The 57671-nt window shown below is 44.6% G+C and carries 45 protein-coding genes (2 of these 45 running past the window's edge); 10 read left to right on the top strand and 35 right to left on the bottom strand.

Features of this window, described 5'->3' with window-relative positions; genetic code table 11:
* The 3 genes from JO154_RS10020 to JO154_RS10010 all read right to left on the bottom strand — a co-directional run.
* A protein-coding gene (locus JO154_RS10020) for a SusD/RagB family nutrient-binding outer membrane lipoprotein (RefSeq protein ID WP_291944589.1) crosses the window boundary here: on the bottom strand, positions 1 to 1409 show its 5' portion. The gene continues 166 nt to the left of window position 1, outside the view; 1409 of the gene's 1575 nt are visible here — the first part of the coding sequence; the start codon lies at positions 1407 to 1409; its stop codon lies beyond the left edge, outside the window.
* 24 nt (positions 1410 to 1433) lie between these two features.
* Entirely contained in the window at positions 1434 to 4535 is a 3102-nt protein-coding gene (locus JO154_RS10015) for a SusC/RagA family TonB-linked outer membrane protein (protein ID WP_291944586.1), read from the bottom strand.
* A 190-nt stretch (positions 4536 to 4725) separates the two neighbouring features.
* Entirely contained in the window at positions 4726 to 5745 is a 1020-nt protein-coding gene (locus JO154_RS10010) for a substrate-binding domain-containing protein (RefSeq protein ID WP_291944583.1), read from the bottom strand.
* Between the two features lie 263 nt (positions 5746 to 6008).
* Between JO154_RS10010 and JO154_RS10005 the strand changes: the two genes are divergently transcribed.
* From JO154_RS10005 to JO154_RS09965, 9 genes are all read left to right on the top strand, one after another.
* Positions 6009 to 6884 (top strand): AraC family transcriptional regulator, encoded by an 876-nt coding sequence (locus tag JO154_RS10005; RefSeq protein WP_291944580.1) that lies wholly within the window; start codon positions 6009 to 6011, stop codon positions 6882 to 6884.
* Positions 6885 to 7034: 150 nt separating this feature from the next.
* The gene (locus tag JO154_RS10000) at positions 7035 to 7625 is read left to right on the top strand and encodes an RNA polymerase sigma factor (RefSeq protein ID WP_291944578.1); all 591 of its coding nucleotides are present in this window, start codon (positions 7035 to 7037) and stop codon (positions 7623 to 7625) included.
* A gap of 72 nt (positions 7626 to 7697) precedes the next feature.
* Positions 7698 to 8723, top strand: a complete 1026-nt coding sequence (locus tag JO154_RS09995; RefSeq protein ID WP_291944575.1) for a FecR family protein — start codon at positions 7698 to 7700, stop codon at positions 8721 to 8723.
* Positions 8724 to 8735: 12 nt separating this feature from the next.
* Positions 8736 to 12221 carry a SusC/RagA family TonB-linked outer membrane protein gene (locus tag JO154_RS09990; RefSeq protein WP_291944573.1) on the top strand — a complete coding sequence of 1162 codons (3486 nt, stop codon included), beginning with the start codon at positions 8736 to 8738 and terminating at the stop codon, positions 12219 to 12221.
* Positions 12222 to 12235: 14 nt separating this feature from the next.
* Entirely contained in the window at positions 12236 to 13813 is a 1578-nt protein-coding gene (locus JO154_RS09985) for a SusD/RagB family nutrient-binding outer membrane lipoprotein (RefSeq protein WP_291944570.1), read from the top strand.
* Between the two features lie 156 nt (positions 13814 to 13969).
* Positions 13970 to 17113 carry a SusC/RagA family TonB-linked outer membrane protein gene (locus JO154_RS09980; RefSeq protein WP_291944567.1) on the top strand — a complete coding sequence of 1048 codons (3144 nt, stop codon included), beginning with the start codon at positions 13970 to 13972 and terminating at the stop codon, positions 17111 to 17113.
* Positions 17114 to 17142: 29 nt separating this feature from the next.
* A complete protein-coding gene (locus JO154_RS09975) occupies positions 17143 to 18747 on the top strand; it encodes a SusD/RagB family nutrient-binding outer membrane lipoprotein (RefSeq protein WP_291944564.1) in 1605 nt (534 codons plus the stop codon).
* 420 nt (positions 18748 to 19167) lie between these two features.
* A complete protein-coding gene (locus JO154_RS09970) occupies positions 19168 to 22296 on the top strand; it encodes a SusC/RagA family TonB-linked outer membrane protein (protein WP_291944561.1) in 3129 nt (1042 codons plus the stop codon).
* 34 nt (positions 22297 to 22330) lie between these two features.
* Positions 22331 to 23893: a SusD/RagB family nutrient-binding outer membrane lipoprotein gene (locus tag JO154_RS09965; protein ID WP_291944558.1), complete on the top strand. Its 1563-nt coding sequence runs from the start codon at positions 22331 to 22333 to the stop codon at positions 23891 to 23893.
* 180 nt (positions 23894 to 24073) lie between these two features.
* Here the strand turns inward: JO154_RS09965 and JO154_RS09960 are convergent, their stop codons facing one another.
* From JO154_RS09960 to JO154_RS09940, 5 genes are all read right to left on the bottom strand, one after another.
* Positions 24074 to 25192, bottom strand: coding sequence for an alginate lyase family protein (locus tag JO154_RS09960; RefSeq protein ID WP_291944556.1), 1119 nt, complete (start codon positions 25190 to 25192; stop codon positions 24074 to 24076).
* A gap of 110 nt (positions 25193 to 25302) precedes the next feature.
* Entirely contained in the window at positions 25303 to 26463 is a 1161-nt protein-coding gene (locus JO154_RS09955) for an alginate lyase family protein (RefSeq protein WP_291944553.1), read from the bottom strand.
* Between the two features lie 260 nt (positions 26464 to 26723).
* Positions 26724 to 27536 carry an alpha/beta hydrolase family protein gene (locus JO154_RS09950; RefSeq protein WP_291944549.1) on the bottom strand — a complete coding sequence of 271 codons (813 nt, stop codon included), beginning with the start codon at positions 27534 to 27536 and terminating at the stop codon, positions 26724 to 26726.
* Positions 27537 to 27784: 248 nt separating this feature from the next.
* Positions 27785 to 30106, bottom strand: coding sequence for a M1 family metallopeptidase (locus tag JO154_RS09945; protein ID WP_291944547.1), 2322 nt, complete (start codon positions 30104 to 30106; stop codon positions 27785 to 27787).
* Between the two features lie 17 nt (positions 30107 to 30123).
* The gene (locus JO154_RS09940; RefSeq protein ID WP_291944545.1) at positions 30124 to 30708 is read right to left on the bottom strand and encodes a HupE/UreJ family protein; all 585 of its coding nucleotides are present in this window, start codon (positions 30706 to 30708) and stop codon (positions 30124 to 30126) included.
* A 68-nt stretch (positions 30709 to 30776) separates the two neighbouring features.
* On the opposite strand from JO154_RS09940, the gene JO154_RS09935 reads away from it, so the two are divergent.
* Positions 30777 to 31265 carry a DUF6702 family protein gene (locus JO154_RS09935; protein WP_291944543.1) on the top strand — a complete coding sequence of 163 codons (489 nt, stop codon included), beginning with the start codon at positions 30777 to 30779 and terminating at the stop codon, positions 31263 to 31265.
* On the opposite strand, the gene JO154_RS09930 is transcribed toward JO154_RS09935, so the two are convergent.
* From JO154_RS09930 to fabG, 27 genes are all read right to left on the bottom strand, one after another.
* Entirely contained in the window at positions 31227 to 31472 is a 246-nt protein-coding gene (locus JO154_RS09930; RefSeq protein WP_291944539.1) for a hypothetical protein, read from the bottom strand. The two genes, JO154_RS09935 and JO154_RS09930, sit on opposite strands and share 39 nt — an antisense overlap.
* A gap of 931 nt (positions 31473 to 32403) precedes the next feature.
* On the bottom strand, positions 32404 to 32937 hold the full coding sequence (locus JO154_RS09925; protein ID WP_291944536.1) for a hypothetical protein: 534 nt from the start codon (positions 32935 to 32937) through the stop codon (positions 32404 to 32406).
* Between the two features lie 130 nt (positions 32938 to 33067).
* The gene (locus JO154_RS09920) at positions 33068 to 33412 is read right to left on the bottom strand and encodes a hypothetical protein (protein WP_291944533.1); all 345 of its coding nucleotides are present in this window, start codon (positions 33410 to 33412) and stop codon (positions 33068 to 33070) included.
* Positions 33413 to 33519: 107 nt separating this feature from the next.
* Positions 33520 to 34812 carry an AMP-binding protein gene (locus JO154_RS09915; RefSeq protein WP_291944531.1) on the bottom strand — a complete coding sequence of 431 codons (1293 nt, stop codon included), beginning with the start codon at positions 34810 to 34812 and terminating at the stop codon, positions 33520 to 33522.
* A 27-nt stretch (positions 34813 to 34839) separates the two neighbouring features.
* Positions 34840 to 35217 carry a holo-ACP synthase gene (gene acpS, locus JO154_RS09910; RefSeq protein WP_291944528.1) on the bottom strand — a complete coding sequence of 126 codons (378 nt, stop codon included), beginning with the start codon at positions 35215 to 35217 and terminating at the stop codon, positions 34840 to 34842.
* Between the two features lie 6 nt (positions 35218 to 35223).
* The gene (locus JO154_RS09905) at positions 35224 to 36942 is read right to left on the bottom strand and encodes a C45 family peptidase (RefSeq protein ID WP_291944525.1); all 1719 of its coding nucleotides are present in this window, start codon (positions 36940 to 36942) and stop codon (positions 35224 to 35226) included.
* Positions 36920 to 38443 carry an NAD(P)/FAD-dependent oxidoreductase gene (locus JO154_RS09900; protein WP_291944522.1) on the bottom strand — a complete coding sequence of 508 codons (1524 nt, stop codon included), beginning with the start codon at positions 38441 to 38443 and terminating at the stop codon, positions 36920 to 36922. The genes JO154_RS09905 and JO154_RS09900 overlap by 23 nt, the downstream gene beginning before the upstream one ends.
* Positions 38433 to 42311, bottom strand: coding sequence for a trifunctional MMPL family transporter/lysophospholipid acyltransferase/class I SAM-dependent methyltransferase (locus JO154_RS09895; RefSeq protein WP_291944519.1), 3879 nt, complete (start codon positions 42309 to 42311; stop codon positions 38433 to 38435). Before JO154_RS09895 ends, JO154_RS09900 begins: the two co-directional genes overlap by 11 nt.
* 8 nt (positions 42312 to 42319) lie before the next feature.
* Positions 42320 to 43531 carry a DUF2062 domain-containing protein gene (locus tag JO154_RS09890; protein WP_291944516.1) on the bottom strand — a complete coding sequence of 404 codons (1212 nt, stop codon included), beginning with the start codon at positions 43529 to 43531 and terminating at the stop codon, positions 42320 to 42322.
* Between the two features lie 4 nt (positions 43532 to 43535).
* Positions 43536 to 43895, bottom strand: a complete 360-nt coding sequence (locus tag JO154_RS09885) for a 3-hydroxyacyl-ACP dehydratase (RefSeq protein ID WP_291944513.1) — start codon at positions 43893 to 43895, stop codon at positions 43536 to 43538.
* A 4-nt stretch (positions 43896 to 43899) separates the two neighbouring features.
* On the bottom strand, positions 43900 to 44496 hold the full coding sequence (locus tag JO154_RS09880; protein ID WP_291944510.1) for a hypothetical protein: 597 nt from the start codon (positions 44494 to 44496) through the stop codon (positions 43900 to 43902).
* 10 nt (positions 44497 to 44506) lie between these two features.
* Positions 44507 to 45139, bottom strand: a complete 633-nt coding sequence (locus JO154_RS09875; RefSeq protein ID WP_291944507.1) for an outer membrane lipoprotein carrier protein LolA — start codon at positions 45137 to 45139, stop codon at positions 44507 to 44509.
* Complete coding sequence (locus JO154_RS09870; protein ID WP_291944504.1) at positions 45132 to 45911, bottom strand: polysaccharide deacetylase family protein; 780 nt, start codon at positions 45909 to 45911, stop codon at positions 45132 to 45134. The genes JO154_RS09875 and JO154_RS09870 overlap by 8 nt, the downstream gene beginning before the upstream one ends.
* Complete coding sequence (locus JO154_RS09865) at positions 45905 to 46969, bottom strand: beta-ketoacyl synthase chain length factor (RefSeq protein ID WP_291944503.1); 1065 nt, start codon at positions 46967 to 46969, stop codon at positions 45905 to 45907. The genes JO154_RS09870 and JO154_RS09865 overlap by 7 nt, the downstream gene beginning before the upstream one ends.
* A gap of 9 nt (positions 46970 to 46978) precedes the next feature.
* On the bottom strand, positions 46979 to 48172 hold the full coding sequence (locus JO154_RS09860) for a beta-ketoacyl synthase (RefSeq protein ID WP_291944501.1): 1194 nt from the start codon (positions 48170 to 48172) through the stop codon (positions 46979 to 46981).
* Positions 48169 to 48435: a phosphopantetheine-binding protein gene (locus JO154_RS09855; RefSeq protein ID WP_291944499.1), complete on the bottom strand. Its 267-nt coding sequence runs from the start codon at positions 48433 to 48435 to the stop codon at positions 48169 to 48171. The genes JO154_RS09860 and JO154_RS09855 overlap by 4 nt, the downstream gene beginning before the upstream one ends.
* 52 nt (positions 48436 to 48487) lie before the next feature.
* Positions 48488 to 49087 (bottom strand): hypothetical protein, encoded by a 600-nt coding sequence (locus tag JO154_RS09850; RefSeq protein ID WP_291944497.1) that lies wholly within the window; start codon positions 49085 to 49087, stop codon positions 48488 to 48490.
* A complete protein-coding gene (locus tag JO154_RS09845; protein ID WP_291944494.1) occupies positions 49080 to 50336 on the bottom strand; it encodes an NAD(P)/FAD-dependent oxidoreductase in 1257 nt (418 codons plus the stop codon). The genes JO154_RS09850 and JO154_RS09845 overlap by 8 nt, the downstream gene beginning before the upstream one ends.
* A 57-nt stretch (positions 50337 to 50393) precedes the next feature.
* Positions 50394 to 51455: a methyltransferase gene (locus tag JO154_RS09840; RefSeq protein ID WP_291944491.1), complete on the bottom strand. Its 1062-nt coding sequence runs from the start codon at positions 51453 to 51455 to the stop codon at positions 50394 to 50396.
* 50 nt (positions 51456 to 51505) lie between these two features.
* A complete protein-coding gene (locus JO154_RS09835; RefSeq protein WP_291944486.1) occupies positions 51506 to 52705 on the bottom strand; it encodes a beta-ketoacyl synthase N-terminal-like domain-containing protein in 1200 nt (399 codons plus the stop codon).
* Positions 52706 to 52714: 9 nt separating this feature from the next.
* Complete coding sequence (locus JO154_RS09830) at positions 52715 to 53134, bottom strand: thioesterase family protein (RefSeq protein ID WP_291944484.1); 420 nt, start codon at positions 53132 to 53134, stop codon at positions 52715 to 52717.
* Between the two features lie 6 nt (positions 53135 to 53140).
* The gene (locus JO154_RS09825; protein WP_291944481.1) at positions 53141 to 53881 is read right to left on the bottom strand and encodes a hypothetical protein; all 741 of its coding nucleotides are present in this window, start codon (positions 53879 to 53881) and stop codon (positions 53141 to 53143) included.
* A gap of 12 nt (positions 53882 to 53893) precedes the next feature.
* Positions 53894 to 54313: a 3-hydroxyacyl-ACP dehydratase gene (locus JO154_RS09820; RefSeq protein WP_291944737.1), complete on the bottom strand. Its 420-nt coding sequence runs from the start codon at positions 54311 to 54313 to the stop codon at positions 53894 to 53896.
* A 101-nt stretch (positions 54314 to 54414) separates the two neighbouring features.
* Positions 54415 to 55287 carry a lipid A biosynthesis acyltransferase gene (locus JO154_RS09815; protein ID WP_291944478.1) on the bottom strand — a complete coding sequence of 291 codons (873 nt, stop codon included), beginning with the start codon at positions 55285 to 55287 and terminating at the stop codon, positions 54415 to 54417.
* On the bottom strand, positions 55287 to 55544 hold the full coding sequence (locus tag JO154_RS09810) for a phosphopantetheine-binding protein (protein WP_291944475.1): 258 nt from the start codon (positions 55542 to 55544) through the stop codon (positions 55287 to 55289). Before JO154_RS09810 ends, JO154_RS09815 begins: the two co-directional genes overlap by 1 nt.
* A gap of 189 nt (positions 55545 to 55733) precedes the next feature.
* Entirely contained in the window at positions 55734 to 56957 is a 1224-nt protein-coding gene (locus JO154_RS09805) for a beta-ketoacyl synthase (protein ID WP_291944472.1), read from the bottom strand.
* Between the two features lie 34 nt (positions 56958 to 56991).
* Positions 56992 to 57671, bottom strand: the 3' portion of a protein-coding gene (fabG, locus tag JO154_RS09800; RefSeq protein ID WP_291944469.1) for a 3-oxoacyl-ACP reductase FabG. 49 nt of this gene lie beyond the right edge of the window; only the last 680 of its 729 coding nucleotides appear in the window; the start codon falls outside the window, past its right edge; it ends in the stop codon at positions 56992 to 56994.

Here is a 57671-nt window from a genome sequence, read left to right as displayed (position 1 = left end):
ACAGGATAACCAGTACGTCTCCAATTTGCATATGACTCGTATTCATTCAGTAGTGTGGTAATGTAATACTGTTCATTGATGGCTTGTAATTGAGCCGCTAGGCCCCCTCCTAGCGCTGCGGATTGCGCAGTGGCATAAGTAGTGGCCACGGCATCATTGTAGACGATTGTAGAAGAATAAAGGGTATACTGCCAGATACCGGCCTTCACCCCTGCTATAAAGAAGGTTGTCGGCGAGCCGCTTGTCCAGCCACGCGCAGCCGCTTCTGCCAGCATCAGTTGTACTTCTGAATAAGTCATGAAAATATTCGGAGAATTGGCCAACGCCAGGTATTGTTTGGGCTGTGAGTAATGCGCGAGATCGGGATCTCCCACAGATGCAATACCATACACAGGATCCGACGTATTATCGTAACCGTTAGGTAATCCTTTCTGCAATGCGGGAACGTCGCTGCCTCCAGGTGTGGAATCAGGCTTCGGTAACTCGCTGATGATCTGCAAACGCGGATCATTTTTTGTCTGCAACATGGTGATGAAAAACTTCGAATACTTAATGGATAAGTTGTCTTTCCCTGTTTGTTGACGAGAGTTATTATACGTACCTATCACATGACTGTTGGGATTATCATAATCGCCTTCTGCATGTTTGATATAAAAGATATCCGTAGGATCTGTAAACACGCCACCAGCAATCGCTTGCTGCACGATGGCTTTCGCCTGCGTTGGGTCTGACTTCTTTGATAGGCGCATACCTACTCGTAACATCAACGAATAGGCCAACTTCCTCCACTGAGTGGGAGAACCGCCGTAGCCAGAAATATCTGCCGATCCTGGATTGGCTTTTGTTTCATCTAACATACTCGCTGCCTTGGCCAACTCCGCTGCCAGGCCCGCATAGATGGCATCCTGGTGATCGTACACCGGATAAAAATTCTGATTGGTGTATCCCTTGTCAGCTTCAGAGAAGGGTACGTCTCCATACAAATCTGTTAATCGCTGCAATACTATCACACGCGCAATACGTGCCATGGCATTGACATTCGCATTAGTAGGATCATTATCTGTATTGGTGATAATGTTGGATAAAATCTTGGTGGCATTCGGATAGAAAGAATTGAATGCAGCACCGGAGTAATCATCGTTGTAGAGATATTTGTCTCCCACATAAGTCAGACTCAACGAAGAAAAATGCTGTATCATCATGGAGCAGTAAATCAAATTAGCGCGCCATGCTTCATACTCTCCGCCAGACACAAACAACAGTCCTTTTGTCAACAATATATTCGGCGTTACATGGGGGGCTGATGTAGGGTCTGTATTTACTTTTTCGAAATTTTTGGTACACGCGGACATGCCTATTACACCTGCCAGGGCTAGGAATATCAACGTTTTATAGGTGGTGCGAATCATAATCTGGCTGATTTAAATAAACGGTTAGAATCTTACATTCAAGTTCAGACCAAAACTGCGAGCCTGTGGATATCCCATTACTTCGGCTCCTTGTCCTGCTCCGCTGGTATAACTGGACTCCGGATCTACGTTTGGCAGATCCTTATATATAATCCAGAGATTGCGGGCGACAAAGGATAGAGAAGCAGCCGTCAATGGCGTTTTAGCAATCACAGCATGCGGCAACGCATAAGTAAATATCACCTGACGCAGTTTGATGAAATCCCCTTTGTAGATAAATGGCTCTGCAATGTTGAATGCAATATTCTGGAAGTAATCCTGGGAGGCTACATTTTTCGTAATGTAGTTATTGGGATTGTTGGGATCCTGTGCTTTTATATTGATACCGCCTTCACGCCCCTGCAATGTCGCTTTATTTAGTCCGAAGAAATAAGAGTAATCATTCGTACCGGAGTAAATTTTGTTGCCCCATTTACCATCCACGAGGAAGCTAAGTGAGAACGCTTTAAAGGTAAAAGTATTGGTAATACCCATCGCATAAGGTGCTACACCGGTGCCAAAGGCAGTATAATCACCCTGCAGCGGTTTGCCGGCGCTGTTGAACAGGATATTTCCTTGATCATCTCTTTTAAACTTAAACCCTACTATTTGTCCGAATGGCTTCCCTACAATATGCTGGATGGACACATTGAATGTACGCACATTAGATACCAGTACGCTTTTTGACCCTGGGTCTAGTTCTACTACTTCATTCTTATTGTAGGAGAAATTAGGGCTGATTTCCCAAGTGAAATTTTTACTACGTATAGGCGTTCCAGTTAACAGTACTTCTACGCCTGAGTTTTTCACTTTACCTACGTTAATAAAAGCGGTGTTAAAACCGGAAGCGTTGGAGATAGTGGTTTGCAAGATATCGTCTTTGGTGGTGCGGGTATAGTAAGCGAAATCAAGTGAGAGTCTGCTATCAAAGAATTTCGCTTCCACGCCGGCTTCATAGCTAGTATTCACCAGTGGCCGCAAAGCCGCATTAGGCACTGCATAAGAGCCGTCCGGGGCCTTTTTGATATCTGCTACTGCCTGTCCCATAAACGGATTCTGTACTTGGTAGGCAAGGAACAAACGATACGGGTCCGTGTCTCCCCCTACCTGTGCCCAAGATGTACGCAGCTTCAGGTAATTAATTTTTTCCGGTAACCTGAATGCATCAGACACTACAAAACTCAATCCCACAGATGGATACAGGATACTCCATTGGGAAGGCGACAAAGTAGAAAACCAATCATTGCGCGCGGTACCGGTTAGGTAGAGGTAACTTCTAAAAGCTATTTCCGCGGAACCATATACAGAATTGATTTTCTTTTCTTGGATATCATTGAGTACTGTTTTCGTAACGAGGTTCGATTGATCGTAGAAGAATGGAATAAAAAATCCGTTACCGTTCAAATAGAACTTATCGGTTTTGTTGTGCATCTGGTTTCCTCCCACGAAAGCGGAAATGCGCCAATCTTTATTGAGTAATTTATCTACGCCCAACATCACGTCTGCATTGACTTCATAAAAATTCTGACGGGCCATATCGTTGATTTGGCCAGCGGTGTTATAAGCAGTACCTGTAGGTGTAATCGCGAAGTTATTACGGTACCACATATCCGCGCCTATACGACCTTTCGCATATAACCAGGGAAGGATATCGTATTTCAGTTCAGCGGAATTGATAAATCGGTCTCGCTTATCGTTTTGGGAGAAATCGTATACAGAGAACCAGGGGTTGGTAATGTATTCATTTGCTTCCCATCTGGCTTCATATCCCTGCGCATTATACTTGTGGTCGCGGAGTGTGAGCACCGACAAGCTCGTAGGCAGCATATACATAGCGAAGTTTGCATTACCGGGAGAATCGGAAACCCTTGGTCGATTATTCACTCTTTCACGGCTGTATTTACTATTCACCGTTAGATAGAGCTTACGACCTAGCCAGGCATTGACATTCAAACTGAGGTTATCCCTACGCATGCCCGAGTTGGGTATCATGGCTTCGTTCTTCATGTCTGTAGCGCCGAAGCGGTAATTGATTTTCTCATTGCCGCCACCAAAGGCTACTGAGTTGGTGAACGTATAACCGCTTTTATAGAAGTTCTTGAAGTTATTTTTTACGGCGCTGTAAGGTCTGCTAACACCGTCGTATTGAATGACCGGGGAGCCATCCAATTTAGCGCCCCAACTGAAAAGTCCTGCTGAGCGGGCTTCTGCTGCATTCGCCGGTTTTACGCCATTCAGGCCCATACCATAATCGTATTGCCACTTAGGCGAATACAAAACAGGTTTATCCAGCACAAAATTACTGGAGTATTCCACTCCCACTCCTTTACGAGCATTGCCGGATTTTGTAGTAATGAGGATAACGCCGTTGGCTGCACGAGAACCGTACAAAGCCGCTGCGGTACCACCTTTCAGCACAGACATCGTAGCGATATCATCGGGGTTGATACTGGAGAAACCGTCTCCGGCATCCTGACCACCGTATTCACTAGGGCTACCCAGGTTATCATTATTAATGGGGATACCATCCACAATGATGAGGGGTTGGTTATTCCTACTTTTATCGATAGAGGTATTACCACGCAGGATGATACGCGTAGATGCCGCAGGCCCTGTGGAAGCCACGCTCACGTTGAGTCCAGCTACCTTACCCGCCAGGGTGGCGGCTACATTGGTAGAACGGGCTTGCGTCAGTTCATCTCCTTTAATTTCCGAAATAGAATACCCTAATGCTTTCTTTTCCTTTTTGATACCGAGGGCTGTAACGACGATCTCATTGAGATTTTTGTTATCCAGGGCGAGTCGGACATTTATTTGATTGCCAGATACCGTAACATCTTTCGGGAGATAGCCGATCAGTCGGAAGGTGAGTACCGCTCCAGGTGGAACATTGATCTGAAATTGTCCTTTAACATCGGTGGCGGTGCCTTTACTGGTACCTTTCAGGAGTACCACAACGCCTACCAGTGGTTGATTGGTGGCATCATCCACCACTGTGCCTCCCACTTCCTGTTGTGCCCATGCCACGGGGGCAGCCAGCAACAGTAGCAGGAATAGGAAGATTACCTGAATAGAGTTCTTGTGCATGTTTAGGATATAATGTGAAGCAATAATGATTTTCGACGTGGCGGCAGGGGGACAAATAGATCTTGGTTGATACCTTATTTAACAACAGGGAAGGAGAAAGTGTTGTGAAAAATAAAAAAAACCAGCACCGGTAAGGTGCTGGTAAAATATGATCAGAATAATCAGCTAAAACGTTAAAGTACGCCGGTTATCAGGTATGTTGACTAGAGGGGCGAAGCATCAGGTTTAGTGGTAACACCACTTGTTGGAGGGCAGCGGAAGGGTGATTGAGTTCCTTCATGAGGATGTTCACCAGTTGCTGACCTATTTCCTGGATGGGTTGCGCCACGCAGGTGATAGCGGGGGTATACAAGCGGAAGATATCGTGGTCATCGAAGCAGACCACCCCGATTTGTTTACCGATTTGCCATTCCAGGCTACGGATACTTTCTATACCGCGGATACCGAGATAGTTGGTAGCGAAGAAAACAGCATCCAGGCCTTTAGAGCCTTTGAGGAATTTTTTGATTTCCTCGTTGGAGCCTTCTTTATCGAGGTCGAACGGCAATTTTTTCACCAGTGCTTTATTATAGGCGATGCCGGCGGCTTTGAGAGCATCAGCATACCCGTCCAGACGATCTTTCATCTGTACCTGGTCTGAGGTAGTGGTCACGATGCCTATTTTCTGATACCCTTGGGCGGCCAGGTGGGCGGTAGCATCGTAAGCGCCTTTATAGTTATCTACCACCACGTAGTGGGAAGGCATTTGTGGGAAGTAACGATCGACCAACACGATAGGTTTACCGGCCGACTGCAACTGTTCAATTTCCTTGTCCAGGTTTTTGGTAGGGGTGATAATATAACCGTCTACCTGGCGGTACTTGAGAACTTCGAGGAGGCCTTTTGCTTTTTCCGTATTATCTTCTGTGGAACCGTAGAGTACTTTATAACCGAATTTATCGGCCTCATCTTCCACAACTTTAGCAAGCGTAGCAAAGAAACTGTTGGCGATATCTTCTACGATAAGGCCTATTGTCTTGGTTTTCCCGGTACGTAATCCTCGGGCGAGCTGGTTTGGTTTATATTTCAGCTTACCCGCAATTTTCTGGATTTTCTTGCTTACCTGATCGCTGATCCTCTTCTCTTTTGCTTTGCCATTCAGTACGAATGAAACAGTGGTGGGCGATACCCCCGCCTGCTTTGCAATATCTTTAATAGAGATACCTTTCATAATAAGAGTTATGCTATATCGATTTAGCTCAGCGTAAATTACAAAATGAAGTTGAAATTTACATAGTTGCAGGAATTATTCCAAATAACGGGGGGTGGAGGGTGCATGGAAAAATATTGTAATTCGTATCACATTAAAAGGTTATTTTCCGAATAATGATATTTTTTTAACCAATTTTTAATAATTTGGCAACATTCATAGGGACAATGGTAATACTCCTGAGAAGTTGCCATAATAGAAATCGTTATTAAATTAATACATGAATGAAACCCATTCTTATTAAAGTTGGGGCCTTTGCCGATAACCAGATCACTATCATAGAGAGATGTGATCCATATTTCAATACGCCGTTTCATTTTCATCCGGAATGTGAACTGGTTTTCGTGACAGAGAGCCATGGAAAAAGGATTGTGGGCGACAGCATTGAGAGCTTTGAAGAAGGCGACATGGTGTTTCTGGGTCCGCATATACCGCATGTTTGGTATAACGAGGAGGAATATTACAAGGGTGACGAGCATTTAAAGGCTCGTTCCGTGGTGATTTACTTTCCGAAGGATATTTTTGGAGAGAAATTTTATGGTTTACCGGAGACGAAAGCCCTCAGTGAGCTGTTTCATAAGGCACAGCGGGGCATGAAGATAACGGGGCCTACTTATGACAAGCTGAAACCAGAGATTTTATCGCTGCCTCGCAAAGAGGGGTTGGAGCGCATCATTTCCCTGCTTAATATTCTGAAAACGCTGTCTGAAACGAAAGATTGCTATTACCTGGCAAGTACGGGTTATTCTCATGCCTATAATGTGAAGGATAACCATAAAATTGACGAAGTTTTCAAGTATGTGATGAATAACTTCTCCAAAGAGATATCCCTGCAGGATGTGGCTAGCATTACTAATTTATCGCCACAGTCGTTCTGCCGTTTCTTTAAGAACCGTACCAAGAAATCTTTTGTACAGTTCCTCAATGAGGTGCGTATAGGCCATGCTTGTAAGCGACTGACAGAGGAAGACTGGTCGATTGCGGAGATAGCCTACTCTTGTGGCTTTAAAAACCTCTCTAATTTTAACCGGTTTTTCAAGGAGATCGTAGGTAAAACTCCTAAGGAGTATAAAAATGAGTTGCGGTTGAAGGAAGCATAAATATTTTAGAGCCGGCATTGGCCGGCTGATCCACGTTGATGATAGTATTTTCCCGAAAAATAATGGAGAAATCTCCCGGAATATTTACTACTTTCATAGGAAGAAGTTAACATTTGTCAACCAAAACGCTTTTTCCTCACCTGTAAATAGATGTACAGCAATTATCAAGATCAGGAGTTAGTATCGCTGTTGAAAAGCGATAATATTGCTGCCTTTAATACCATTTATGACCGGTACAGTAAGGCGCTGTACTTATTCATCTATAGTAAACTGGATGCCGCGGAAATCAGCAAGGATGTACTACAAGACCTGTTTGTATCCTTGTGGGAGAAGCGTCATACCTTGGTACTGAAGGAGTCGTTGAAGTCGTACCTCTATCAGGCAGCCCGGCATAAGATCATTGATATCTACCGGAAAAATACTACCTACCGCAAATATTTGCAGCAGTTGATCGAGCATTTCGATGAGCAGCCGCATTCCATATCCGACCAGTTGGATACCAAAGCCAAAACACAAGAAATGTTTGAAGCGATCAACCATCTGCCGGAAAAGATGAAGGAAATTTTTATGCTTAGCAGGTTTGAAAACCTGAGTGTAGAGCAGATAGCTACACATCTCAACCTCTCCCAGCAAACAGTTAAAAACCAGATTACCAAAGCGTTAAAAATATTAAGAGCCAACTATGCGCAACCGGACATCATCCTGATCATTATTTCTATACTGTTAGGATGCATCCGTTAATATTAATTTTTTAGCCGTACATGGTACCTTTTCCACGTTATTACGACATTACAACATCAAAAACGCTATCAGGTGGACACAGAACAGATTAAAATATTACTGGAACGATATAACCAGGGCACCTGCTCACCGGAGGAAGCGGCAATCATTGAGAAATGGTTCGAAAATATCAACCGTCAGCAGTCCATAGTAATGGAAGAAGACGCGTTGAACCTGCAACTGGATGAAGTTAAACTGCTTATAAACGATCAAATTGCACCTGCTCCGGCAGTTACCGTCCCTGTTGCCAGGGTGAGGAAGCTGAAGCCATGGTACGTCGCTGCCGCCGCTGTAGTACTCGCAGCCGGGGTTTTCGTGTATCGTAATATCTCTTCCACCACCACTACTGATACTACTTCATATATCGCCAATAACCAGCCTAAAAAAGCATCCCGTGTTATCCGCGATGGATTTGTGGAATGGAATACGCCCTATGGTGTTACAGCAAGTTTTAAACTGGAAGATGGTAGTACCATCTGTATGAATGCGGGTACTCGTATCCGTTATCCAGAACACTTCAGCAAAAATGCCCGTAATATATATCTGGAAGAAGGAGAAGCGGTATTTGAGGCTGCACCCAACCCTAGCAGCACATTTACCGTTTACAGCGGCGCCCTGGCCACTACAGCCCTCGGTACCGCCTTCAATATCAGGTCCTATGCCCATGAGGATAAAATCACTGTTGCCCTGATCAGTGGAAAAGTAAAGGTTGCTAAAACAGATAACAGCAAGGAATCAACTATCCTGATGCCCAGCGAACAACTTAACTTTAACAGGGTATCTCTCAGCATGATCAAAACCAGCTTCTCCAACCCCGAAGTGGTGATCGGCTGGAAAAAAGGTATCCTCGTTTTCAAAAATGCCAATTTCGAAGAATTCGCTACTGCTATCCGCAACCGCTTTGCTGTAACAGTTGTCAATCAAAGCGACAAAACCGAATGGGAGTACAACGGTACCTTCAAACAAGGAGAAGACCTGAAAGAAGTGATGGACGTAATCAGCGATTTGAAATCAATCAAGTATACCATTAAAAACGATACTGTTTATCTAAAAAACTAAAACAAGGTCATTATGAGGGTAAAACCATGCCCATTGAAATGGTTTTTATCCTTCGGACTGATACTGACACTCTTGTTGGCCGGCAGCCTTACTTCCGTAGGCAGCACGGTCCGGCATATACAGGAACCACTATTACCCATCGTCGTCAGTATCCAGGCAAAGGATAAGAACCTGGAAGAAGTGATGTCTGAAATATCAACCAAAACAGGACTCAACTTTCATTACGATAACTCAGATCTGGATCTGAAAAAGAAAGTGACCCTGAATTGTATAAAAGTTCCAATCGATGAAGTATTAATTCAGTTATCTGCTCAAACAGGATTAAAGTTTACCCGAAAAAACAATAAAATAATTGTAGGCGCAGAAAGTGAGCATGCACCATCACTTTCTGTTGAGTTGGACAGTAAGGTTTCATTGGACAGAGACATAACAGGCACGATACGCGATAATAAAGGCACGCCGCTTCCAGGAGTAACGATCCAAATCAAAAATTCTAATAAAGGCACGCAAAGCAACGCCGAAGCAGCTTTCAATATTAAAGCCGCTCCCGGCGATGTACTTGTGATTAGCTCCGTGGGCTTCTTCACCAAAGAAGTAATGGTAGGCGCTTCCGCAGAATTGAATATCACCCTACAAGAAAATATCCGCGCCCTGGGCGAACTAGTGGTGACAGCAATGGGTATTCAGAAAAAATCCAAAGAGCTGCCTTATGCCACCCAACAACTCGGAGGGGATGACGTCTCCCTGGTAAAAGAGGTGAATGTCATGAACACATTGGCTGGTAAAACGGCTGGTGTTACCATTTCCCGCAATGCTTCCGGCATTGGCGGTAGTGTACGCGTAGTACTCCGTGGTAATAAATCCACCCGCGAAAATCAGCCACTGTACATCGTGGACGGGGTACCTTATGCCAACTTTACACCTTCCCAACCCAATGACGTCTGGGGACAATCCAATAATACCATCGGCGCCGGTGGCCGCGATGGTGGCGACGGCGTTTCTAATATCAACCCAGATGATATCGAAAGTATCAGTATCCTGAAAGGCGCTTCTGCAGCGGCGCTCTATGGTAGTCAAGCTGCCAATGGAGTCATCCTGGTTACTACCAAAAAAGGAAAAGCCGGTAAAAGCAAAATGGATTTTTCATCTGATTTCACCATCGAAACACCTTCTCTCCTCCCCGATTTACAATACCGTTACGCACAAACGGCCCCTCCTGGCCGCGATAACTTTGGCATCCTCCAACCAGGATCTCCTGGTAGCTGGGGTGCCCCAATACATGCACCTGATATCGTAAAACATTTCTATAATACCGGTTATACCCTGACCAATGCCATCTCTTTCAGCGGAGGAACAGAAATAGCACAGAGCTACCTATCATACGCCAATACAACAAACAAAGGAATTCTGCCGACCAACGGGCTCGATCGGCATGCAATCAATTTTCGTGAAACGCTCAAACTGCTGAACAACCGCCTCATCATGGATGCTACGGTGTCTTTCCTGGCCCAACAAACCCATAACCGGAGCTCTTCCGGACTGTACTATAGCCCTATTTCTGGACTATACCTCTTTCCTAGAGGACAAGATTTTGATTACTACGCTAATAACTTTGAATACCTCGATAAGGAACGAAATCTCTATCTGCAAAATTGGTGGAACATCCGCAACGACAGGAAATGGATCGGCCAAGACGATCAGCAAAATCCTATGTGGGCGCTACGCCGCAATATCCGCCTGGATTCCAGGTACAGAGGGATGAGCACTATTTGTCTTACTTATCAAATGAATAACTGGTTGTCTGTGCAGGGGCGTGGTAGCTTCGATAAATCCTTAGATCAATACGAACTCGATGCCTATGCAGGCACACAGGTAGTATTGGCGGCTTCCAATGGTAGGTACACCCTGGAAAAAGAATTCAATACACAGTTGTACGCTGATCTCATGCTCAATGCCAGTGGAAAAGTAAACAATTGGATGCATCTGGCCGGCAACCTCGGAGGTAGTATTACGGATGTAAAAGCGCATGAACGCACTTACAATGGCGCCAATCCCCATGCAGATCCAGGATTGATATATCCCAACAAGTTTGCTGTTTCCAATATTATGAGCACTGCTATGGATGCGCAACAATCTGTGGAACAGAAACAATTGCAAGCGCTTTTCGGCAATGTGCAACTGGGTATCCGCAATGCCTTCTTTTTGGATATCACCGGCAGAAATGACTGGTCCAGTACTTTTGCATTTACCCCTACCCTTCAAAAAGGATATTTCTATTATTCAGCAGGGGCTTCCCTGATCCTCAGCGATGTGGTGAAAATGCCGAAGGCGATAGATTTTCTACGTGTGCGTACTTCCTTCGCGAAAGTAGGAAATGATATTGCCAGCTATGCGAGCAATCCTGCCCCTTTTACCATGCAGACGATTGCAGGCGTTTCCCGCGTAGTGCTGAACCAGCGCACTCCTTACCCGGGTGTATTCCTAGCGCCAGAAGATAACCAATCGTTTGAAGCTGGGTTTGAAACACGGCTTTTCAAGAACCGGCTGTCTCTCGATGTTACCTGGTACAAAAACAATAACTACAAACAATACATGGAAGTGCCTGCCCCAGTGGGTTCCAAATACCTGACCTATTACCTCAATATGGGAAATATTCAAAATAAAGGTTGGGAAGCCATGTTAACAGTAACGCCTATACGTAATAAAAAAGTAAACTGGACTAGCACGATCAATTTTGCCATCAACCAGAATAAAGTAATTAAACTGAGTAACAATGAAATCCCTGGAGCAGATAGCACCAACAGCTTTACCCTTACGGATTTCGGTGTAAATATGTTCGGTTCCTTTATCCAGGAGGGCGGCTCCTGGGGCGATATTTATGGCAACAAAGAACTGGTGACAAATGGTAAAGGACAATATGTACTCGATAACAGCGGTAATTTCAAAACAACCGCCATTCCGAAAAGAGTAGGTAACCCTAATCCTAATTTTACATTGGGATGGAATAACAGCGTCTACTATGGCGACTTCTCCCTGAGTTTCTTGATAGATGGACGTTTCGGTGGAAAGGTGATGAGTGTTACGCAATCTGTACTCGACTGGTACGGCGTGAGCGAAGTCACTGCAAAAGCAAGAGATAATGGCGGTGTGAGTGTAAATGCTGTTTATGAAGACGGCAGACCCTTTACCGGAAAGATGTCTGCGGAAAAATATTATACTACTGTTAGTGGCAGAGCCGGTGTGGGGGAACTGTATATGTATGACGCTACTAATATCAGACTGCGAGAGGTAAGCATCAGTTACCGCTTACCATTGAAATGGAAATGGCTACGGACAGCCCGCGTAGGCCTGATAGGACGTAATCTCGCTTTCATTTACCTGAAAGCACCTTTTGATCCTGAAGTTTCCATGGGCTCCGGCAATGGATTACAAGGAGTAGATGTATTCGGATTGCCACCTGTGCGTAGCATGGGTATGAATTTGAAAATCGGATTCTAAAATTACTGGATGTTATGAAAAAGTGGTTATACCCGTTGATAACAGTTATTGCAGTCACTATGCTGACAAGTGCCTGTACTAAACGGTTTGATGATATTAACAGAAATCCAAACGATTTTACAGAAGATGAGCTGAAAGCAGATTATCAGTTGATGGGAGAACCATTGTCGCAAGCCCAATTAAATCTCCTGATTTATAATGATCCTCCTACTGCCCAGTTGCAGCAGAACTTGAATGCAGATGTATTTTCAGGGTATATGATGTCGCCCAATCCATTTGAAGGCAATATCAATAACATGACTTATAGTTTGCGTCCTTACTGGAATATTAAACCCTGGATTGTTACCTATGCCTATGTGATGAAGCCCTGCGACTTCGCGCAGGAGAAAGCCAAAGGCAAGTATCCAGATTTCTATGCATGGGCGCAGATCCTGAAAGTAGAAGCCATGCACCGATTAAGCGATATTTTCGGACCGGTGATTTACACACATTATGGAGAGATCAATGCCGATAAAAGCATTGATTATGATACACAGCCAGATGCTTATTATGCATTTTTCAAAGACCTGAACGACGCCATCGGCGTATTGACAGACTCCATCAACAATCACGCTACATCGCGGTTTACGAATTTTGACCTTGTATACAAAGGCGACTATACGAAATGGGTGAAGTTTGCCAATACCTTACGGCTTCGACTAGCTATTCGCATCAATGGTATTGATCCTGCCAAAGCCAAGTTGGAAGGGGAAGCGGCGCTGTCGCACCCATTAGGATTACTAACCTCACCGGACGATAATTTCAATGTAAACATATCTCCCGTTACACATCCGTTAAATATTATCGGGTATAACTGGGCAGATATTCGCATGGGCGCCCCTATGGAATCCATTCTAACGGGGTATAACGATCCGCGACTGTCGCGTTACTTCGTGCATACCGATGAAGGACCGAATGTATACCGGGGTATCCGTAATGGTATCAGCATCAGCACCAAAGAAACGTATGCAGGTTTTTCCAATTTGGCTAAATTCGACAGCAAGATCTTATTCATGACAGCAGCGGAAGCCTGGTTCCTGAAAGCAGAAGCGGCACTCAACGGCTGGAAGAATGCCGGAGACGCAGGCAGCAATTATAACAGAGGAATTATCGCATCCTTCCGTCAGTACAATATTTCCGACGCAGACGCGTATCTCAACGATAATACCAGCAAACCTGCTCCCTATGTAGATCCTAAGAATCCTGTGAATAATGTACCATTGGGAGATAAGCATCTTAGCACTATTACTATTAAATGGGACGATGGGGCGCCGGATAGCATAAAACTGGAACGTATCATTACGCAGAAATGGATCGCCATGTTTCCAGAAGGTCAGGAAGCTTGGAGTGAATTTAGAAGAACGGGCTATCCAAAGTTGTTTCCAGTAATCATTAATAACAGTGGAGGTACCATCTCCACAGAAAAATTTATTAGACGTTTGCCAATACCGGACCAGGAATATATCACTAACCCTAAAGCCGCTGCCAGAGCCGCTGCCACGTTAAAAGGGCAAGATAATGGCGGTACGCCACTCTGGTGGGATATCCGTTAAAATAACTGTTTGTTAACCCCTGAAAAATATTTTTTCTCTATGCATAGTACTACTGATTAACCCGTGCGACTCCTTTCTACAACAAAATGCCAATGTAATTCCTGAAAACCAATATCTGAATTATATATCCCATTTATTAACCAAAAAAAGGCAAGTATGAAAAACAACTTACGCCTTATGAAAGTGTGTGTGGCTGCCACCGTTGCCCTCACTTCCATAATTGCAGACAATGCGCAAGTGAAAGCGACAGGCCTCCCCGGTACAGGACTTTCATTGCGTAGTGTATTCCAGAACAAGGATGTTACTGGTACTGTTCGCGATAGTAAGGGAAATGTGTTGCCTGGAGTAACAGTACAAATCAAAGGTACCAACAAAGGTACGCAAACAGCCCCCGATGGTAAATTCCATCTTGATGCAAAAAACGGTGATGTATTAGTATTTAGCTCAGTAGGATTTGGACAGAAAGAAGTAACAGTTGGCAACAGCAACTCCATTGCAGTTACCCTGGATGAAAACGTCAGAGGATTAAATGAATTAGTAGTTACAGCGCTGGGTATTCAGCGCAAAGCAAAAGAGTTAACCTATTCCACACAATCCGTTAAAAATGAAGACCTCACTACCGTGAAAGAAAGTAACGTGGTGAATAGTCTTTCTGGTAAAATCGCCGGGCTGCAAGTAAACCGCAGCGCTTCCGGTGTAGCCGGTTCCGCAAGGGTGATCCTCCGTGGACAAAAATCCATTCGCGAGAACCAACCACTGTACGTAGTAGATGGAGTACCCATCGCCAATTTCACCAGCGCCCAACCGACAGATCTCTGGGGACAATCTTCCGGAGCCAATTCCGCCGGTCGTGATGGTGGAGATATCCTCAGTACCATCAACCCAGATGATATTGAGAGCATCAATACACTGAAAGGTGCCTCTGCCTCCGCATTGTATGGTAGCCAAGCCGCCAACGGTGTTATTATGATTACCACTAAAAAAGGAAAAGCAGGTCAGACAAAAGTGAACTACTCTTCCAATTTCATGCTGGATAAGGCCGCATATGGTCCGGATTTGCAGTACAACTACATGCAGACCAACAAGGACAACCTGTATAGCTGGGGTCCTAAAGGTACTAGTCCGGATCACGTAAAATCCTTCTTCCAAACAGGTACTACTTGGATTAATTCCATCAATCTATCTGGTGGTACAGATAAGGCACAGACTTATTTCTCTTATTCCAATACCACCAACAAAGGTGTTCTGCCTACTGCCAAATTTGGACAACATACCGTTAATTTCCGGGAGAATGCCAACTTTCTGAATGACAGGTTAAACGTAGATGCGAATGTGTTAGCCACTACTCAGAATGCGCATAATCGCCCTAGCTCTGGGTTGTATTTCAATGCCATCACAGGTTTATATCTTTTTCCACGTGGACTTAATTTTCAGAACTATGCTGATAATTATGAGTATTTCAGTCCTACCCGCAATATGTACCTTCAAAATTGGTGGAATATCAATTACGATGATAAAAAAGGCGGACAAGACTCCCAACAGAACCCGTACTGGATTCTCAACAGGAACGTAACTGAAAACAAAAAAGATAACATCATCGCCTCTTTGACCTTGCGTTATAAATTAACCCCATGGTTGAATGTACAGGCAAGAGGTAATGCCAACAAATCTTGGGATAAATATGAGCTGAAAGCCAATGCAGGTACACAGCTCACCATTGCAGACAATAATGGTCGTTATTCTTATGACTATATTACCAGCACCCAATATTATGGAGATCTGTTGTTAATAGGCACCCCTAAACTCTCTTCCAACTTTGGTTTGAATTTCACCGCAGGTACCAGTATTACAGATTTGAAACAGGATAGAACTTTCCTCGATTCAAAAGATGGCGATCTGGCATTTGCGAATGTTTTCAACATTGGTAACCTGAACCTGAATTCCGCTACCAGAGTGGTACCTAGCGGTCTGAGAAGACAACTGCAATCCGTATTTGCCACTGCTGGTATTAACTTCAAAGAGAAAGTATTTTTGGATCTGACAGGTCGTAATGACTGGTCTTCCACCCTGGCTTATACACCTAATAAAAGCAAAGGCTATCTGTATTATTCAGCAGGTCTGAACACCATACTGAGTGAGCTCGTGAAGATGCCTTCTTGGGTTGATTACGGTAAGATACGTGCCTCCTACGCCAAAGTGGGTAATGACGTAGCACCGTTTTCAACGCTTCCAACAAATACCATTACCTCCGGTATACTTACCTCCAATACATCCGGTGCTTTCCTGAACCAGACCTTAAGACCAGAAATGACCACCTCTGTCGAATTAGGTACCGAGTGGAGATTCCTGGATAATCGATTGAATTTCGATTTTACCTGGTATAATTCGCACACCAAAGATCAATACTTCGATTTCCGCATATCGAGTGGCTTCCTTTACCCTAACGCCTTTATCAATGCAGGTAATGTGCGCAACACGGGTATTGAAGCCACTTTAGGTTATCAGGTGATCAAACAGAAAGATCTTAGCTGGAATACTACCATCAACTTTACACGCAACAAAAATACGCTGCTGGAACTCGCTCCTGAGCTGCATGGCGACTACACCATTACTCCGAAAGGCGATAATGTAAACAACTATGCACTCGTATTACATCAAGGTAGTTCCTTCGGCGATATCTATGGCAAAGCCTTCAAACGCGCGCCAGATGGTAGTATCCTCGTTGATGATAATGGTCGCCCGCAAGCTGCTGACGGTCCGCTCACCTTCCTGGGCAACCCTACCCCTAAATTCCTCTTGGGCTGGAACAACAGTTTCACCTGGAAACACCTGAACCTCGGCTTCCTCATTGATGGTCGTTTTGGAGGTAAAGTAATGAGCGTAACCCAAGCCATGCTCGACGAATATGGCGTATCCAAAGCTACCGCAGCAGCACGTGATGCTGGTGGAGTGAACATTGCAGCCACCAAAGCTAGTGGCGGTAAATTCTCCGGCCCTATTGATGCTGCTACTTTCTATGGCGCAGTAGGTGGTCGTGCAGGTATCACAGAATACTATATGTATGATGCTACCAACGTACGTCTGAGAGAGTTATCACTCACTTACACCTTCCCATTACACAGCAAGGTGGTAAAAGATTTCAAACTGGGATTAGTAGGACGTAACCTGTTTTTCTTCACGAAGAAAGCCCCTTATGATCCTGAGCTGAGCATGAGTACTGACAATGGTTTACAGGGTGTGGATGTATTTGGTTTACCAGCTACCCGCAGCTTTGGCCTGAACCTGAAGTTATCCCTCTAAACCCATTCAGAACCACAAAAACAAAAGCCATGAATTATAAATCATTCAAGATAGCAGGTTTGGCAGTTGCGGCCCTACTGAGCTTCGGCAACTGTACAAAAAACTTTGATGACATCAATAAGAATCCATATGGTTCTACTGATCGTGATCTAGAACCTGATTTTGCCATCGTAGCAGCACAGTTGCAACAGGCACAACGTAGCGTATACCTCTTTAATCCCGCGCCCAGCTTCCAGTTGCAGCAAAACCTATTGGGGGATGTATTCAGCGGATATATGATGAGTGCCACGCCGTTTGCAGGAAACAGTAATAACCTCAATTATAATTTACTCGATGGTTGGACCAGTTCCGCTTTCACAGTGGGTTATGCCAATGTGATGAACCCATTGTATAAATCTATACAGTTTTCCAAGGCTAAACAATTGCCAGATGCCGTTGGGATGGCGGAAATACTACGTGTAGAAGCGATGCACCGTCTCAGTGATATCTACGGGCCCATCATCTACACAAAATACAATACCCCTAATGCCGAAGGGGGTGTTGATTTCGATAGTCAGAAAGACGCATATTATGCATTTTTTGCAGATTTAAAAGACGCCATTGCACAGCTCACCCCTTTCTCAGGGAAGCCCGCCAGTACTCTTTTTGCAAAAGCCGATCTGGTTTATGGCGGGAATTATACCCAATGGTTGAAATTCGCCAATACCTTACGATTACGACTGGCATTACGTATAGTACGTATAGATCCAGCCAAGGCGCAAGCAGAAGGAGAAGCTGCACTGGCCGATCCAGCGGGCTTACTGACAACACCAGGCGACAACTTCCTCGTGGATATCGGGAGTACTACCCATCCGTTGAATGTGATTAACGACTCCTGGGATGATATCCGTATGGGAGCTCCGTTAGAATCCATTATGAACGGATACTCCGATCCACGTCGTCCATTTTATGTACAACCGGCTACAGATCCGGCTGTAGTAGGCAAGTACAAAGGTATTCGCAACGGTATTAATATAGATGCCAAGGAAAGATATGTAGGCTATTCCAAACTGGCGATATTCCCTAGTAAGATACTGCTGATGACCTCTGCAGAAGCCTGGTTCCTGAAAGCAGAAGCAGCGCTCCGTGGATGGGCCAATGCCGGCAATGCCCAAAGCAATTATGAAAGCGGTATTCGGGCATCCTTCAGTCAATATAATGTGGGAGCTGCTGATAACTATATTAATGATAACACTTCCACGCCCGCCCCTTATGTAGATCCTAAAGCGATTACGCCTGGCTCCAATGATGTTCTGACAGGTTCTCCTTACCTGAGCACCATCACCATCAAATGGGACCCTGCGGCTACATTCGATCGGAACCTGGAACGGATCATTACACAGAAATGGATTGCGATGTATCCAGAAGGGGAAGAAGCTTGGTCTGAATTCAGAAGAACAGGTTATCCAAAATTATTCCCTGTAGTTATTAATAATAGTGGCGGTAAGATCAGTACTACTGATTTTGTGAGAAGAGCCACTATCCCTAGCAATGAGTACCAAACCAACAAAGCGGCGGTAGATAGGGCCATTGCAACATTAAGCACACAGAAAGACGTAGGCGGTACCCATCTTTGGTGGGATCCCGTTCAATAATATTTACCTTCTTATTTTGAATCGCGTGCATAAAAATCAATGCCGGTCCTTTCAAGGACCGGCTTTTTTTGTCTTTCCCGAAACACATTCCGAGATAAACAGCCTGTTCTTTTCTTACGCAGCAAGGGTGTGTACATTTTACACTTCGAAAAATTTGCAAAAAAAATTTGCAATTTTTTAATGTAGGGATGGTACTAAATCAAAAATGCCCCGACTCCTATACAAGCGATCAAATAAAACACTCATTATAACGATAACGACTATACGAAAATAAATAGGACACAATAACTAAAACAACATACCTGATGTATCCCTAATGACCTGTAAAGTTCACTTTCTACGTATGATGAAAAACGGTTCACTTGATACTCGGGGGCTTAAATTATCATTTATCAAACCAAATCAAAAAAACAGGCAAGTATGAAAAAAAACCTACGCCTTGTAAAAGTATGTGCAGTAGCCGGGCTCTCTTTGGGTGCGGTGGTAACTGACAGTGCTTTTGCCGCTTCCGCTGCGAGGGTGGCCAACGTCACTACGCTGCATGCCAACTTTCAGCAGAAGGAGATTCACGGTATTGTAAAAGACGCAAAAGGTACTCCATTACCAGGAGTGACGGTAGTGATTAAAGGTTCCAATAAAGGTACACAAGCGGATGCAAATGGTCAGTTCAAACTGGCCGCAAAAGCTGGTGATGTATTGGTATTTCGCTTTGTTGGTTATGCTTCGCAGGAGATCACTGTAGGTAGCAGTGATGAGGTCAATGTAGCCCTTGTAGAAGGCGCTACCGGACTGAATGAACTGGTAGTAACTGCGCTGGGTATTAAAAGAGAAGAAAAAAGTATAGGTTATGCCATGACCAAAGTAAAGGGCAATGAATTCACACAAGCCCGCGAAATCAACGTTGCCAATGCACTCGTTGGTAAAGTAGCCGGTGTGAACAGTACTGCTCCTGCAACAGGTCCGGGTGGTTCCTCCAGGGTAAATATCCGTGGTGTGGCCTCTCTGAATGGTATGGTTCAACCATTATACGTTGTAAATGGCGTTCCTTATGCCAACCTCAATATGGGTAACCCTGGTAAATATGGTGGCGCCGATTTCGGTGATGGTATTTCCTCCATCAACCCGGATGATATCGAAGACATGACTGTACTGAAAGGTGGCGCTGCTGCTGCATTGTACGGTTCTCGCGCACTCGGTGGCGTGATCATCATCACTACCAAATCTGGTAAATCACGTAAAGGTCTTGGTATCGAAGTAAACTCGAACTATACCATTGATAAAGTACATGATTACCGCGACTTCCAAACGCAATATGGTCAAGGTACACAAGGTGCTAAACCAACTGACGCCACTTCTGCCATGGCTACAGGTTTGCAATCATGGGGCGCGAAACTGGATGGTTCTTCCACACCAATTTTCAATGGCACTGCTGCTCCATACAGCAACCAATCAGGTAGTCACTTCAAAGACTTCTATCGTACAGGTTCCACTATCACCAATACAGTAGCTGTTTCTGGTGGTAATGACAACACTACTTTCAGAATTTCCCTCGGTGATCTGAGAAACCTGGGCGTATATCCTGGTTCTTACTACAAACGTAACAACGCCACTGTAGATCTCGGTTTCAAACTGAGCGACAAATGGTCTGGCGGTGTGAACATCGCTTATACTAAAGAACGCGCAAACCGTTCCAACGTGAGTGATGCTCCTGCCAACGGTAACTTCGCTATCATGTTCCTCCCTAATAACGTGAGAGCAAAAGCCCTGGCTCCAGGATGGGACCCACTGACTGGCTTTGAAACAGAATTCAACTCCAACCAGTTCAACACCAACCCATATTTCGCTGCTGCAAAAGCTACTAACCTGACTACCAAAAATAGGGTAACCGGTAACGTAAGCTTGAAATACCAAGCATTAGACTGGTTATACATCCAAGGTAGATTGAGCAACGATAACTATACCTTCAATGGACAGAGCATCTGGCCTTATGGTATTGCCTTCAAACACAGTGGTAAATTACTCGGCGATGGTACCGCTACCTTCAATGAGCTGAACGCAGAAGCGTTGATCGGTATCAACAAACAAATCAGCCGCAACTTCCATTTCGGATTAACTGCTGGTGGTAACTTCATGCGTCAGGATAGAAAAGACCTGACCCTCGTTGCTGACGGTCTGGCTTTCAACAACGTGTACAACCCTGGTACTGCCAGCGTTATCACGCCAAATATCACACAGCCTAATAAAGAAATCCACTCCGTTTACGGATCTGCAGAACTGAGCTATAAGAGCACCGTGTTCCTGAACATTACGGATCGTAATGACTGGTCCAGCACCCTGCCAAAAGGTAGCAACTCCTATAACTATCCTTCTGTAAACGTTTCTTATCTGTTATCTGAAACCCTGAAAAGAGACTGGTTGAGCCTCGCAAAAATCCGCGCTGGTATCTCTCAGGTGGGTGGCGATACAGATCCATTCAAAACTGCCCTGTACTACTCTACCCTCGCGGGTGCTAGCATCAATGGCCAGGCTATCGGTAACTTGCCTACAGACATGCCAAATGCTAATCTGAAACCATTGAAAGGTACAGAAGTAGAAGCAGGTGCACAGTTAGGTTTCTTCCGCAACCGTCTGAGTGTAGACTTCGCATGGTATAAGAGAACTACTAACAACGATATCGTTGCCAGTACTGTATCCGGCGCTTCCGGTTACAACACTAAACTGGTGAACCTCGGTAAAGTAGAAAACAAGGGTATTGAATTACTGGTTTCCGGTTCACCTATTAAAACAGGTACCTTCAGTTGGACAACCACAGTAAACATCTCTCATAACAAAAATACCGTTCTGCAACTGGCTGCTGGTCAATCAGATCTCCAGATGGACGAATCCAGAACTGAAAGAGCATATGCCAAACACGTAGTAGGCATGCCTGCTTTCCAGGTGGCTGCATTTGATTTCCTGAGAGACAACAATGGTAACCTGGTGCTCGATGCTGGTGGATTGCCACAAGCTGGCCCACTGAAATACATGGGTACTGCTGTTGCTCCTACTACCGGCGGTTGGACCAACGAATTCAATTACAAAAGATTCGGCCTTTCATTCCTGATTGACTTCAAAAACGGTGCAAGTATCTACTCCGGTACTAACGCTACCGCTTATAACCTGGGTCTGAGCAAAGAAACCCTGCCTGGTCGTGAAACAGGTATTGACGTGAAAGGTGTAGATGGTTCTGGTAAAGCCATTACTGCTCACGTAGATGCACAGACTTACTACGGCAGATTGGGTAGCATCTCTGCACTGCAAGTTTACAATGCAGACTTCATCAAATTCCGTTCTTTGAGTTTGACTTACAACTTCCCTGCCAGCGCATTCAATAACAAAATTGCTGGTCTGAGTCTGTCTCTCGTTGGAAGAAACCTGTTCTACATCACCAAACATACGCCAAACATCGATCCTGAGTCTTTCTACAACAACGGTGCAGGTCAAGGTCTGGAATATGCAACAGTGCCAACAACCGCCTCTTATGGTTTGAACCTGAACGTGAAATTTTAATTAAGGCCTTGTACGAAGTTCAAAAAACAGCAACATGAAAGCAATTAAAAAATATTCCATATTACTGGCGATACCGGCTCTGACATTCATGTCATCCTGTACGAAAAAGTTTGAAGATCTGAATACCGATAAGAACAGTGCCACTCAACAAACAACTGTACCCGTGTACAGTCTGACCAGAGCACAGTTGGAGTTCACCGGTAATAACGACTTCAGTTTTGAAACTTGGCGCGTAAACATCATCTACCTGAGCTTGATGATGCAACAGATGTCATCCACCGTTGGTTGGTACTCTGGTGATAAATACGGCCGCAATGATGGTTTCGCCTCTTCCTTATTTACTGTAGGTTATCCTTCTCAGGTAAAATATATCGTAGATCTGTTGAACCAGACAAAGGCCAATCCGATCTATTCAAATCTGTATAACATCGGTAGAATCAACCGCGTATTGATTCTCCACCGCATGACAGATATGTACGGCATGGTGCCTTATTCTCAGGCAGGTCTGGGTTACATCGGTGGTAACACTACTCCTGTATATGACGATCAGAAAGCTATCTACACAGATATGCTGAATGAACTGGATGCTGCAGCCAAAGCCCTGGATGCAAACAAAGATGCAGTAGGCGCTGGCGACCTGATTTACCAAGGAGATGTAAGCAAATGGAAAAAATTGGCTTATTCCATGATGGTACGTTTGGGTATGCGTATGTCAAAAGTAGATCCTGTTGCTGCTCAAAGCTGGGTAGAGAAAGGAGCTGCTGGCGGTACCCTCGCTAGCATCGACGACAATGCAAAAATCTCTCACGTTGGTTCCGGCGGACGTCCTACTGTAAACAGGATCAGTAATATCCTCAGTGGTGAGTGGGATGGTATCGGTAAAGGAAACGTTTACTTGAGCAAAACTTTCATTGACTTCATGCAAAACAACCAAGACCCACGTCTGCAGTACTATGCTGAAATCAAAAAGACATCCGACAGAACACCTGCCAACCAAATTGGTATGCCTAACGGTTACGATGAAAATGGTAGCAACAGTGCAACCGACATCCACAAGGCGCCTAACTTCCCTGGCGATATCACCCTGTATTCCGTCCTGCGTAAGGATATCTTCGCAAAACTGGACGGTATCACGGCTATCCTCTCTTACGCACAAACAGAACTGCTGTTAGCAGAAGCTGCACAGCGTGGTTGGAACGTAGGTGGTAGCGCGCAACAACACTATAACAATGGTGTAACTGCTGCGATGAAACAGTTGACACAATATGATGCGTCAGCAGTGGTAACAGATGCACAGATAGCGCAATATCTCACGGCTCATCCATTTGCGCCAGCTACCGCCCTGGAACAGATCAACACCCAATATTGGGCTACCTCTTTCCTGGATTGGTACGAAGTATTCAGCAACTGGAGAAGAAGCGATTATCCGAAGTTAGTACCAGTAGTATATCCTGGCGATAACAACGGTGGTCAGATACCAAGAAGAATGTTGTATCCAGCTACCGAAGCAAGTGCTAACGCTACCAATTACAATGCGGCTATCACTGCACAAGGAGTTAACAATTTCAGTACCCGCGTTTGGTGGGATAAACAATAAACTATTTTTCTCGCAATCGCTTAGTATTTATTTACATAGGTCACATACAAGATGTTGAACGCCGTTCGTAGTCTTACTTACGGCCACTTTTTTAAAAGCCTTTGCAACAAAAGTTTTCATAACAACTAGGACATATTTAGCAATTAGAAAACCGGTCGTCCAATTCATGGACGACCTTTTTTATTGATTCCTTTCCGGCACATTCGCATGTGTATAAGTCGTAAATCCTATAAATATATACCCCTGTGAAGTGCCTTGTGGTGGCCGCAAAGCGCGGAGGTAAGCCAGGTTACCTGTTTTGTAATACCGATAGGCAATTTCGGTACCTGGAAATACGCTACTATTGGCCGTGCAATAAGTACATTCTGCATTGCTATCGAAGGCTTTCCGCATGTAGTCGTATCCCCGTGATAAGAGTTGATCGTTCAGCAGCCACAGACTGTTGTCTCCCTGTAATCTCGCCAATTCAGCCGCATATGTAAAGGCGTTGAGCGAATATTGAAAATGCACACAATCTTTACGATGGCAATACTCGGAAATATGGCCATCCGGCTCAATTACAATGGGTAGGAATTTCGCCGCCGTTTCATATCCTTCCTGGTATAAGGCAGTGCTGTCCATGAAAATACCGATGGCCATTTTTGCATACCCCTGCGAAGCATTCCAGTTGTTGTTATAGACTGGCATTTTGTTGATATAATTTTCAACGACCGTATGGAGATACGTTTTAAACTGCGCTATATCCGCTTCTTTCCAACCGGAGCCTTTACCATCCACTTTATAATACCGCAATATTTCAGCCGCCGCTACAAATCCAGGGGTTGTCCAACTGGCTTCCAGTCCTGGCTGACGCTGATTGGTAGCCGCATTCAGCAGATCATAATCCTTGAACGTATATGCCCAACCGTTAATAATGCCAATCGCCTTTTGAGCGTATTCTTCTTTACCAGTATGTGCCCATGCTAACGTCAAGGCGTATACGAGTTCAGCATCTCTGCGGATTTGAGATTTAGAGGGAGACGTGGCTCCGTTGGAACCCACTACCACTGTGGCAAAAAAGGAAGTGGGGCATTCCACCCTACCAATAAACTCCTCCACTTTCTGATAGGCCGCTGTGCGTGCGCTATCCTTGTTTTTCAGTTGCTTGTTGATGAAATCCAGGCTGGCTTTGGTGTTCAGGATGGCAGGATGCACAAATGCCTTTTGTTGCGCGAAGGCAGACATCTTTAATAAACTAACTACCACTATCAGGCATACTACCATAGCGGCTTTGCTGCTTTGCGAGCGAAATATTTTCATAACTATTCATTTATTGCAATCGATTTCCAAAATACGTAACTAGACAAAAAAAAGCAACAGTTGCTTTGCGAGTGCAACTGTTGCCGAGCTCCTACCCTTAAATATATTGATTACTGGAGACTAGATACGCCGTAGTGGGTGTAAGTTGTGAAACCGAGGAAGGTATTATCATTCGGTACGCCCAGAGGCGCTTGGAGTCCTCTCAGGTAAGAGAGATTGGAAGTTTGATAGTGATTATAGGCTACTTCCACACCTGGAAATACAGGGCTGCTAGTAGAGCAGTAAGAGCAACTGGCAGTGCCTTGGTAAGCGGAACGCATATAATCATATCCTGCGCTGATACGGCCACCATTTGCATCCCAGAGACTATTATCACCCTGTTGGATTTTCGCCAGTTGGGCAGCATATGAGAAAGCAGTCAGTGAGTATTGGAAATGCACGCAATCCTGGCGATTACAGTATTCCGGGATAGTACCATCTGTTTGAACGATGATAGGGAGATACGTAGTAATCAGGTCATAGCCGTTCTGATAAACGGTGGTGCTGTTCAAGAAGATGCCCATCGCCATTTTAGCGTAGCCTTGGGAAGCATTCCAGTTATTATTATACACTGGCATGTTATTGATGTAATTATTCTTCACATTATTCAGGTAATTCTGGAACTGCGTGATATCAGCAGCGGCCCAACCGGAGCCATTCCCATTTACCTTATAATAGCGCATAATTTCGGCGGCAGCCACGAAGGAAGGGGTTGTCCAACTGGCTTCTAATCCTGGCTGATAGGGGTTCGTACTGGCATCTAGGAGGGCATAATTCTGGAACGTATAGGCCCAACCGTTAAGAATGCTGATACATTTATCTGCCCAGGATTGTGTACCAGTTTTAGCCCATCTCAAAGCCAGGGCATACGCCAGCTCTGCATCCTTACGGATTTGGGATTTAGAAGGAGACGTAGCGCCATTAGATCCTACTACCACTGTAGCATAAAAGCTAGTGGGCACCGGATGGCTGTCTACATAATCAATTACTTTCTGATAATAAGCAGTACGGTTGGGGTCTCCACCGTTTACCTGACCGCCTACATAATCCAAACTCGCCTGTGTATTGAGTACGCCTGGATGTACGAAGGAAGTTAATTCTGTTACTGGTTTTTTGGACGGGTTATTGGCAGTGGTATTTTCCTTGGCTATTTCTTTACCACAAGAAAATAAGCAGATGGTTGCTGCGATAAGGGACACAGCAAGGCCATAAAAAAGGGTATTCTTTTTCATACTGGAATTGAATTTATGATGATAAGGGTCGGAGTTCGTGGGATTCGTCTAACGTTCTAGGCTTTAACTGATATTTTGTGCAATCGATTTCTAAAATTAACGAAAGCGAGGGAAGAAACAAGAAAAGATGGGAAATATAGAAAATATTCAAGAAGTGTATGGGAGACGCGTTTGCACGCGAATGCATTATGCTCGCAGAGGCAAAACGTTGTTGTCTGTTGTCCCTGCCACAGGGCAGGGACAACGTGAGGGAATATTGATTATTGTTCGAAGAAGATGTGGAAATACAACAGTTGATAACGAATGGAATTACCCCAATAATTCCAGTCATGATTACCCGGACGTTCGGTATAGTCGTGCGGAATTTTTCGCTCCAACAACGCTTTATGCAGATTTCTGTTTACCTCGATAAAGAAATCGTCCACGCCACAATCAATGATCATAGGTAATGTTCCGGGCGTTAATTTCTCGATTTGTTTCATCACCGTATAGTCGGTCCAGTTAGTACCGTTTATGCCTGGTTCTCCCAATCGTTTGGCGATATCCCAGTTTTTAGGAAATGGCCTGAAGTCCACGCCACCGCTTATACTACCAGCAGCACCAAAAGTATCTTGGTGACGAATAGCCAGGAACAGAGCGCCATGGCCGCCCATGCTGAGCCCTGCAATCGCGCGCCCTTTACTCGTTGCTACGGTTTGGTAATGCTGGTCTATATAAGCTGGTATCTCCTTACCAACATATGTTTCAAACTTGTAGTTACTATCTACAGGACTATCAAAATACCAACTGCCAATGGTCCCATCTGGGCACACAATCATGATGTTGTAGGCATCTGCCATGTCGCGCAAGGCCGGCACTTTGGTAATCCAGTTACTGTAATTGCCACCGTAGCCATGCAGTAAGTATACCACTGGATAACGTTGATCACCACTGCTATAGCTTTTCGGCGTAATCACCACCGCTTTAAAACTACGATGCATGGCGGCACTCGGAATGGAAATAGTATCTACTCCTGCTGCCTTGCACATTTGCATTAGGAAACAGCAGAGTATTAATGTGAAGATGGATCGCATGTGCATAAGTTACATTCTCGAGGATAAATATAACTCAAAGATGGCCCTGATCGTATACTTTCAGCGGAATTTTCTTTCGCGCCAGGATGATAGCTGTAAGTCGATACGCTTGATGTAGCAATAGAAGCTAAAAAAATAAAAGAGGTCCACCCAACAGGCGCACCTCTTTTTAACGTTTCCTTTCAGAGCGACACGTGTCTCCCGAAAGACATAAAAAAACCCGGACTACGCGTCCGGGTTTCAATGCTTTAGTTTCTTGCTTTACGCATCGGATTATCACCGGTGCTGGCGCCTCTCGGAGCCGTCGCAGCCTTGAACAGTTCAAACTGTGAAGGAGCCGCCTGACGAGGCCAACTGTTATTATCTTCATCAATATCCGCTGTTTCACGGAATGGATCCAGACGTACAGCCACTACCTGTTTATCTTTTGCAAATACTTTCGTTACCTGGAATTCATTCTTACGCCAGATATAAGCCGGAATGCGCTCTACCTCTTTTGTGCCATCGGCGAACGTCCACTCCAGGATGATCGGCATTACCAGACCACCTTTGTTGTTGAAGGTCAGTTCGTAGAAGTTTTTCTTGCTATCGTACATTTTCTTCTCCGCAGGGGTTAAAGTACTCATGTAGTTGTCGAATGTTGCTTTATCTTCAGAAGATACCGCAAAGCGATCAAATTTGCTGTAGAAGTCCTGCAGACTGGTATCCTGATCCACGGTGTATTTCACGCCAGCTTCCTTGTTACGGCGACGAGCAACATGATCCATGTTTTTATCGTACGCAGTTTTGGCAGCTTCGTTATTTACAGTAGGATTTTTTGAATCCATACGATACCATTTCACGCTGTCGAGTGCAATATCACATGGTTCTGTTCCGAAGAACCAACCGCGCCAGAACCAATCCAGATCTACTGCAGAAGCATCTTCCATGGTACGGAAGAAATCTGCCGGAGTAGGATGTTTGAACGCCCAACGACGTGCATATTCCCTGAATGCGAAATCAAAGAGTTCGCGACCCATTACTGTTTCTCTCAGGATATTCAGTCCAGTAGCAGGTTTCGCGTAGGCATTAGGGCCGAAGTTGATAATATTTTCGGAATTAGTCATGATAGGCTCCAACTGATCTTTCGGCATTTTCATGTAATCCACGATTCTATGCGCCGGACCACGAGAAGAAGGGAAATTGCTATCCCATTCCTGTTCCGCCATAAACTGGCAGAAAGTATTCAAACCTTCATCCATCCATGTCCACTGACGCTCGTCGGAATTGACGATCATCGGGAAGAAGTTATGCCCTACTTCGTGAATGATTACGCCGATCATACCGTTTTTGGTAGCCTCAGAATAGGTACCGTCTTTATCAGCACGACCATAGTTGAAGCAGATCATCGGATATTCCATACCGTTGGCCGCTTCCACGGAAATAGCCACTGGATAAGGGTAAGGAATCGTATGCTTAGAGTAAGATTTGAGTGTATGTGCTACCACTTTGGTAGAATAACGGCGATACAGCGGATAAGCTTCCTGTCCGTAGTAAGACATCGCCATTACTTTATTTCCTTCTACATTGGTAGGCATTGCGTCCCAAACGAGGCGACGGGAAGAAACCCATGCGAAATCGCGCACATTGCTGGCTTCGTATACCCAGGTTTTGGTAGCGTTTGCGTGGGATTGCATTGCTTTTTTCGCTTCGTCCAGGGTCACCACTTCTACAGGTTCTTTGCTGCTTTGCGCTTGTTGCCAGCGTTGAAACTGGGCAGGTGTTAGCATTTCCTTATAGTTCTGGCATTCGCCGGTACCACCTACCACATGGTCGGCAGGTACGGTCATGCGTACACGAAAATTACCGAAGGTCAGGGCAAATTCGCCAGAACCGAAGAACTGTTTGTTCTGCCAGCCTTGGAAATCGGAGTACACTGCCAGTCTCGGATACCATTGGGTAATGGTATAGAGGTAGTTTTTATCTTCAGGGAAGTACTCATAACCACCGCGACCACCAACCGTCATACGATCGGGGATATTATACCACCATTCTACTTTGAGGCGGTATTTTTCGCCGGGCATGAGTGGTTTAGGCAGGTCGATGCGCATCATCGTGCTGTTGATGGTATACGGTGTCGCTTTACCTTCCCCATCTGTTACTTTCACGATTTTCACGCCCAGATCTTTATCCTCTTTGAGGATGGTATTGAGCGTGGCCATAGTCATTTTATCCGTCATGCGGCTGCCATTGATTCCTTGCAGTTCGCTTTTGGCGTCGTGTTGATTTTCGTCCAACTGGAGCCAGATGTAGGTCAGTGGATCGGGGGAGTTGTTATAGTAGGTAATTGTTTCCGCGCCGGTGAGTTTTTGTTTGTCATCGTCCAGGGTAGCGGAGATGTCATAATCAGCTCGTTGCTGCCAGTATTTCGGGCCTGGAGCGCCGGAGGCGGAGCGGTACATATTGGGCGATTGGAGCATAGTGCCCAGTTGCTCAAAGCGATTGCCGTGGTTGGAGCCGGGGTTATTCTGTGCATAGAGCGCAAAGGTGCTACCACACAGGATTCCCAGCAGGAATAAACTTTTTCTCATAAACGGTATAAAAAAGACTAATTCAAAAACATTGCTCTTGCTCCTTCGATCGCCATAACTAAGGCGATGCCGAAGGCACCGGAGGAAATACACATATTCCAGTCCCGGCGTTTCACTCCGGAGAGGTTGACGAAAGCTCCGGAGATGAGTAAAATAATCATCACGATTAGTATCTGTCCGCATTCCAGGCCCAGGTTGAACCCGAGCAGCGGCCCTACGATTTTGGTTTGCGCCCCCAGCATACTTTTCAGGTAGTTGGAGAATCCGAGGCCATGAATCAATCCGAAAAATAAGGCATAGAAATAATTCAGTTGCAATTTTTTCGGTTCACTGTCTTTCCGGATGATATTCGTAATCGCGGTAATGCAAATAGTGACAGGTATCAGGAACTCAATGATATTACTGGGTATCCGAATGATATTCAGTACACTAAGTGCCAGGGTGATGGAATGTCCGATGGTGAAGGCTGTTACCAGTACCAACACCTTTTTCCAGTCGCGCAGCAGGTACATCGCACACAAAGCTATAATAAATAATATGTGGTCGTAGGCCTCCCAATTAATAATGTGCTGCCAACCCAACTGAAAATACAAACCGTCCATTGCACCAAATTTGACTAAATTTGTAATTATATAACCAAAAAGTTAATTTTTCCTAAAAATTTTTTCCAGTGGGATTATTACTATGTAAATGGTGGATGGCCATGTGGTTGACAGCGATGCATCCCTTCTATGCCAGCGTAACTGAAATTACACATAATAGCGCGAAAAACGAACTACAGGTAAGCAGCCGTATCTTCACGGACGATCTGGAAAATACCCTGAAAAAACAGTTTAAAGCTAAATTTGATATCATAAAGCCGGCTAACCGCAAGCAGGTAGAAGGCTATATTGCTACCTATCTCTCCCAACACCTTACCATCAAACTGGATGGGAAAATAGTCCCCCTACACTTCATCGGCTACAAAATTGAAGAAGATGCTGTTTGGAGCTTCCTGGAGGCAGAAAATATTCCTGCGCCTAAGAAAGTGGAAGTAAAAAATGATGTGCTGTATGAACAACATGCGACACAGACGAATATGGTACATGTGATTGTAGGCGGGAAGAGACAGAGTTCTAAGTTAGATCAGCCAGTGACGACGGTGTCTTTTGGGTTTTAGCTGCGAGGTATCTTTACAAGTCCAGCGATATTTTTTCCTATTGCGAGGATGGTATGGATAGATCTTTCCTGTTTGTCTGTAAAGTTTTATAAACAGCGACATAATAAAATTATCTCTTTTCCTAAGGCGTACATCAGGAATAACCAGCATTTCGAAGTCATCCAAAGTCTTACGCTCTATACGTTCAGCGGCTGTTATATATTGCATTAAAATTCTTGTTTGAAATATTTGGTTTACGATTAACATTTATTGCCTGCAAACTATCAATTAAACAAACCTAAAATCCAACGAATTAAGGTTTTTAATCCCCGAATGAGAATGAACAGCGTAGATGATAATGAACAGATCAAAATGGTAATAATGTAAATTCAGCGTAAACGAAAGGGACATTTACCTGTTTAAGTACAAACCCAATGGCTTGTGCATCTCAGCATGTATTGCAACTCCATTTTTAAGTTCGCCATCCTTACGACTCCACTTATGCAGCTTTCTTTTACGGGGAGAACATAAAGGATACCTTCCTGTTGATTTGTGGAATCTAAATACCACATTAAGGTAAAACCGTTCCTTTTTTGTGAGAGGATTGCTCTGGAAATTAAAATAATCCGATTTATCTAATAATTCGAAGTTTATACGTGGTTCCACGTGGTTATTATTCATAAAAATGGAGGTTGATATGGTTATGGCTATTATCAAGCAATACTGCACCTATAGCATTAGTAAACTAGCTATCCTTACGGCTCCAACGATGCAATTTCCTTTTACGGGGAGGATATTGAAATGCCTTTCCTGTTGATTTATAGAGTTTAATTATCAACGAGGTATAAAACAGCTCCCTCTTTGTTTCAGGCCGATCACTAATAACAATTGGATCGAGATTTTGTAATAAATCAAAGTTTATACGAACATCTTCCTGGTTACAGCTCATAAAAATATTTATTTGGAATATTTAATTAAGATTAGTGTTCACTCCTGTAATTTACTAATTAAATAAACCTAAAAACCAGCGAATAAAGGTTTTAAATCCCCGAATGAGAATGAACAGAGTTGATAATAATGAACAGATCAAAATGATAATTCAAATGAAGAAAATACGAAAGGGTAATTCACCATCCTCTCTATAAAATCAGGTGCATAATCATAATGATGAGGATTTAAAATATTTATCAATAAGGAATTGTGCTTCTTTTTCATGGATAGCCAATTTGCGATGCCCAATGACTCTCGCACCAACTGTTTCAATGTAGTGGTCAATTAATTTTGTTTTTGCCAGGAAGCAAATTACTCCGTCAAATCCTGCTTCCATAGATAGTTTGCATACATAAGCAAACAGATTACCAGCCACTCCTTCATACATTTTCTCCTTTCCAACATTAAACGGTGCACTTTCTATCTTTTCCATGTAATAATGATCTGAGCTACTTCTACAACTCACCAAACCCTGTATAAGCTCAGGTTCCTCCTTCTTCACCACTGCATAAACGTCCCTATCCTCGTAGGATAATTCCAAATTCCAATCAAACTTCCACCCTTTAATTTTCTTAATCAAGCGCCAATCTTCCATCGTCATCTGCTTCACATCGGTCTCATAATGCTCCCCAGTTATCTTACAAACAATGCTATCTGTTAACTGGTCTATTTCAATATCAATATAGTTAGGATTACTTTTCATCCCCGCAAATTATCAGCTATACAAAGCTGAAAACCCGCGAATGAGCGTTATAATCCCCGAATGAAAATGAACAGAACGAATGAGAATGAACAGATCAAATTGAGGAGAAAATTGATACGGATGAATAAGATTATTCTCGCTTCAATACCCAATTATTACTTAACGAACGCAACTTTTTACCCTTTACCCTAAACATGGCAATAGAAGTATCCGTTCTCACAATAGTATCTTTAAAATTATTTACCAATTCTAATTGAGCCCACAACACCAATGTATCATACTTCAAAACCCACTCCCCTAGCTGCTTCTCACCAAGCACACTTGGATAAACCATTGAATACTTACCATCCCTACTAATCGATAATATATTCATAGGGGCATCCATATAGTATTTTGTATTAAGGTATTTTCCAGGTAATTCCACTTTTTCATTGCATCCAGTAATTAATACCAGCAGCAAGAGCGCTACAGCCATTCGCATTTTTACTATCATTTTTTCTGACTCTCCTTTCAATAACAATCATAAAAAAAAGTGTCTCCTATGCTTTTATACATAGGAGACACTTTTCCTATTTTTTAACTTTACTTCCTATTATCCACAAACTTCACTGGCTTCCTACTCGCCTCTGGAAACTGCATCTTCATAATCTCCGCCTGGCTACAATACCGTATCTGCGGGATCACGCGTAACTTCGCCTGCAGATAAGAACGTATCTTCCTATCCATCTCTTCCGATTCTTCCAACGGCCACAGATGCAACAATATCTCATCTGTTCCCAACTCATTGGAATGCACTTCTACCACAAATTCTTTCACTTCTTCCATGTCATTCAACAGATCGAACAACGCTGGTGGATATAACGTAGTACCCTTGAATTTAATCATTTGCTTCTTACGTCCGATTACGGGAGACAAACGTAATGTCTGTCTGCCGCAAGTACACGGATCATCGTAATAGCGACAAATATCTCCTGTCTTATAACGCAACAGCGGCATCCCTTCTACACCAAGTGTAGTAATGGTCACTTCTCCATCTTCACCAGGCCCTACCTGCTCGTTGTTTTCATTCAACAACTCTACATACAGTAATTCTGGATGATGATGCCCACCCTTACCAGCTCTGCATTCTGTAAAAGCTGTCTGCATTTCTGTAGACGCATATGTAGAATACAACCGGATATCCCATTGCTCTGTAATTTTCTTACCTAATACGTTCAGGGAAAAATCCGTATTGCGTATATTCTCACCAATACATACCGCCTTCTTTACGGAAGTACTGTTGATATCTATATTATGTTCTTTTGCATAGGCGATCAGCTTCACTAAAAAAGAAGGTACGCCTACGATAGTCGTAGGTTTTATGCGCTGAATATTTTCCCACTGCATACTAGGCACGCCCGGGCCTACACGCAGTACGCCGGCTCCCAGCTTACGAATGCCGTTATAATACGCCATACCCGCCATAAACTGACGATCCAATGTCAGCATCAATTGAAACACATCACTGTCGGTACCATCGGCACAACAGAACGATATATATTCATTATAACTCAATCGCTGCAAATCCTTCTCCGTCAACGCCAGAATCACTGGTCTGCCAAGGGTTCCAGAGGTAGTGGTATACTCGGCAATTTTACTCTTATCTACGCAAAGAAAATCCCAGTTATACTCCTGTAATGCTTCTTTGGTAACAGGAGGAATCTTCTTCAGGTCCTCCAAAGAGGTGATGCTGTCTGCCTGTATATGATGCCGTTTGAACCAGTCTTTATAAAAAGGTGAAAACTGTTGCAGATAGCCGATCATATGCAGGACTTCCTTCTCCTGGAATGCCCGGATGGCGGCGGATGACTGTAGTTCTATATCGGGTATATACATAGTATTTTTTGTTTAGTGAGACGCGGGTCAACTTTCCAGAATGACCATAGCGATGGCAGTTGTTTTTTCATGTGATAAGGAAACCCAGATATGCCTTATCTGTAGCTGTTCATAGCGTTTTTCACCTTCGCCGATAAGATATATTTCCGGTTTTCCGTTGATATCATTCCTGATTTCTATCTCATTGAAATGAATACCTCCATTTCCCCAGCCTGTTCCCATGGCTTTGAGCATTGCCTCCTTGGCGGCAAAGCGGGCGGCATACGATTGGGCAGGATTGGCCTGTTGATCACAATAGGCGATTTCATGGGGCGTGAATACCAGGTCTCTGAACCCAGTACCTTTGGCCAGCCTCTCCGCTATCCTTTGCACATCCACTATATCTGTACCTATTCCGATGATCATACTGCGCTATTTTTTCTGTAATGCCTGCTCACACTTTTGCAGCCTTTCACGAATATGGTTTTCCTCGCCTTTGGTAGCGATCACTTTTGTTAACGCGATGGCATAATATTTTTTGGCCTCATCATAGCTCTTTTTCTTATAGAAATAATCGCCGATGATCCAATATGTCTGATATAATTCAGGATTGGTATTGATAAATGCTGCAACATCCAATGGCCCTCCATTGGCAGCTTGTTCCTTCATATGATGGAACTGCTTCCACTTGGCGAAATCCGCTGTTTGTAGGAATGGATCCGCTGGAATGTTCAAGGTGGTATCATACACTTCATGATCCGTTTGCAACCCTTTCATACTGAAGATCTGATTCAAATCATAAGCTACAAATTCGCCCATTTGGAAAGGCGCTGTAGATACCCAAACCAATTTCTTCTTCGGCTCAAACACAATACCATGGTGCGCAATAAACTGGTTGATGGCTTTCTCATTTCCCATTCCAATATTGGCATCATGTAACCCTTGACGATCACGCAGGATATCCACTGTTTTCTGCACGGTATTCGGACCGTTTCTTTTCATCAATTCGGTCAGACGCTGATACCTATACTCAGAAGCACTTTCCGCTACCTGGAGTTTGTTGGAGGCCAACAGTTTCAAGGAATCGCCCTGGAAGTGATTGGTGCAGGTGATGAAATGCTGATTTGGACTGTATCTATCCATGCCGGTAGGTGTTTTCTCTATCACCACGGCTTTATTGTCATTTGCAGAGCCGATCAGGAATGATTCGGATACAAACATTTTTCTTTTGCTGGCAATGGCCCATGCTTCATCGATGGTTTTGGCATATTGCAAGATTTCTCTTGCTACCAATGATACTGGCGTAGCCGCTCCAAAAGGAACGTCTGTTCTGGCAGCATTGATGGTAACGGTAAGACCCTGGTCGTTCATACCGGAAACAACTCCCGTAAAACCGCCCCAGGTCACAAACATGAAATTGTAACCTTTGTCAGGATGATAAAACACGATCATCTTATCTTCGGCAAACTTATCTCCCATGTAGAAATCGAAGTTACGCCCGATGATCAGGTTACTATCGGCCGACTGCTCATCCCAAGTGGCGAAGGAAGTACATCCTACCAATGCCATCCCCTGTAAAGCATGCCCTATATCATGCGCCGCATGATAGTTCATCAGACGCTCGTAATTACTACCGATATAGTCGTAATTAGGAGACGCAGAGAAGGATTCTCCATAGATTTCTTCCTTGAACTCCTCTGGTACATTCTGACTGAGGTCACGATTGAAGAAACCGATGAAATATTTAAGGAAATGTCTGTAAAAATTGGATGGGATCATTTTGGTGATCTGTCCCACAAAAACATCTTCCTGACGCTGTATCAGCTCAGCAGATAGTTTTCCATTGATTACGCCTCTTTCAAAAGGCGCTCCCTCTACGTACATTTCGTAGAGACCGCTATTGCTTTTACGGAACCAGCTATTACCTAATGTCCAAGCGGTACTATCCAATGGTGTACGCTGTAGCTTCAGCGCCTCCTTATTGGCAATATCCGGAGGTGTCATTTTGCTCACAGATACCAAGTAAATAGCCAAGGCTATCAACAGCACCAAAATACCTCCTATGATGTACAGGAATACCCGTAGCAGCTTACTTAAAAAACTGCGCTTCTTCTTTTTCCCCTTGATGTTATATGTCTGTTGCTGATACATGGTTTATTGCTGTTACAAGATGTTCCATTCCTAGCAGTTCAGAAGCGGTGATCACACTGCTCATCGTTACGCCGAGAATCCCGTGCAAGTTCAGATTTTGCCCTGTAAGATACAAATTTGACAGCTTGGTACGGGCAGAAATCATCGTCCTCAACGGATTAGCAGAATCTTTCATAACACCATACATACTGCCATCTCCGGTGCCGATATAATCACGATACGATAATGGCGTGGCCACGTAGTACGACTGTATACAACTCCGGAATTGCGGGAACCGCTTCTCCACGCAGGCAATCAACTGTTCCGCTTTCTCCCGCTTAAAGGCCTCATAGGCCTCGCCTCGGGTATCCGGCTGAAGGACAGTGTTGAACGTGTCTTTCCACGGTTCCATTTCCTCATATCGCATATACGTCATAATGGAAAGGCTGTCGGCATACTGTTCATGCTGAGAACTGGCGGCTACATACATGGCGTATGTCTCCGGCCAGGAATCGGTTTTATAATGAATCCCCGCCCAGGCATCGTCTGTGGCGTGGTAATAGTAATTATAGTTGATATAAGGGAAAGTCCCTGGTTTCAAGACTACATTCAAGACAAAAGCCCCAATGGAGTTTTCGAGGGTTTGCATCCTCGTTTTATAGGCGCCACGAAGCATATCGCTTTGCGTGATGGCGATGGTTTGCGCTGGGTGCAGGTTGGATACGTAATGGTCTGCTTTGACACGGGTACCATCCTGCAATTCTATATGATCTACCTGTGAGCCCTCTCCTACGATGGCTCTTACTCCGGTATTACGGATAATCTCCCCACCATTTTCCGTGATCCGACGACCCAGCCATTTGGCTATCTGGGAGCCGCCATCCACACATTTCCAGGAGCTTTGCATATAACTGTTCAGCACCAACGAATGCACATACAATGGCGTCTTTTCCGCCACACCGGCATATAACAGGTTATTACCCGCCAATACATGCTGTAAGCGTTCATTGCTAGTCAACGAGCGAAGAAACTCCGCAGTATTGTATTGCAACACTTCTTGCTTTTCCTCATAATTTCCCAATCGGAGATTATACAGGGGGAATTTCCCACATATCATCTTCACCATCCGGAAATACTCTTCCAGTGCGGCTTTCTCCCCTGGAAAATCGGCCAGAAGGTTATTGATAAAACGTTGTTCTCCCTGGGCCAACCGATACACTTTGCTATCGTCACTGAAACTGATATGGTCGAAACCCTCCATATCCATGCGTTTCAGCTTTAGCTTATCGATAATGCCCAGGTATTTGAATACCTGGTATAGGTTTTCACCAGGGGCCAATCCGCCGATATAGTGTACACCGGAATCGAAGATGACCTTCTCCCTGGAATAAGTTTGTAGGCAACCGCCTATCTGACGGTTCTTTTCATATACACGTACACGGTAACCATTCATACTGAGAATGGCACCGGTAACTAATCCACCAAGACCACTGCCTATGACGATGACCTCATTATTGTGCATATTGTTTTTGGGGGGATTTTCGGATAACAAATATTACATTCGAAGTATAGCGGGTATTGTCTATCTCCTCGGCTACAGCTCCATATTTTTTGATAATGCTACGTACACCGGACGCCGACAAGAAAGTCAATTCCTGCCTGCCCGTTTTATTAAAACCGAATACTTTTGTGGATAACCATTCGGTAAATTTCGTTCCTTCATGTCGCTGGGCGCGCTCCAGATCCCCATCACGCAAAATGATGACACCCTCCGGAGAAAGGTTGCTGATACACTGTTCCAGGAGACTTTCCTGCTCTGCTGCTGTCAGGTAATGCAATACGTCACTCAGGATAAAGGCATCGTGCTGCTCCATTTCCATCTCCGCTACATCGCCCTGAATAAAGTTTACCTGATCTGTTTTGCTGTAGTTATTATTGGCTGTAATAATTTTTTCTTCATCATGATCCACACCGGTAATTTGTCGGCCTGGAGCGAGCCATGCCAACATATAACTCATCGCACCATATCCACAGCCAATATCCATGATTCGACCTTCACGAGGCAGTAATGCATCAAATTGTTGGTAATTCCCTTCCATCTGGGTTTTAACACGCATATACCACTCCAGCACCGGCCCCTTATAGATGTAGTTGTACATCAGTTGTTGCCTAAAGTACTTAGGGGTTTCCATCTCCCTACGCAACAACTCATATTCTGCTTTAAAATACCGACTAATCGTTTTCGTACGTGCGCTATAGTTATCTCCCCAACTAATATCCTCCTGCTGAATTCTTGGAAGATATTTCAGGGTAATATGACCATCTTTCAACAGGAAATCCCCTTTCTGCATCGTATAGGCGGTACCGTGAATCAGGATAGGTAAAATATCCAGTCCCAATTCTTGCGCTATGTAAAACGCGCCCTTGTGGAAACGCTTAATATTAGTATCCGGAGAACGGGTACCTTCCGGATATACCATAATGGAATATCCTTCTTTTACGCGTGCTCTCAATTTCTCAATCGCTCCTTCTGCACCATCTGCCACCGGGTAATAGTCTGCCAGTCGCACTACGGCGCCAAAAACCGGGGATCTCCATACCCATTGGTTCGTCAGCAAAATTACTTTCGGATTAATCATGGTAGAGACCAAAATATCCAAAAACGATTGATGATTACTAATGATAACTGCTGGTTTGTCCAGGTTTTCATTCAACGGATTGATAATGCGTTTCTTTACATTACCCATGATGTAAATGACAGAACGGGTATATTTCGACAGTATCCAATGATACAGGTATTTACCTTTCTCCTTATTGAATGGGTTCAGCTTAATCAGTATCCAACCTACTACCGTCATGATCAAACATCCCAAGGTGAAGTAAGTGAATGAAAATACCGACAGTACCCAGCCTTTCAAGGTCCATGGTGCATAGCCCTTGCGGGTACGGTTGGTGATCAACCAGTTGAAAAGCACCGGTATCATTACCTGCGAAATCAACACCACCGTACTAATACCAATGATAGATATGATAGCAATGGATTTCAAGGAAGGATGTTTCGCGAAGATAAGCACACCCAATCCCAATATGGTAGTAATGGCCGACAGGATGATAGAGGATTTAAAAGAGGAAATTGTTTTCTTTCCTGTTTTATATTCCTGCATCAAGCCATCCATCATGAATATGCTGTAATCGTCTCCCAGACCGAAGATGAAGGTAGAGAGGATGATATTAACGATATTAAATTTGATACCAAACAATCCCATGATCCCCAATATCCAAATCCAACTGATAGCCATCGGGATAAAGGTGATCAACGCTAGTTCTATTCGGCCATAAGACAGTAATAATGCTGCAAACACCAGCAAAGAGGTCATCCAGGCAATGCTATTGAACTCATCGCGGATAACATCTACCAGCCTGTTGGCGGCATATTGCTTGTCCAATACTGTTGTATGCGGATGATTATCCAGCGCGGCATACACTGCATTTTTCTGTGCTGGATCGACTTTCAGTAATGTTACGAGAGACACGGTTCCTTTGCGCTGCATGATGTAATCGCCGAGGGAACCGCTTTTCAGGATATCAATATCTTCAGGGTTCAGCACCTGGTAATTTTCATTCAGCATGGATTCAAAAGCATCGAATGCTTTTGCACTAAAGCCGATGGCCTGTCCGTGCGAACGGAGATACGCCAGTACCTGCTGTTTTTTTGCTGGCGTCCAGTAAGCATTCCAGCGGGCAATGCGCTGCTGCTGTTCTTTATCTGACAACAATAAGGATTGTACGCCGGCCACTTTCTTTACGGCCCCTTTCTGTTGCAGCTCATGAATGAGCGGCATCATTTGTTCCGTATGTTCCAGGGCTGATTCCATATTATCTCCATCGGTCACTACGTAAACCGACTGCGCTACATAGGCATTGACATTATTCAGATGCGCTTCTGCCGCCTGCAATTCCTGCGACATATAATTCATCCGCATCATGTCATTTTCGAAGCTTACCTTATTGGCTGTAAAGAAGAAAAAGATCGTTAGTAGGAAGATGCCACCCACTAGCCATTTGTTTTTCTCCGGCTTATAACCGGACAGGCGGTCCAGCCAGTTGTCGTGGTGCTCATGTTCCTGCGTTGCCGCTGGTTGATGGCCGATTACCATCCAATGGGGCAAGAAGATCAAAGAGAACAATGCCGCCCCCACCAGACTCATCGCGGCAAACAATCCTACGTCATGGAGCATGGGCGATTTTACAAATTGCAGGCAGAGGAAACCGCCTACCGTTGTAAAACTTCCCAGTGTCATTGGCATGGCCAAATCGCTGATTACCTCCCTGATATCAGGCGTATGGCGGAAGTGATTGAACACATGTAAGGAATAGTTCACTGCAATCCCTAATATGACAGAACCCGCTCCCAACGCGATTACGGAAATATGTCCCTTAAATACGTATACCCATGCCAGTGAGAATAGCGCGCCGAAAATTACCGGCAGCATTACCAATACTGGCGCCCTCTTTTTGCGGAAGAATAATGCAATCAGCGCCACCAGTAACAAAGCAGTTACTCCCTGTGTCAGCATGGTATCCATGCGCAACTGGGACGCGTTGCCCACGCTCACAGCGGTTCCACCAAAGTAAGAGGCATTCACTTGTGGATACTGCGTCCGCAAACTATCCTGCAACTGATCCAGTGCCGCCAGCATTTTGGCATTAATCTTCGTAGCTGTAGGCGGATTGGCAGGCGTAATAAATATCATCAGATGACGATGGTCTTTCGTCATCACATAATTATCATATAATTCAAACTGATCATCTGCTTGCAACTGCTGTAATTTCTTCACGCCAATCCAGGAAATACCTACGGGGTCTGCCTGTATCATTTTCTTCAACACCAGTCCTGCAGGGGATATCAGCGTATTGTAGTCATATTGCAAAGAGTGCTGCAGCGTATCAGGCTGTATCAACTGATCAATTCTGCTATAATCTTTTTCTTCCAGGAAAATGGGAAGGTTGGATTGTATCAGGTGCATTAGGTTCATGACCGTTGCATCTTCTACTTGTCCCTGGATAGTTTTGATATAGGGAGACAAGCGCGCTCCTGCCTGTTCTGTAAATGCGGCAGCGTAGGCAGTCAGACTGTCGGGCATGGGCGCCGCGGACGTGTCTTTCTGCGATATGGTAACAATGAGTTTATCGGCAAATTTGGAGTCTTGGAAAACCTGTTGAAGTTTATCCAGCTTTTTATCCTGGGGAAGAATTTTAGTAATATCTTCTTCCAGTTTCACCTTCGAAGCAAGAAATCCTACCAAAAGAAAGCTAAGGATCGTAGTAGTCCATAGCCATACTTTATGGCGTTCAAAGAAATTATAGATTGCAACGAAGATACTTGCCATTTTTATTGTTACTGTGCGTTTTGAAGTTGTTTATTTTTCCGGAATACGGAAAGTAAGGCAAAGCTGACCAGCCATGCCACTATGCCTGCCGTTACTGCGAGGGAGCAAGCCCCCAGCACATATTGCAGGAAATTTGCTTTGATGGTATGCTTGATGGTATCCAGTGTCTGCCCCATAAAGATCAGGTCCCTGGACTTTTGCCCCATAAATAGTTCACCGGTAACGAAACTGGCATATAACACGCCAATGGTTAGTGGCGGCGTACTAACATGTGCAGCCAGTACCACTAAAGCTTTGTTCAGCTTGAATTTAATAGATAGCAATATCGCTACCAGCAACTGGAATCCCCAGATAGGAATTATGCCCATGAACACCCCAAACCCAATAGCAGCAGCCTTCTTAGCATTACTCTCTGTTGGATTTAGCACTTCATCTCTCCACATCTTTTTCCAGTTATCCCATTTGGAGAGATAACGGATAACATCCCTGGGCTTAATATAAATAAGGGTGATGAAAACCAATACGGTATTGAGCACACTGATACGGGAGAAATCGCGGAAAGGACGGAAATGGGAGACACGTTCTTCTGCCGGCGGGTAATATACCTGCACAGGCGCCCAATCGATCTTTATTCCCTTCCAGGCACTCCGTACCAATACTTCTATTTCAAACTCATATTTGGTACACCAGTAACGGGTATTCCCCATTCGGTGCAGTGGATACAACCGGTAACCAGACTGTGTATCCGGCCCTTTCAGACCCGTTTCCACATAAAACCAGAAGTTGGAGAACTTATTGGCAAAAGTATTTTTGCCCGGCATATTCTCCTGTTGCAGATTGCGGGCGCCTATCACGAGGGCATTGGGATCTTCCGTTATTTTATTCAGCAGTATTGGAAGATCAGACGCAAAATGTTGACCATCTGCATCCATGGTAATCACATAATCATACCCTTGCTCTTTTGCATAGCTGAAGCCCCTCCGCAAGGCAATTCCCTTCCCACGGTTAGGGCTATACGATACCAATTGTATCAGTGGATTAGCCGCTAAAATCTCATGGGTATTATCAGTGGCGCCATCGTTGACCACGATGACGTGATGGGTATAGCTCAGCGCATCCTCCAATACAGCAGCCAGTGTGGTGGCATTGTTGTAAGTAGGAATCAGCACGGCTACCCTGTGCTGTTCAAATAGTTCGTTATGTGTTGGCGAAACAGACATGCAATTATTTAAACAGTCCCTGGAACTTCATGAAAGTTTTGTCTTCCCGCTTCAGGATAGCTGTCACCTTCAGTCCGGTTTCTTCTTCTTTATACTGTACCTGTACATCTACCAGCGGCGTCTGACGCGGATCAATCATATTCATGAATTTCATCTGATTTGCTTTCTGCAAGGCCACCTTGCGGTTGGTGGCAGCAGCCAGAAATTCAGTGATGGTCTGCATCATGCATACGCCAGGTACCACAGGCTGCTCCGGAAAGTGCCCTCCGAAAATCGGATGCGCCACATTCAACGCAATGGTTGCATTTACCTGTCCTGGTTCCTGTTTCTGTTCTGTAATGGTATAAAAGCTGCCAGCTAACATGTGTTTATTTTTTTTCCACCCTTTGCAGGGAGATATTAAATTTAAAATTGAGATGTTTGATATAAATACTATCAGGTACACCGTTGGTATAATGATCCATGGTGATCCGTACTACCGGTTTCCGCTCCGATGATTTCTCTATCCGTAATAACTGCGTACAATCGTTATCCGTTATATAGTAATTATTCCCTTTTTCAGTAGGCACTACTATATAGCGACTGCTATCATCCTTTGCTACATGGGCTTTGGAAAGGTCTGGCCGCATGAGTACCAAGGCAAAATCCTGGCTCAGTGTTTTCACCACCGCTTTCTTATCCATTTTAGGGATGATGAAATGCTTGGTGAAATGGCCGTCTTTATCATATTCAAAATCAAAAAATTTGAATCCCATTTCATTCGCAAACACCATTCGCAAAGAGCTGTCTGGCATCATTTTCAGGAATACCAGTCCGCTGAGATGGTGCTTCATGACATTCACCTGCGTGCTGTATAAAGTATTACTGAACTGTGGTGCAAATTTTCGGATACAGTTCACATCACCATGCTCCTCAGCGCGAAGACCCTTATAGACAGACCGGCATCCGCCGAAGGCGAACGTCAAAACTATCAAACTATTTAGCAGAAAATAACGCATCCGGAATATTTGCATTCAGTTGTTTATGCAGAAAACTAATGGTGGTATCATCGCCGGATTGTTCATCCATAGTGATTTTGGAAACAGAATAATCCTGTTTGTCCACCAGCAGGGTGATTTTGCTAAAGTATTCTTTCAATGCCTTATTAGCAGGCACCATTTCCAGTTTGTAAAACTGTGGATTCTCAAATGCTTTTGTGCTGAAGTCTGCATTATCTAATACAGTTCCACGCACGCAATCCACGGTGATTTTATTAATCTGGTCAAAGAGTTTGTTGGCTTTTCCGGAAACTTTATTTTCCTTCTGGGCATCTTTGATTTTAATCTCTTTCCCATTGATAACCAGTAGGTAGTAAGATGGCTGTGTATACTCCATTCTCACTTTATTATCCTTTTTGAACCAGAACTTTCCTTTGGAAGTAATCTTATCGGAAAGCATACTTAAATTCTTCTCTTGCACAAAATCACACTGGATACTCTGTGTATTCTGGGCAGCTTTTGCAAACTGTTGTTTCAGCGGAGCCAGGTCTGTAACAGGTTTGAAGCCTGTCTGTGCCTGCATCTGCAATGAAAACAATCCACACATTACCAGTAACAACCATTTACGCATAAGCGGATATATTTAATAATTTATCAATTCGATCAAATCTGTATCCTCTTTCGCGGATACCTGCGATCAGTCTTGGCAAAATGTCTGCCGTAATCTTGCAGGTATCATGCAAGAGGATAATCGCCCCCGGATGCAACTGCGACAGAATATGCTGCAATAACTTTTCTTCATCTTTGGCTACTGTATCCATCGAGCGAATACTCCAACCAATGGATTTCACTTTCTGGAGCTTTATGGCGGTCGCCAGATTAGGATTGGTAACCCCATATGGCGGACGGAACATCCTGGGCTTCAGATCCAGTACATTCAGCATCTGATCTTCCATGGTATCCATGTCTATCATCATTCTCCTGCGACTATACAAATCGAACCAGAAATCATGACTCCAAGAATGATTCCCGATTACATGTCCTTCTGCGTGTATGCGTTCCAGTAAGTCTTCATTCTCAGGGATATTTTTACCAATGCAAAAGAAGCCGGCCTTCACCTCTTCTTCTTTCAGAATATCCAGTATTACCGGTGTAAACTCCGGCAACGGTCCATCATCAAAAGATAACGCTACCACTTTTTCCTGCGTGTTTGCCTGCGATAAAGAAGGGAGAAAAAAATTTGCCTGTACCTTAATCGCACCCCATACGCAAAGGGGAATATAAATCAACGGAATCAATACTAACCACCAGGCGGAAATATCCATCTGCAGAAAAAATCTGGCTGTAAGCCAGATCACGAGCAGCAAAGCCAGCACCAAGTATGTATTCCGATGTGTTAACATGCACGCAGTAATATCATGGAATGATGCGTTCCTTGATGATGATTATAAATTAAAACGTTTTTCAATTTTGCCGGTGGCTGACCATAAAACATCGCCGCAGCAGGTACATCCTGCTCCGCTATCATTCTATTGGCCATCCAGGTTCCGAACGCCATGGCAGTAGGATATTCTCCGCACAGATGTTTGAAGCAGGCTTCGGGATGCTCTGGAAACAGCGCTGCCGCTACTTCTTCATACATCTCATCCTGATCAATATCACCATTACGACCTGTTACCAACAGGTCAATATCTCCCAACGTGCAATCATGGTCTTCCAAGAATTTCACAATTTCCCCGATCACTTCTCCTTCCCACAATGGTTTGTAGATGGTATGCAATCCTACTAATTCTGCTGCTGCATGCGCGCCTTTTTCCGTACTCAAGGTAAAAAACGCAGCACCTTCTCCGGCAATCGTACCAGCATCGGGACTATTCAGCAGCGCCATTGTTTTAACAGGCGTTTTTTTATAAATCCCGAAACGGGAAAGAATCTGGTGACTGTAATTAGTAATTTCATCCAACCCGCCTGCTAGCACATGTTTCGCAGTACCTTCCTCCAGGATCATCATCGCATCCAGGAGTGAGTGTTCAAAGGAAAACCCACGATGTACAAAGGTGTTGTTGTAGGCGTTACAGCCCATCAACAGCGCAATCTGCCCGCCCACCGTATTGTGCGTAGATTGAATAAACGCAGTAGGCGTCAACATTTCTTCCTGCTGCGAAACGAGTTTATTGAGGAATACGCCGGTATCATCGAGGCAGCCATAGGCAGTACCGGTGATAATAGCGTCTGGCAGGGTGATGCCAGCTTCCTCTATACTGAGGTTGGCAGCGCCAACACCCATTTTCACCACGCGACTCATCCTACGTATTTGCTTCAGGTCTATCCATTGCTTATAGTCAGGATCAACGGTGGAGAGGCGCACCTGGTCATACTCCCTCAGTGTTGCAAACAAAGGGCCTATCTGCGCAGTTTCCTGCGGAGAAATACAACCGGTGCCGTTTATATAGATGTTCATGTAATGCAGTTATTCTTTTGAAAACACCAGGCTGGAGCAGTTGCCACCAAAGCCAAATGAATTGGACATGACATGATGCAGGTCATTACCAGTACTAAATGTGGTTGCCGGTGCAAAAGGCAATTCTTTCATCTGCTGCTGGAAACGGGCATTCGGGTAGATAATTCCTTCCCGGAGTGCCAGTGCCGAGTAAACGGCTTCAATTCCTCCGCTGGCGCCAAGCGTATGTCCTGTAAAGGATTTCGTGGAGCTCATCGCAGGAAAATGCGGTGCAAACAAACGATTGATCGCAATGCCTTCAGACACATCATTGTTTTGTGTACCAGTGCCATGCAAGTTAATGTAATCGATATGGTGCGGTTGCAGTCCTGCCATATCCAACGCACCCTTCATGGCCAGATAATTACCTGTTCCATCAGGGGAAGAGGCGGTCTGGTGATAAGCATCGTTCGCATTGGCGAAACCGCTGAGTCGCGCCCATGGATGAATATGCGCCAACAGCGAATCCGAAACAAGGACCACATATCCTGCGCCTTCTCCCAAATTCAGCCCAGTGCGGGTTTCATCAAATGGCCGACATGGCTGCTGATCCAGGATCATCAACGTGTTAAAACCATTGAGGGTAAACCTTGTCAGCGAATCAGTACCACCAGCAATAACGATATCCACAATTTTGTTGCGGATTAGTCTTGCGCCATACATCAATGCATTGGCCGCAGAAGAGCAGGCAGTGCTGATAGTAGAGATATGATGACGAATGCCCATCGCATCTGCTACGAGTTCCGTTACTGCGCCGCATTCATGGTTCACCACCTGATGTAGCCGTCCACCTTGTGGATGAGAAAGGAAGGTATTGAAGAAATCTTCCGTTTTGTCCATACCTCCCACAGTATTGGCGGATACCAATCCCACTCGGTACTGGGAAATATCTGCCAGTCCGGTAGATTTCCAGGCTTCCCTGGCGGCAATCAGGCTGAGTAATGCAGTTCTACTGGTATTTTCCGGCATACGCGCCAGATCTGCCAGTTGTTCATTATCGGCCTTTACTTCCGCCACGGGGAAGGTATTACGATGCACGGAGTGCAGGTATTCCATGGCGGTCATACCGGGTTGCATAGCCTTGAACGACTCCAAGTTTTCCTGGAGATTCATGCCTATGCCGCTGATGACACCACCACCTGCTATCCACACCTTTTCACTCATGCCTGCTGTTTTTGTTGTTGAGCGGTGATAAATTCTGCCATCGTACGGATGGAGTGGAATATTTCAGGGCCCTGTTCAGGGTTGGCAATGCGGATGTTGTAATGCTGCTGCAACAGAACGATCAGTTCCAGCGCATCGATAGAATCGAGGCCCAGACCGGTTTTGAATAATGGATCATCATTTCCGATATCTTCCGGTTTCACTTCCTGCAAATTCAATTGTTCAACGATCTGCGATTTCAGATCCGACATCAACTTTTCCACGTTTTATATATTTTAATTTTTTACTTTTTTAAGTATTTCGGGAGACAGCCATTCAGCGAATTGCATCCAGACTTTCTTTGTCCAGCGGCTGCTGTCCATTTCTCTCCACTAATACCATGATGACTTCATAATCCTGTTCCATCACTTCCACCCATGCTACCAGGCAAGCCTGTAAAGGTGTTGTGGACAGAAGTTCCGTCGGATAAGCCGATAGCAAAGCTGTATCGAACTGTTCAGATACGAAAAATGTATTCTCCCCCTTAAAACCATGTCTGATACATATCTCCCCCATTACAATATTAGGAAGCGTGTATACAAACAGAGCTGGGCTTGCAATATCCTTTACGGTGGCATAATAGCGAATATCTGTATCCAGACTGGCACTGCGGTTGGACAACATCATGCCCACCGCTTCTTTTGGCAATTGCAGGACAGGATTGTCTTTCAGCAGTACTTCTGCCGCCAGCCATCCTAGTTTGCTCAGTGGGTCCATTTTATGGAACTTCGGATACTGACCAGAAAAATGATCATATGCCCCTCTGAGAAATTCTTGCAACTCTGCGCCTGGCGCCTCCCAAACGAGTTGACCGTTATGGAAGATGCCATTGTTTCTGATAATACAGGTACCTGTTATATATGCTTTATTACTCAACTGATGAACCGCTTTTTAATTTCTCCGTTAATTCGATCGTGCGCGCCAGACGTTTCAAAGCCGTATCATGATTGGTTACGAATGGGTTAGATTGGTCCCATACGTAGCCCGCCAGCACAGAGCAGATTTTTCCTTTGATTTCAGGATCCGGATTCTCACAGAAGAAAATGGTATCGAGGGTACCTTCATACCAAGCCATTACATATGAACGGAAAGTATTCACCCCTTGCATGGTAGGTTCCATGTACTCTTTCTCCCAATCCACTTGCTCTCCTTTCAATTTACGGATAACCAGCTTGGCGGCCGTCTGACTAGACACACATGCCAAAGTTACGCCAGAAGAGAAAATCGGGTCTAAAAATTCTGTTACATTTCCTGTCAATACATAGCCGTCTCCATAAAATTTATCGGTAGTAGCGGACCATGATTGCAGAATTCTTGGTTCAAACACCAGTTCTACATCGCGGAAACGCTCCCTGGTATAGGGTTCTGCTTCCAGCAATGCACGATATTTCTCTTCATCGGTGCCAGGGTATTGTTCAAAGAACTCCGGGTCTCCCACAAATCCAAGACTGGTTACACCAGTGGAAAATGGAATAATCCAGATCCATGTGCCTTTCTTATGTACTACTGCCGTGATACGGTTAGGCTCATCCGCCATAGAACGACGTCTGTCTACCGTATGTGCAAACAATGCTTTCCTCGGCTGTAGGTTGGAATTTTTTTCCAGGTTAAACAGCTTCGGGATCACACGACCATACCCACTTCCATCCACAATAAAACGGGCTTCAACCTGTGATTTGTTACCGTCTTTATCCTCAACGGTGGTCACAGAATCAGATCCATTAAATCGTATATCCGTTACCGTTGTCTCGTATGAAACGGGGACACCCATGCTTTCTACTGTATCAGCAAGGGTTTTGTCGAAGTCGGCCCGCGTTACCTGCCAAGTCCAGGTCCATCCTGCTGTATGTTGCTCTTTGAACGTAAAGTCACATATTTTGTCTCCTTTTACGAACTTGGCGCCATACTTCTGCTGGAATCCTTTTTCTTTGATCGCATCAATGAATTTGGCTTCCTGCAGTGCGTCCATGCATCGAGGGAGTAAGCTCTCTCCGATCACAAAACGCGGAAATGTCAGTTTTTCTACAACTTTCACCTTATAACCAGCCTGGTGAATAATGGATGCGGCTACTGATCCCGCAGGACCAGCACCAATAACCAGCACATCGACTTTTTCAGTTTTCATACGATGTAATTTTGGGATGTAATGATTTGTATTTTGTTAGCAAGGCACTATGTATAACTACGCTTTCTTACATTTCAGGAGCGTATAATTCAGCCCCATCTGGTTATTTTCTTCTGCGATAACCAGTCCCGCATTGTGAATACACTGGAAGAAATCATCTGTGTGGTACATTTGACTATTTCCATTAGCCATAGCCGTGAAATACAGAGATGTTTGCTGCAGACAGAAAGCGGCGGATTTAAACTGCTGACGGTTCCAGAATGGTTCCAGGATATAGATGGTACCGTTATCATTCAATGCTTCACGGCAGCGGGAAAGGATAGATTCAATTTCCGCTTCGGAGAAGCAGTCCAGGAATTGGCTCATCCAGATGGCATCAAACCCTTTAGGGAATGGGATGCTCTCATCCAGGATATTGGCGATATGGAAATGTACGCGGTTTTCTACACCTGCATCCTTCATTTTTTGCTGCGCAATGCCCGCCTGACCTGGGAGGTCAAAAATGGTCACTTCCACATTAGGATCTTTTGCAGTGCAAGCCAATGCCCATTTACCGGTATTACCACCGATATCCAGCAGTTTCTTAGGTTTATTTTCAAATACGATATCCAGTGCCGCAGGCGTTGCGAGATCGGAATAATAGTGATCAAAGTCGAACCAGCTTTTACCTACCGCAGGAGGCAGCAAGGAAAGACCAGGATAGATGGTATCCCATGGTCCCAGTTCACGCAAACCAGCAGGTTTACCGGTTTCCAGACTTTCCTTCAGATGATACATGCCTTTATAGCAGATATCTTGGGTAAAGTCCATATTAATGCGGGTTAACTCATCGTGTAAAATGAAGTATCCGGTTTTAGTCAGGGTGTATTTCTTATCATTTACAATAATCAGTTCCATACCTAAACCCGCTTCCAGCAATACTCTGACAGCATATCTATTCATTTTGGTTTGCTCCATGATATCCTCAATGGTGATACCTTGTGATCTGCTGTTGCTGATAGCTGTTAAAATACCCATATCGCGCAGCGCCCTTGTAGCCTGAAAAGCAACTGGAGCGAAGGCGAGCCATAACGCGGCTTCCTTGGCTTGTAATGCTGTTTTTGTTTCTTTATTAAACACGACAATGATTAAATGTAGCTGATGTTCGGGATCGTTGTAGGCCGCTGCATTCAGCTGATTAAACTAAAAACCATGGCGGCATTGCATCCTCCGAATCCTGATACTGTTTTAAGCAGGTGCGTAGCTTGCGTGTGCGTAATGGCGTTACTAATATTTACTGGCATGGTGACGCCAGGAGTTTCAAAATTCTTTGTGGGTAACACGACCCCGTTTTTCAGCGCCTGCATACTGATGATCGCTTCAATCAGACCCGCAGCGCCAAGGGTATGGCCGTAATATCCTTTCAGGCTATTCACTGGCTTATCTGCCAGTCCTGCATGATGCAAGGCTTTCGCCTCCATTTCATCATTGTAAAGCGTGGCCGTACCATGTGCAGATACAAAGCCGATATCTTCCGGTTGCAGCCCAGTCCCCGACATAGCCAGTTTCATGGCAGCAGCCAGTTCTTCACCAGTGCGAGAAGGTCCGGAAATATGGTTGGCGTCATTGCTGACAGCCCCATTTCCCAACACAAATGCACCTGCTTGGGCAGGATCAATTGTCAGTATCACCGTAGCAGCGCCCTCTCCCAACGAAACGCCGGAGCGGTGGGCATCAAACGGCTTACAAGGGCCTGCACTCACTGCTTGGAACGACTGAAAGCCGGAAAGTACAAAACGTGTCAGCACATCTGCTCCCGTCACAATCACATGGTCGTATATACCTGCCTGAATGAGTCGCTTACCGGTCAGGATGGCTAACAATCCTGAAATACAGGCACTGCTGACAACCACCGGCTCATTAACGATACCAAAATGGTCTGCAATTTTCCTGGCAGTAGCCCCAAGTTGCATTTGCTGCACTGGAATTTCCGCAGGCATTTCTGGCAACTCGTGGGTATCTCCGCAGGCAGCTACTGCCTGGGCTTTCTCCACACTTTGTTCCAATAGCTCAATGTTTCCTTTGGTAGTGGATACAATCAATCCAGTACGAGCATTGCGCGGGTTTATACGCGTTTGCTGCAACGCATCCGCAATAGATACGAGCAGCAATCGTTCAAATTTCGTGTATTCATTTGCGTTATACTGCCCAGCATAGGATTCAAGCTGACCGGGGGCCAGCATGGCAGCATAAAACGGAGCAGCGGCATAGGCTGCGTTGTCATGCAGTCGGATGCCACTATTACCCTGCAACACCTGTTCGAAATTCTGAAGGGTAGTACTGCCCAGTGGACTCACAATATTATCAGCGGCAACAAAAACCTTTTGCATAGTACCCTATTAAATCAGCCCCTGTTCCTTTTTCCAATTACTGAAAAAAGGAGGCATAGTAAGTTGCAGCGTGGAGGACTCCTTATCCAGGAACACCTGAACGGAGGAACCTTTCGCTACCACTTCACCAGTGGCTGCATTGGTAAGAATGTATTCAAATTTCATTTTCGCCGCCATATCGTCGATGTAGGTGGTGTGAACCAAAACCTTATCACCATAACGAAGGGGGCGCTTATAATCACACTGGATATTGACCACCGGGACGGTAAATCCTTCGGCAGCAATATCCAGGTAACGAAGTCCGTATTTTTCACCGAAAGCCTCTCTTCCGTCTTCAAAATACTGCACATAATTTCCATGCCATACAATCCCCAACGGATCACAGTCATTAAATCTGATTGTTATGGTGGTGCTCTCGGTTAAACTCATTATTGATTATCCTTTCTTTTTCGCTTTTTTAGGAGCTGCCGGACCTTCTGCTACGGCAGTTTTTCCTGTCTTTTTAGGCTGTTCTGGCTCTTCTACTGGGTCTTTCGCATCTGCATATTTCGCCTGGATTTTTTTGTAGTCGCCATCAAAATTATCCAGTACTTTATAAACAGTATAAGCCCAATAGTTGCGGAAACCAAAGCCTTGGGCCTTGCCGTCCATGCGTTCGGTCATCAGCACACGTTTTGCGCCCATATCAATGATGGTAACATACATGGAGGCCGACTTTTCCGACTTGCTCATCCCATCCATTACCAAAAGTACGCCGATTCCCTTTTTTCCGTCGAAATTGAAGTTTTTTACCAATTTCGCAACATCCTCAGGGGTAAGTCTGTGGAAATCATTTGCGTTATCGGATTTAAGTGTTTCGGAACTGGTGGTAAGATTGTGTTTATTTACCAGGGAGATGTCGTAGGTGACATTTTTGTGTCGGAGAGACCCGGGTACATCGTACTTCTTGGGTTCATTAACGATCACCTGGTTGATCCCTGCAAAGTGACGGTTGATCACATCGGTAGCATCTACGCCGGCGTCGGCGATTACGCGCGCCTGTGTGAAATCGACACCCAGCCAGGTGAAGGAAGAATCCTGATTATCGAGGAAATTCTTCAGTTTTTGTGCCTGAACGGCTGACAAACAGCAAGTCAGCATCAAGGTTGCTACCAGAAAAATTCTACTGGTTTTCATGATGATTAAAATTTAGGGGTTGATGAATATTTTCAGTTCGCACTGAGCCATCACCTTATCCTGATACATCACTTTTGCATTCACCATAGTAGCATTGAAAACTTCTGCTCCTATCACTGTTGTAGTTTCGATGGTAGCTCCGGCGGGAGGTAATTCGAATATTTCAAAGTCTTTTACGGCCCCGATAAAGCCCAATGGTACAGGGGTATTATTCTGTTTGGAAATATAGCCGATACGAGCAGCGGCTGTCTGCGCCATATTTTCCATCAGTCCGGGTGCAGTGAAATGTCCATCTTGTACGAAAATATTATCCTCCGCAATGTGCAGGGCAGTACGGGTAGAGGGGCCCTCTACTTCAAGGATTCCGCTGACCATTACAATAGGTGTGCGTTGCGGAATATAAGCGGTAATATCGTCTGTATGAATAAACATCTTCACAAGTTATTGTATAAAAAGAAATACGAAGTAAATAGAATTATACGAATTTATTAACAGTAAAAACCCGGAAAATACATTGACGGTAAACCTTGGCTTTATTCCTCCCAGAAGTCGAAATAGTTAAACCATTGTTCCGGGTATTTCCGGATCATTTGTTCCATATGGGCCACAAAATCATTCAATGCCGCCGGCTGTTCCTTACGACCTGTATAGACCTTAGGCGGGGTGGCATAAAAATGATAATGGGTAGCGGATTCCTTGAAAGCAAAAACTGCGGAAACAGGCACCCTGAAAGTGGATGCCAGCAGGAATGGGCCCAGCGGAAACTGTGCAGGTGATCCTAGGAGATTGGCTGTCATGGTCTTATTGCCAGGCAGAAACCTATCCGCATGCATACATACCAGTTCCTGGTTGCTTAATGCTTCATTGATGGCGTAAATATGTGAAAGGTCATCCTTCAAGACGATGATATTCACATTCCTGCCCCCAGTGACCGCTGCCAGGTACGCTTTGATACGCTCATGTTCTCCATCGAACATCACAATGTTGATGCGTGTCTCTAACCTTTTGAACAAATGACCGGCCACTTCCCAATTGCCCAGGTGCGCACTGAGGAGAATACCTCCTTTGCCACCTGTGACCATCTCCCTCAAATGCGTTTCTCCATCGAAATCAAAGGTGAATTTATTGGCCATATCAGCCATCACCACCACCTTATCAATCAATGTTTGTCCAAAGATATAGTAATTCCGGTACAGGCTGACGAGGGAACGCAGCCTGCCATACCCTGCTTTTGTATGGAAATATTTGTAAATGGGCCTGGAAGAACTCCAGGAGAAAAGAAAATAATATGCGGCCACAAACCGTAACAGGAAATAAGCAGGATATACGCCTCCATACCGCAATATGGCAATGAATATACTGTATCCCAGCTTATTTCCTTTCGACTTTCCCTGCCAGGACGGCATTACACGAGTTCTTTTTGCTGAATACGAGCAGTTACATAATTGTAAAAATCCTGGAAAGTGACTATGCTTTGAAAGTCTTCAGGTTTTACTTTAAAACCAAAATTATCTTCTATCACTACTACCATGTCAATATAGTCCAGACTATCAAGGTCCAGGGTAGCTTTCAGATTCGCTTCCGGTTTAATATCTTCGAGGTTAGCTTCAAATTCCTCGACCAAAAATTTGTTTGTGACAGTTATTACGTCTTTGAGTTCCATAAATTGTATAAACAGATATAGGTTGATTAATAATTATCAATGGTTACCAACCAAGCCTGTAAAATCTTCAATTAATCGTCCGACGCCAAAGTTAAGAATATATTGGAAGTTACACACAAAGGGGTACATATGAACAGGCTCCCTGTCATTGCGGGCAACGAAATTATACTCTAAATCGGCTAGTATCAATTACTTTCCGTCCCATCCCTTCACGATTAAAGAGGAATTTGTTCCCCCAAATCCAAAGGAATTTGACAAAAATATATTAAATTTTTTATTAATCGTATTAGTGATAATGTTCAGTTTGGCGGCATCATCATCCGGATTCTCCAGGTTGATATTTGGGGCAATGAATCCGTTCTGGTGCATCAGCATGGAATACACGATTTCACTGGCTCCTGCCATCCAGCACTCATGGCCTGTCATGGATTTGGTGGAGCTCACAGGAATATTTCCTCCGAAAACTTCATAAATAGCTTTGGCTTCGCTGGCATCGCCTGCTGGAGTACTTGTAGCATGCGCATTGATATATTCAATATCTTTTGCCTGCATACCTGCATCCTGCAGGGCAATCTGCAAGCTCCTTACAGGTCCGTCTACTGTTGGATTGGAGATATGCGCGCCATTGGAGGAATATCCATACCCTAGTACTTCGCCCAGGATAGTGGCGCCTCTTCTTTGTGCGGATTCCAAACTTTCCAAGATAACAGTGGCAGCGCCGCCGCTGGGCACTAGTCCGTCCCGATCGCGGTCAAACGGACGAGAAGCTTTAGTAGGGTCGCTTTCGCGGGTGGAGAAGGCAGCAATCGCATCGAAATTGCCCATAGAGTAAACATTCACTTCTTGGGCCCCTCCGCAGATAACTGCATCCTGCATACCACTACGGATAAACATATATCCTAAGCCTATCGCATGAGAACCACTGGCGCATGCTGCGCTGATAGTGAAATTCACGCCACGCAGCTTGAAAATAGTAGCCAAGTTCATGGTCACCGTAGAATTCATGGTCTGAAACACGGAACCAGAACCTACCAGCATGGTATCTTTTTTCTCCCGCATGATATCAGTCGCTTCAACCACAGGTTTGGCGGAACTATCATTACCATATAACAATCCTACAGGAGTCCTGTCTATATAATCAGGGTCCATATTCGCCTGGGCCAGCGCCTCGCGGGTGGCCATATAGGCAAATTCAGCCTGTTCAGGCATCATCAGCCTGGCACGTCTGTCCAGCAATCCTTTCAATTCAGGACGCTGCACATATCCTGTAAGCCCCGAACGATAGCCAAATGCTTTCCTTTCAGGGTCCAGTATAATACCGGATTTGCCTTTGTATAATGAATCTCGCACCTCCTCCAGGTTTTTGCCAATGCAGGAGTAGATTCCCATTCCAGTGATCACAACTCTGTTCATAATACCAGCGGTTAACTTTTGTTTGGGATTTTTATCAGGTGTACAAACCACCGTTGATACTCAATACTTCCCCGGTGATATAACCAGCATCCTTAGACGCAAAGAACGCCACAGCGGCTGCTACTTCTTCTGCAGTGCCGAAGCGGTTCATTGGAACCTGGGCTGCCAGTTCTTTTTCATTCAGTTCGGCAGTCATATCCGTTTTGATGAATCCCGGTGCAACGGCGTTTACGGTAACTCCCCGTTTGGCAATTTCTTGTGCAAGGGCTTTGGTGGCGCCAATTACACCTGCTTTCGCGGCTGAATAGTTGGTCTGTCCGGCCAAGCCTTTGATACCAGACAAAGATACCATATTTATAATACGTCCGTAACGTTTCATCAGCATGCTACTCAGCACTTGCTTTGTCACGTGATAGAAGCCATTCAAGCTGATGTTCAGTACATTATTCCACTGTGCCTCGCTCATCATGAACATCAGGCCATCCTCACGGATACCGGCATTGTTCACGAGTACTTCAATCTGATCTTCTTTATGTGATTCTATCCAGGTTCCCAGCACCTGTTTTACGTCTTCGGCGTCTCCTACATTAAATTGTAGCAGCTCACCCGTACTGCCGGCGGTTTTCACGGCCTCCAGGGTTTCCTGGGCGGCCGCTTCATTGCCTTTATAATTGATCAGAACATGGTATCCCAGTTCTGCCATTTTAATACATA

The sequence above is a fragment of the Chitinophaga sp. genome, from assembly GCF_019236475.1.
Classification (GTDB): domain Bacteria; phylum Bacteroidota; class Bacteroidia; order Chitinophagales; family Chitinophagaceae; genus Chitinophaga.
Note: the sequence above shows the minus strand (reverse complement) of the source record. Positions and strands in the feature narration are given on the sequence as shown.

Coding starts and splice junctions, on each gene's coding strand:
- JO154_RS09835 (WP_291944486.1), bottom strand. CDS start 52,705: ATGCAAAAGGTTTTTGTTGCCGCTGATAATATTGTGAGTCCACTGGGC.
- JO154_RS10015 (WP_291944586.1), bottom strand. CDS start 4,535: ATGCACAAGAACTCTATTCAGGTAATCTTCCTATTCCTGCTACTGTTG.
- JO154_RS10010 (WP_291944583.1), bottom strand. CDS start 5,745: ATGAAAGGTATCTCTATTAAAGATATTGCAAAGCAGGCGGGGGTATCG.
- JO154_RS09845 (WP_291944494.1), bottom strand. CDS start 50,336: ATGAAAACTGAAAAAGTCGATGTGCTGGTTATTGGTGCTGGTCCTGCG.
- JO154_RS09825 (WP_291944481.1), bottom strand. CDS start 53,881: ATGAAAACCAGTAGAATTTTTCTGGTAGCAACCTTGATGCTGACTTGC.
- JO154_RS09920 (WP_291944533.1), bottom strand. CDS start 33,412: ATGGCTGTAGCGCTCTTGCTGCTGGTATTAATTACTGGATGCAATGAA.
- JO154_RS09990 (WP_291944573.1), top strand. CDS start 8,736: ATGAGGGTAAAACCATGCCCATTGAAATGGTTTTTATCCTTCGGACTG.
- JO154_RS09860 (WP_291944501.1), bottom strand. CDS start 48,172: ATGAGTGAAAAGGTGTGGATAGCAGGTGGTGGTGTCATCAGCGGCATA.
- JO154_RS09965 (WP_291944558.1), top strand. CDS start 22,331: ATGAAAGCAATTAAAAAATATTCCATATTACTGGCGATACCGGCTCTG.
- JO154_RS09930 (WP_291944539.1), bottom strand. CDS start 31,472: ATGCAATATATAACAGCCGCTGAACGTATAGAGCGTAAGACTTTGGAT.
- JO154_RS09870 (WP_291944504.1), bottom strand. CDS start 45,911: ATGTTAACACATCGGAATACATACTTGGTGCTGGCTTTGCTGCTCGTG.
- JO154_RS09975 (WP_291944564.1), top strand. CDS start 17,143: ATGAATTATAAATCATTCAAGATAGCAGGTTTGGCAGTTGCGGCCCTA.
- JO154_RS09980 (WP_291944567.1), top strand. CDS start 13,970: ATGAAAAACAACTTACGCCTTATGAAAGTGTGTGTGGCTGCCACCGTT.
- JO154_RS09890 (WP_291944516.1), bottom strand. CDS start 43,531: ATGTCTGTTTCGCCAACACATAACGAACTATTTGAACAGCACAGGGTA.
- JO154_RS09970 (WP_291944561.1), top strand. CDS start 19,168: ATGAAAAAAAACCTACGCCTTGTAAAAGTATGTGCAGTAGCCGGGCTC.
- JO154_RS09900 (WP_291944522.1), bottom strand. CDS start 38,443: ATGCACAATAATGAGGTCATCGTCATAGGCAGTGGTCTTGGTGGATTA.
- JO154_RS09815 (WP_291944478.1), bottom strand. CDS start 55,287: ATGCCGTCCTGGCAGGGAAAGTCGAAAGGAAATAAGCTGGGATACAGT.
- JO154_RS09810 (WP_291944475.1), bottom strand. CDS start 55,544: ATGGAACTCAAAGACGTAATAACTGTCACAAACAAATTTTTGGTCGAG.
- JO154_RS09915 (WP_291944531.1), bottom strand. CDS start 34,812: ATGTATATACCCGATATAGAACTACAGTCATCCGCCGCCATCCGGGCA.
- JO154_RS09955 (WP_291944553.1), bottom strand. CDS start 26,463: ATGAAAAAGAATACCCTTTTTTATGGCCTTGCTGTGTCCCTTATCGCA.
- JO154_RS09945 (WP_291944547.1), bottom strand. CDS start 30,106: ATGAGAAAAAGTTTATTCCTGCTGGGAATCCTGTGTGGTAGCACCTTT.
- JO154_RS09925 (WP_291944536.1), bottom strand. CDS start 32,937: ATGAAAAGTAATCCTAACTATATTGATATTGAAATAGACCAGTTAACA.
- JO154_RS09875 (WP_291944507.1), bottom strand. CDS start 45,139: ATGCGTAAATGGTTGTTACTGGTAATGTGTGGATTGTTTTCATTGCAG.
- JO154_RS10000 (WP_291944578.1), top strand. CDS start 7,035: ATGTACAGCAATTATCAAGATCAGGAGTTAGTATCGCTGTTGAAAAGC.
- JO154_RS10005 (WP_291944580.1), top strand. CDS start 6,009: ATGAAACCCATTCTTATTAAAGTTGGGGCCTTTGCCGATAACCAGATC.
- JO154_RS09820 (WP_291944737.1), bottom strand. CDS start 54,313: ATGTTTATTCATACAGACGATATTACCGCTTATATTCCGCAACGCACA.
- JO154_RS09885 (WP_291944513.1), bottom strand. CDS start 43,895: ATGTTAGCTGGCAGCTTTTATACCATTACAGAACAGAAACAGGAACCA.
- JO154_RS09830 (WP_291944484.1), bottom strand. CDS start 53,134: ATGAGTTTAACCGAGAGCACCACCATAACAATCAGATTTAATGACTGT.
- acpS (WP_291944528.1), bottom strand. CDS start 35,217: ATGATCATCGGAATAGGTACAGATATAGTGGATGTGCAAAGGATAGCG.
- JO154_RS09985 (WP_291944570.1), top strand. CDS start 12,236: ATGAAAAAGTGGTTATACCCGTTGATAACAGTTATTGCAGTCACTATG.
- JO154_RS09905 (WP_291944525.1), bottom strand. CDS start 36,942: ATGTATCAGCAACAGACATATAACATCAAGGGGAAAAAGAAGAAGCGC.
- JO154_RS09895 (WP_291944519.1), bottom strand. CDS start 42,311: ATGGCAAGTATCTTCGTTGCAATCTATAATTTCTTTGAACGCCATAAA.
- JO154_RS09940 (WP_291944545.1), bottom strand. CDS start 30,708: ATGGACGGTTTGTATTTTCAGTTGGGTTGGCAGCACATTATTAATTGG.
- JO154_RS09865 (WP_291944503.1), bottom strand. CDS start 46,969: ATGAACATCTATATAAACGGCACCGGTTGTATTTCTCCGCAGGAAACT.
- JO154_RS09960 (WP_291944556.1), bottom strand. CDS start 25,192: ATGAAAATATTTCGCTCGCAAAGCAGCAAAGCCGCTATGGTAGTATGC.
- JO154_RS09805 (WP_291944472.1), bottom strand. CDS start 56,957: ATGAACAGAGTTGTGATCACTGGAATGGGAATCTACTCCTGCATTGGC.
- JO154_RS09950 (WP_291944549.1), bottom strand. CDS start 27,536: ATGCGATCCATCTTCACATTAATACTCTGCTGTTTCCTAATGCAAATG.